This is a genomic window from Planobispora longispora, assembly GCF_016863135.1.
Lineage (GTDB): Bacteria > Actinomycetota > Actinomycetes > Streptosporangiales > Streptosporangiaceae > Planobispora > Planobispora longispora.
On sequence record NZ_BOOH01000001.1, the window covers coordinates 113,752 to 169,309 of the forward strand.

The following is a 55,558-nucleotide window of genomic DNA, read 5'->3' on the forward strand; positions in this document are numbered from 1 at the left end:
CCCGTCCCGGCCGGGCTGGTGCGGGGCGCCGCGGCCGCCGCCTGGCGCATGCGCCTGGTGCCCGCCGCCCCGGAGCTGTTCGACATGCTGCTCGCCATGCCGGTCATGGACTGTTCCCGGGCCCGTGACGAGCTCGGCTGGCGGCCCCGGCACTCCGCGGCCGACGCCCTCCGCGACCTGCTGGAGGGCCTGCGGACCGTGGCGGGCATGGACACCCCGCCGCTGTCCCCGGCGACCGGCGGTCCCGCGCGGGCCGGGGAGCTGGCCAGTGGAGTCGGCGCGCGGCCGTGACGCGGGAGAGCCTCCGGGGCCGCGGTGAGGTTCCGGGTCTCCCCGGACTCCCGGGCTCCCCGGCTTTCACGGGGAGCCTCCGGGCCCGGCGGCGGACGGGATCGGATCCCGGCTCTCCGTTTCTCCGGCGCCTGACGGGTATGCCGCCCGGTGGGCGGGGCTCTCCCGCCCGGACACGCACCAGGAGGCTCGATGTTCGGTGACGACCGCACGGACAAGGACAGGCAGCTGGACGACGCCCGGGTCGATTACCAAGACACCGCCCTGACCACCGATCAGGGCGCCAGGGTGGACGACACCGACAACTCGCTCCGGCCGGGCGAGCGCGGCCCGACGCTGATGGAGGACTTCCACTTCCGGGAGAAGCTCACCCACTTCGACCACGAACGCATCCCCGAGCGGGTGGTCCACGCGCGCGGCTCGGCCGCCCACGGCTACTTCGAGCCCTACGGCGACGGGCTGGCCGCCTTCACCCGCGCGCGGTTCCTCACCACGCCGGGCCTGCGGACCCCGGTCTTCGTCCGCTTCTCCACCGTCGCGGGCTCGCGGGGCTCGGCCGACACCGTCCGGGACGTGCGCGGCTTCGCGGTGAAGTTCTACACCGCCCAGGGCAACTTCGACCTGGTCGGCAACAACATCCCGGTCTTCTTCATCCAGGACGGGATCAAGTTCCCCGACTTCGTGCACGCGGTCAAGCCGGAGCCGCACAACGAGGTCCCGCAGGCGTCCTCGGCGCACGACACCCTGTGGGACTTCGTGCAGCTGCAGCCGGAGACCACCCACATGATGATGTGGCTGATGTCGGACCGCGCCCTCCCCCGCAGCTACCGGATGATGCAGGGGTTCGGCGTGCACACCTTCCGGCTGGTCGACGCCGAGGGCCGCGGCACCTTCGTGAAGTTCCACTGGAAGCCCAAGCTCGGCATCCACTCACTGGTCTGGGACGAGACCCAGAAGATCGCCGGCAAGGACCCCGACTTCAACCGGAAGGACCTGTGGGAGGCGATCGAGACCGGGAACTTCCCCGAGTGGGAGCTCGGCGTGCAGCTCGTGGCCGAGGAGGACGAGCACTCCTTCGACTTCGACCTGCTCGACGCCACGAAGATCATCCCTGAGGAGCTGGTCCCGGTCCAGCCGGTCGGGCGCCTGGTGCTCAACCGCAACCCGGACAACTTCTTCGCCGAGACCGAGCAGGTCGCCTTCCACATCGGCAACGTCGTGCCCGGCATCGACTTCACCAACGACCCGCTGCTGCAGGCGCGGCTCTTCTCCTATCTCGACACCCAGCTCATCCGGCTCGGCGGGCCGAACTTCTCGCAGATCCCGATCAACCGGCCGCTGGCCGAGGTGCGCAACCACCACCGCGACGGCTACCACCAGATGATCATCCCTCGGGGCCGGGCGAGCTACCATCCCAACTCCACCGGCGGGGGCTGCCCGGCGGTCGGCGGGGCGGACGCCTACACGCACTTCCAGGAGCGGGTGGACGGCCACAAGATCCGCCGGCGCAGCACGAGCTTCGCCGACCACTACAGCCAGGCGACCCTGTTCTGGAACAGCATGTCCTCCTGGGAGAAGGCGCACATCGTCGCGGCCTTCCGGTTCGAGCTCGGCAGGGTCGTCGACCCGCGCATCCGCGAGGGCGTGGTCCGCAACCTCCGCAACGTCGACCACGAGCTGGCCTCCCTGGTCGCCGCGGGTCTCGGGGCCGCTCCCCCGGCCGAGGCCGCCGTGCCCAACCACGGCCGCAGTTCCCCCGCGCTCAGCCAGGACCACGCACCCGTCCGGAGCGTCGCCACCCGGAAGATCGCGATCCTGGTGGCCGACGGGGTCGACGCCGACCAGGTGAAGACCGCGCAGACGGCGCTCACCTCCATGGGCGCGCTGTGCGACGTGCTGGGCCCGCGGGGCGGCGCCGTACGGGGCTCGGACGACACGCCGGTCCCGGTGACCCACGCGCTGACCACCATGGCCTCGGTGCTCTACGACGCCGTGCTGGTCCCCGGGGGGCAGGAGGCGGCGCGGGCGCTGAGCATGGACGGGGAGGCCGTGCACTACGTCGCCGAGGCGTTCAAGCACTGCAAGGCCATAGGGGTCCTCGGCGAGGCGGCGCTGCTGCTGGAGACCGCCCGGATCGGGCCCGGCCCGCACCCGGGCGTGGTCGTCGGGACCGGCGACGACGTCAAGGGGTTCACGGAGTCCTTCGGCGCCGCGGTCGCCGCCCACCGTCATCACGGGCGCGCGGTGGAGAGCGTCCCCGCCTGAGCCGGAGATCCTGGGCGGGAGATCCTGGGCGGCGCCCGGAGAGAATCCCCGCCTGCCGCTGGAACGCCTGGATATGCCCGGACATGCGAGGAGGGGTCCCCCTCAGTAGGACCCCTCCCGTTATGTTCGCGAATCGCGAGCGCTCGGAAGCGCTCAGATCCGCGTGGTGACGGCGCCGCGGCCGAGCAGGAAGCCCAGCGCGGCCATGCCCAGGCCGAGAACCAGGTGGAGCCAGTTGTCCGCGGCGTTGAACGGGACGAAGTTGGCGCCGCTGTCGTGCGGGACGAACATGCCGTACAGCCACAGCAGCAGGTAGACCACCCCGCCGACGATGAGGAAGTTACGGGCGCCCGTCCAGGTGCGGGAGAGCGCGATACCCGCCACACCGAACAGCAGATGCACGATGTTGTGCAGGATGGACACCTCGAAGATCCCGAGGAGCAGCGCGTCCGACTGGTGTCCGGCGAAGGTGATCTCGTCGAGGTTCGTGGTCACACCGGGGATGAACCCGAGAACTCCGACGAGCAGGAACACCGCGCCGACGATCAGTGCGGCGAGCTGTACCGGCGACCGGGTGGTCGCGTGCGGGCGTGAAGCGTTCATGACGCCTCCTCTATATGCGGCAGACTCTGGGTAAATCCCGCTACCCGGCGAGAACCCGGATAGTCATCGGACGGCGAGTCATCGATCAACAGAAGTGAAACGAGTCGCCGCGGGAGGTCCCGGGGGACCGGATGCGGCGCCCGGAGGTGACACGGCCGCCCGTCCGGGCAGGGACCCCGCATGGCAGCGTCCGCCCAGACAGCACGCCCCGCCCCGACGGCGCGGCCCGCCCGGAGCCCGTCCGCCCCCGGGACGGGAGTCCTCGTCGGCACGGCCTCCTGGACCGACCGGTCGCTGCTCGACTCGGGCTGGTACCCCGACGACGTCTCGACGCCCGCCGGGCGGCTGGCCTACTACGCGTCGCGCTTCCCCCTGGTGGAGGTGGACGCCACCTACTACCACCCCCCGTCGCGCAGGACCGTGGAGTCCTGGCGGGACCGCACCCCCGCGGGATTCGTCTTCAACATCAAGGCGTTCTCCCTCCTCACCGGGCACCCCACCCGGGTGGCCTCCCTCTACAAGGACCTGCGGGAGACGCTCGGCGACCCCGGCGGGACCGGCAACGTCTACGCGCGCGACCTGGACCCGGAGATCGTCGAGGAAGTGTGGCGGCGTTTCCTCGACACGCTCGCCCCGCTGCACGAGGCGGGCAAACTGGGCGCCGTCCTGCTGCAGTTCCCGCCGTGGTTCCCCGCCGGTGAGCGCAACCGGCGGCATGTCCTGGAGTGCGTACGGCGCTGCGCCCCCTTCCGCGCCTGCGTGGAGTTCCGCAACCGCACCTGGATGGAGGAGGACGGCCGGGAACGCACGCTCGACTTCCTCGCCTCGCACGACATCCCCTACGTCAGCGTCGACATGCCGCAGGGCCACCCGTCCTCGATCCCCCCGGTCCTGGCCGCCACCGCCGACCTGGCCGTGGTCCGCTTCCACGGCCATTCGGAGAAGTGGACCTCCAAGAAGATCGAGGAACGGTTCGCCTACCTCTACTCGGAGGCCGAGCTGGAGCACTGGGCGGGCCGGCTCCGCGCGTTCTCGCGCGAGGCGGAGACCGTGCACGTCCTCATGAACAACTGCTGCCGCGACAACGCCCAGCGCAACGCCGCCCGGATGGCGGAGCTCCTCGGCGACCTCGCCGCGGAGGAGACGGGCCCTAACGACCGGCCACGGCCTGCGGCGTCTCGCTGAGCTTGTCGGTGAACCACGCGATGGTGCGGCGCAGCCCGTCGGCGATCTCCACCTGCGGGCGCCAGCCCAGCCGGGAGGCGGCCAGGGAGGTGTCCGGGCGGCGCACGGCCGGGTCGTCGGCGGGCCGGTCGATGAACTCGATCGGCGAGGACGATCCGGTCAGGTCGCGGATGGTCTCGGCCAGGGCGAGCATGGTCAGCTCCGCCGGGTTGCCGATGTTGACCGGGCCCGCGAAGTCGCTGCCGGCCAGGGCGAGGACGCCCTCCACCGTGTCGGTCACGTAGCAGATGGAGCGGGTCTGGCTCCCGTCGCCGGTCACCGTCATCGGCTCACCGGACAGCGCCTGGCGGATGAAGGTGGGGATGGCCCGGCCGTCGTGGGGGCGCATCCGCGGCCCGTAGGTGTTGAAGATCCGCACGATCGCCGTGTCGGTGCCGTGGGAGTTGCGGTAGGCGGTGGTCAGCGACTCGGCGAACCGTTTGGCCTCGTCGTAGACGCTGCGCGGGCCGACCGGGTTGACGTTGCCCCAGTACTCCTCCCGCTGCGGGTGCTCCAGCGGGTCGCCGTACACCTCGCTGGTGGAGGCGAGCACGAACCGGGCGCCCTTCTCCCGGGCCAGGCCGAGGGCGTGCAGCGTGCCGAGGCTGCCCACCTTGAGCGTCTCGATCGGGTGGCGCAGGTAGTCGACCGGGGACGCGGCGGAGGCGAAGTGGAGCACCAGGTCGACCTCGCCGGGCACGTGGACGAACCCGGTGAGGTCGCATTCGACGAGCCGGAAGGAGGGCTCGCCCATCAGGTGGGCGACGTTGTCCGGCGAGCCGGTGAGGAAGTTGTCCATGCAGATCACCTCCGTCCCCCGCGCCACCAGCCGCTCACACAGGTACGAGCCGAGGAATCCGGCCCCTCCGGTCACCACCGCACGCCGTGCGCTCATCGCACGCTCACCTCCGTCAGTTTCAGGGCCGCGTCGAGGACCTCGGGAACGTCGATCCGGAGCAGCCCGGGATCGGGTTGTCCGCCATGGGGGTCGCCGGACCACCCCGCCCACAGGGCGATGTGCGGCCCGTCGGGCGGCGGGCCCCACAGGGCGGGCGACACCGGCCCGAACAGCACCACGGACGGCGTGCCGTACGCGCTCGCCAGGTGGGCCACGCCCGTGTCGCCGCAGACGAGCAGCCGGGCGCCGGTCAGCAGCGCGGCCAGCTCCCGCAGCCCGGTGCGCCCGGCGAGCACGTTCTCCCCGGGCAGGCGGGCCAGGTGCGCCACCCGCAGGGCGAGTTCCCGCTCGGCCGGGCCGCCGGTGACCACCACGTCGTGCCCGGCCGCGCGCAGCTCGGCGGCGACCCGGGCGAACCGCTCCGGCGGCCACCGCCTGGCCGGGTGGGCGGCGCCGGGATGGATCACGACCGGCCCCGTGCGCGCGCCCGCCGTGCCGCCGGCGGCGCCGTCCGTGCCGTCCGGGACGGCCAGGCGCAGGTCGGCGGGGTCGGCCGGGATGCCGTACCAGCCGAGCAGATCGCACCAGCGCCGGACCTCGTGCGCGTCGGCCCGCCACGCCGGGCCCGGCGTCCCGGGGAAGTCCGGGTGGGCGTGGGTGAGGAGCCGTCCGGCGCCGGTACGGCACAGCGCCCCGACGCTCTGCGGGCCCCGGCCGTGCAGGTTGACCGCGATGTCGGGGGCCGGGAGGCCGGGGGCGGGCACGGGCACCGGTCCCGGCCCGGAGACGTCCAGCAGCTCGTCGACCGCGCCGATCAGCGGGAGCAGTTCGGCCAGGGCGGCCGGGGCGGCCAGCACGATCCGGTGCCCGGGACAGGCCCGCCGCAACGCCCGCAGCGCGGGAACCGCGGTGAGCAGGTCCCCGAGCGCGAGCCCGCGCAGCACCAGCAGGACGGGACGACCGTCCCCGCGGGCGTCCCCCGGATCTCCGGCGCGCGGCACTCCCGTCACGGCCACGACGTCTCCGTGGAGGAGCAGACGAGCAGCTCCCTGATCTCGCACCCCGCGGGCTGGCCGAGGGCGAAGACGACGGTCGCGGCCACGTCCTCCGGTCTGTTGAGCCGGGCGTCGGGGCCCGGCCTGTACTGCTCGTCGCGGTCGTCGAAGAAGTGGGTGTCCATGCCCCCCGGGATCAACAGCGTCACCCCCACCCGGCCGGCCAGCTCGGCGGCGAGCGCCCGGGTGAAGCCGACCACCCCGAACTTGGAGGCGCAGTAGGCGGTGGCGTCGCTCAGCGCCCGCAGGCCGAGGGTGGAGGCGCAGGTCACGACCCGTCCCCGGGAGGCCGTCAGGTACGGCAGCGCCGCGCGGACCACCGAGACGGTGCCGAACAGGTTGACCTGCACCACCCGCTCCCACCGGTCGGCGGAGACGTCGGCCAGGCGCCCGCAGGCGTCGATGCCCGCGGCGGTGACGACGCCGTCCAGCCCGCCGGCCCGCTCCGCCAGCTCGGCGACGGCCCGCTCGGCCTGCGCGCGGTCGGACAGGTCGGCGAGCACGTGCTCCACCTCGAGGTCGGGCGCGTTGACGTCGATCACCAGCGGCCGCCCGCCCGCCTTGGCCACCGCCTCGGCGGTGGCCCGGCCCAGACCGGAGGCGCCACCGGTGATCAGGATGTTTCCGAGCATGGGCGCTCCTCTTCCTCACAGGGCCGCGCGGGCCGCGGCGATCAGGTTCGTGGTGGACTGGCCGGGGACGAGGGGAAGGATCACGATCTCTCCCCCGGCCCGGTGCACGGCCTCCGCCTCCGGCAGGTCGGCCTCGGTGTAGTCGCCCCCCTTGACCCACACGTCGGGCCGGAGCGTCTCGATCACCGCCGTGGGGGTGCTCTCGTCGAAGACGACGACGTCGTCCACGCACTCCAGCGCGCGCAGCACCTGGACCCGGTCCTCCTCGCTGACGACGGGCCGGCCCGGTCCCTTGAGGCCGCGGACGGACTCGTCGGAGTTGAGACAGACGATCAGCGCGTCGCCCAGGGCGCGTGCCCGGCGCAGCAGGCTGACGTGGCCCGCGTGCAGCAGGTCGAAGCACCCGCCGGTGGCCACCAGCCGCCCGCGCGCGGCGCGGACGGCCTCGCCGAGCTCCAGCGGGGTCCGCGGCCGGTCGTCCAGCTCCGGCGCGAGGAAGCGGCGGCGGCCCGCTCCCTCCGCGGTGAGCCCCTCTCCGGCCGGGCGCCGGTCGCCCCCCGCGGTGAGCTTCTCTCCGGCCGGGCGCCGGTCGCCCTCCGCGGTGAGCCGCCCGCCCGGCCGGGAGACGGACAGCCGGACCGCGGCCGCTCCCCCGCTCTCCACGAAGCGGGTGGCCGCGCCGACGGCCTCCCCGACGGCCTCCTCGGGCGAGGCGCCCTCGCGCAGGGCGAGCGCGGCGGCCCCGGCGAACCGGTCGCCCGCGCCGCAGGCGTCCGGCCCGGTCACCGGGAACGGCGGGGGCACCCGCACGGACCGGCCGCCCCGGCGCGCCACCTCGGCGCCCCTGTCGCCGAGGGTGACGGCCACGGCCTCGGCGTCCAGGTCGCGCACCAGCCGCCGGGCCGTCTGCTCGGGGGTGAGGGCCGGGACCGCGCACAGCAGGCGGGCCTCCGCCTCGCTCGGCGTGACGAGCGCGCACCCGGGGACGGGGGCGCGGCCGCGCGGGTGCGGGTCCCAGACGACCGGCGCGGCGGTCTCCGCCAGCGCGTCCCGCAGGGCCTCCGCCGTCCCGAGGCCGTAGTCGGAGACCAGGACGGCGCCCGCGCTCCTGATCACCGCGGCGGCCCGCAGCGTCTCCTGGCCGCCGGGCCGGACCCGGCGCCACCGTTCTCCGCCCCGCCGGTCCCCCTCCAGCCGTTCTCCGTCCCGCCGGTCCCCGTCCCATCGCGGGCCGGCCGCCGCCCGGCCGTCGCCGGTGTCGAGGCGCAGCAGCGTCTGGCCGCGCGCCCGGATCCTGGTCTTGGTCACGGTGCCGCCGTCCAGCGGGAGCCGTACCGTCTCCACCCGGCCGGCGAGCAGCTCCCGCAGGCACGATCCGGCCTCGTCGTCACCGGCCGCGGTGACCAGGACGACTTCGGCGCCCGCTCCGGCCGCGGCGGCCAGCAGGGCGGCCAGGCCCGCGCCGCCGGGGCGGCGGTGCTCGCGGGCACGGGTCACGACGGGGACGGGCGCGTCGGGGCAGAGCCGTTCCGCCTCGCCCTCGACGTCCACGTCGAGCAGGGTGTCGCCGACGACGACGAGCGGTCCGGGTCTCATCAGCACGTTCCTTCCAGCACGTCCCCGGCCTCCTCGGCGCGCGCCCTTCCTCCGGGGTCCCCGGCCGTGTCCTCGTGCGCCTCCTCCAGCGCGTCCCCGCACGCCTCCTCCAGCGCGGCGCAGAGCATGTGGATCACGGCGAGGTGCACCTCCTGGACGGTCGCGGTGTCCCCGGCCGCGACCGGCAGGGCGTCGTCGCACAACTCGGCGAGCGGGTTGGGCGCCGGGCCGGTCAGCGCCCAGGTGGTGACGCCGGCCTCGCGGGCGGCCATCGCGGCGGCCAGGACGTTCGGGCTGGTCCCGCTGGTGGACAGGCACAGCAGGACGTCTCCGGGGCGGCCGTGCGCCCGCACCTGGCGCGCGTACACCTCCTCGATGCCGAAGTCGTTGCCGATCGCGGTCACGGACGAGGTGTCGGCGTGCAACGGGATCGCCGCGTACGGCCTCCGGTCGGCGCGGAAGCGGCCGACCAGCTCGGCGGTCAGATGCTGGGCCTCCGCGGCGGAGCCGCCGTTGCCGCAGGCCAGGAGCCTTCCGCCGCCGGTGAGGACGGCCGCGAGCTTGCGGCCCCATACGGAGATCGTCGGAGTGTCGGAGTCCACCGCGGCGAGCGCGGCGCTCAGGCGGGACAGGTGTGGGTGCATGGTTCAGCCTCCTGCCGTGGCGGCGATCCGGTTCTGGTCGGGGGTCGCCTGACCGGCGATCACGTCGAGGTAGACGGCTTCGGTCCGCTCGGCGACGCGGGGCCAGCCGTACCGGGACCGGGCGCGGCGCTCACCGGCCTCGCCCATGGCCGCGCGCGTCTCCGGGCGGGCCAGCAGGTCGCGCAGCACCCGGGCCAGGGCGCGGGGCCGGCGGGGCGGGACCAGGGTCCCGCAGCCCGCCACGGTGTCGAGGTGGCCGCCGACGGCGGAGGCGACGACGGGGATCCCGCAGGCCATGGCCTCCAGCGGCACGATGCCGAACGGCTCGTACCACGGGACGCTGACCACCACGTCGGCGGAGCGCATCAGGGCGGGCACGTCGGCGCGGTCGACGCTGCCGAGCAGCTTCACCCGCTCGGCGATGCCGTGCGCGGCGGCCAGGCCGGCCAGTCTCCGGGCCTCCTCGTCGTCCGGCGTGCCCCCGGCGATCAGCAGCTCGGTGTCGGGCAGGTGGCGCACGGCCTCGACGAGGGTGCCGACGCCCTTGCGGGGGACCATGCGGCCGATGCTGAGGACGCGGTGCCGCCACCCGCGAGGGGCTGCGGGACCCTCGGGGCGGAAGTGGGTCAGATCGACACCGCAGGGCACGACCGCGACGCGCTCGGCGGGCACGCCCATCGCCAGCAGCTCGTTCACCTCGTCGGCGCACGTGGCCACGACGGCCTGCGCCCGCCGTCCGATGTCCGCCTCGAGGGCGGTCCGTTCGGGCGGGCTGGTGTCCGCCGTCCCCTGCCAGCGGCGCTTGACCGTGCCCAGGGCGTGGAAGGTCTGCAGGACCGGCACGCCGCCGCCCCGGAGATCCCGCGCGGCCTTCAGCGCGGCCAGGCCGCTCATCCAGAAGTGGGCGTGCGCCACGTGGGGCCGCCACGCGGCCCAGCGCCGCCGCAGATGGGCGGCGAAGGCGGGCATGTACGGCAGCAGCATGTCCTTGGGGACGGGCACGGGCGGCCCGGCCGGGACGTGCTCGACGGTCACCCCGGGGTGGAGGGCGACGGCGGCGGGCAGGTCGCGGCGGTCGCGCCGGGTGTACACGACCACCTCGTGCCCGCGGTCGGCCAGGGCCGCCGCCAGGGCGGCGACGTGGACGTTCTGCCCTCCCGCGTCGACTCCGCCGATGGCGGCCAGCGGATTGGCGTGTTCGGATATCAGGGCGATCCTCATACGGCTGCCTCCTGGGGTACGGCCAGGCGGCGGACGGCCTCGGCGACCCGCTCGCCCGGTACGGACGACAGACAGGGGTGGCCGGGGACCGGGCAGATCCTGGCCCTGGTGCCCCGGCACGGGGCGTGCTGGTCTCCGAGGACCACCCGGGGGACGCCGTACGGCGCCCAGCGGGCGGCCGGGACGACGGGCGCGAACAGGCTGACCACGGGGGTGCCGACCGCCGCGGCCAGGTGGGCGGGGCCGGTGTTGGCCGCGACGACCACGCTCGCCCCGGCCAGGACCGCGGCGAGCTCGGCCATGGTCGTCGCGCCGCCCAGGTCCGTCACGGTCCCCGGGGATCCCGGTCCGCCGGCCGCCGCGGCGGCGATCCGCCCGGTCAGCTCCTTCTCCCCGGGACTGCCGGTCACCATGACCCGCCGGCCCCCGGCCGACAGCCTCCGCACCAGGTCGGCCCAGTTCTCGGCGGGCCAGGCCCGGGCGGGCGCGGAGACGCCGGGGTGCACGACCACGTAGCCGGGCGGCCCGGTCAGGTGGCCGGCCTCGGGCAGCGGACGCCGCACGGCGAGCCCGCCGCCGTCGCCGGGCGGCAGGTCGAACCCGGCCGCCCTGGCCAGGGCGAGCATGCGCTCGGCCTCGGGCACGTCCACGTCCTCGTCCACGACCCGGCGCAGGTCGAGCAGGGAGCCCGGGTAGTCGTTGCTGATCGCGGAGATCCTGGGCACGCCCGCGAGCCGGAGCAGCAGCGCCAGCGGGAGCGGCGACTGGTGGAAGGAGGTCAGGATGAGCGCCTGGTCCGGGGCCGTCTCGCGGACGGCCCGCAGCAGCCGTGCGGTGTGCGCGCCGGTCACCGGCGGCGGTTCGGCGTCGATCCACGGCGTGCGCCACTCGATCACGCGGGACACGCCGGGCAGCAGCTCGCCCGCGGCCCGGCCGTGCGGGCCGGCCAGCAGGACGACCTCGCGCGCCCGAGCGGCGACCGCCCGGATCGCCGGGCCGGCCAGCAGGACGTCGCCCGCGTTGTCGAGGCGCGCGACCAGCACGGTGCCCGCGGACTCCGCCGCGGGCACCGGCGCGGAAGCGGTCACCGGCGGACCCGGAGCTCGCCCCGGAGGCGGTGCGCACAGGCCACCGGCGGAATGAGCGCGCTTGTGACCGCCATCCGCCGGATCTCCTCCTTCGTGCGCGGTCCCGGGGCGATGCGCGCCCAGGCGAACTCGGCGGTGAGCAGTGCCCACACCGCGCCCGCCGCCGCGGCGGCGCCCCGGCGTCCCGCCAGTCCCGCCCCGATCGCCAGCAGGCCCGCGCCGGTGGTGACGGCGTGGCGGCGCAGCCGGCCGGGCGCGCCGCCGAGGGCGGCCCGCCAGCCGGGTCCGTGGACGCGCCGCATCAGCGCGTCGTCGGCGTTGCCCCGCTGGAAGCGCACGCTGGCCCAGAACCCGTCGTCGCGGACCGGGTGCCGGGTGACGCGTTCACCGCGCACCAGCCGGTAGCCCGCCGCCCGCACGCGCAGCGCGAGGTCGGCGTCCTCCCGGTAGGCGCGGGGGAAGCGTTCGTCGAACCCGCCGACCCGCTCCAGCGCGGCCCGCCGGTACGCCATGTCCGCGGTGATCCACTCGGCGGTCGCCAGGCCCGCGGTGTTGCGCTCGGCGTCGGTGGGCGGGCGGTCGATCGGGAGCGGGACCTCGATGCGGCCCTGGCTGCCGCCCACGTCAGCGGGGAGGTTGTCCAGGTCGGCGCGGACCGCCTTGTCCCAGCCCGCCTCGGGGATCACGTCGTCGTCGAGGAAGACGACCCAGGGGGTCCCGGCCGCGCGCCAGCCGACGTTCCTGGCGGCGGCGGGTCCCCGTCCTCCGGATCGCAGGACCTTGACCCGGCCGCCCGCCGCGCGCAGCGCGCCGAGGACGTCCACGTCGCGTTCCACCGAGGCCACCCCCGTCAGGAGCGGGCCGTCCACCGAGGGTTCGGGCAGGGGATCGACGACGAGCTCGCCCGGGCGGTCGTCGACCACGACGACCTCGGTCTTCGGGTCGATCGCCGCGAGGGTCGCGGCGAGGGTGGGGCGGCCGATCGTCGGGATGACCACAGTGATCATGATGCGAACACCTGCCCCCGCCGGATCAGGTACGGCCCGAGCACGAGCAGGTCCACCGGGGCCGAGCCGAAGCACTCCAGCGCGTCCCTGGGGTCGTCGACCATGGGCCGCCCGGCCGTGTTGAGGCTGGTGTTGACCACGACCGGCAGGCCGGTCCTGGCCTCGAACTCCTCCAGCGTCCTGGCCATCAGCGGGTCGCCGGCCCGGTCGATGGTCTGGATCCTGGCGGTGCCGTCGACGTGCACGACGGCCGGGATGCGCTCGCGCCACTCCGGCCGCACGTCGTGGACGAAGAGCATGTAGGGGCTGGGGATCGGGCCGCGTTCGAAGATCTCTCCGGCGCGCTCGGCGAGCACCATCGGGGCGATGGGGCGGAACTGCTCGCGTCCCTTGACGTCGTTGAGCCGCTCGGTGTTGGCGGGCCGGCCGGGGTGGGCCAGCAGGGAGCGGCGGCCGAGGGCGCGCGGGCCGTACTCGCTCCGTCCCTGGAACCAGGCGACGATCCGGTCGGCGGCCAGCTCGGCGGCGACCGCGGCGGCCAGGTCGCGGGGGCGCTCGTACGGCACCCGCGCCACGTCCAGCCAGGCGGCCAGCTCCTCGTCGCTCCAGCCGCGGCCGAGGTCGGCGCCGGGCATCGGCGCGGCCGGCTCGCCGGCGGCCTGGGCCAGGTGGAGGGCGCCGCCGAGCGCGGTGCCCGCGTCACCCGCGGCGGGCTGCACCCAGATCTCCTCGAACGGTCCCTCGGCCAGCAGCCGCGTGTTGGCGACGCAGTTGAGCGCCACTCCCCCGGCCATGGTCAGGCAGCGCTCGCCGGTGCGGTCGTGCAGCCAGCGGGCGAGGTCGAGCAGGACCTCCTCCAGCCGCTTCTGCACGCTGGCGGCGAGGTCGGCGTGGTCGGCCGACCAGGTCTCGCCCTTGCTCAGGGCCTTGGCGTACCCGCCCCAGTCGATCGGCTCGACGCGGAACCCGCCGTCGCCGGTGGCGTAGATCAGCTCGCGCAGCTCTCCCAGGAAGCGGGGCTCGCCGTAGGAGGCCAGGGCCATGACCTTGTACTCGTCGCTGGAGCGCAGGAAGCCCAGGTGCTCGGTGACCTCCTCGTACATCAGCCCGAGGGAGTGCGGCAGCTCCTGGGTGGCCAGGACGGTCAGCTCGCCGCCGGCGTAGCGCCCGGCCAGGTGGGAGACCGCCTCGCCGCGGCCGTCGCAGACCAGCACCGCCGAGTTCCGGTACGGCGCGGCCAGCCCCGCGGAGGCCGCGTGCGCGACGTGGTGGGGGACGTAGCGGACCTGCGCGGGGTCGAGGCCGGGAAGGACGGTCGAGAGGAAGGCGGGCGCCCGGTGGGCGTAGGTCGTGCGCAGGTCCTCCCAGCGCTCGTCGAGGCCCCGCTGGCCGGGCCGGACGAGCGCGGGATCGTAGGAGTAGGCGACGGCGTCGAGGTCCTCGGGACGCAGGCCGGCCTGCTTCAGGCACCAGGCGGCGGCCTGGTCGGGTAACTCCCAGGCGGAGAAGGGGACAGGGCGTTTACCGTGCTTGCGACGGCTGAACCTTTCTTCTTCGGCGGCGGCGACCACTTCGCCGTCCATTACAAGTGCCGCCGCCGGGTCATGGAAGATCGCGTTTAACCCCAGAAAGTTCATGATTTTCCCTCCCGCTGATGCCTAACCACTACCGAGAGAAGCGCTTCTCAAACACTTCTCTCCCGTAGAAGTGCAGCTAGGAGACCTGTCATCTGCGAGTTGTCACTGTAAGTAGTTTTCTGGGGATTAACCTTCGGGCGTCCGGGTAGCGGATTAAGTCGGTGAACAATCCCTCCGGAGGTGCTCGTGCCGCACGGGAAGCGACCCGCCGCCGTGCTTTTTGACCGGGATGGAACAATCATTTACGACATCCCTTACAACAATCGCCCCGAACTCGTCGAGCCGGTTTCCGGGAGCCGCGCCGCGATAGACCGGGTCCGCCGGGCCGGGGTGCCGGTCGGGGTGGTCACCAACCAGTCCGGCGTGGCCCGGGGCCTGATCGGCGCCGAGGAGCTGGAGCGGGTCAACGCCCGCGTCGAGGAGCTGCTCGGGCCGTTCGACGTGTGGGCGGTGTGCCCGCACGGCGAGACGGACGGGTGCGCGTGCCGCAAGCCCGCCCCCGGGCTGGTCCTGCGCGCGGCCGAGGCGCTCGGCGTGGACGCCCGCGACTGCGTGGTGATCGGCGACATCGGCAGGGACGTCGAGGCGGCCCGCGCGGCCGGGGCCCGGGGCATCCTGGTGCCGACGGAGGTGACGCTCCCCGGGGAGGTCGCCGCCGCCGGGGAGGTCGCCGCCGACCTCGCCGCCGCGGTGGCCCTCGCCCTCGGCGAGGCCCCGGAGTCCGATCCCCCCGGGCGCGATCTCCCCGAGCACACTCCCTCCGAGCGCGGTCTCCCCGAGCACGCCCCCGCGAGCCGCGTGGCGCCCGCCGCCGGAACCCTCCTGGCCCGGAAGGTGACGCGATGAGAATTCTGGTCTGGCACGTGCACGGGTCCTGGATGACCTCGTTCGTGCACGGCGCCCACGACTACCTGGTGCCCGTGCTCCCCGACCGGGGTCCCGACGGGCGCGGCCGGGCGCGGACCTACCCGTGGCCGGAGGCCGCGCGCGAGGTCCCGGCCGACCTGCTCCGCGACGAGGACGTGGATCTGGTCGTGCTGCAGCGTCCCGACGAGATCGAGCTGGCCGCCGAGTGGCTGGGCCGCCGTCCCGGCCAGGACGTGCCCGCCGTCTACGTCGAGCACAACACTCCCAAGGGGGACGTTCCTGCCACCCTGCACCCGCTGGCCGAACGCGACGACATCCCCGTGATCCACGTGACCCACTTCAACAACCTGTTCTGGGACTGCGGCCGGGCCCCCGCCCGCGTGATCGAGCACGGCGTCGTCGACCCCGGCCCCCTCTACACCGGCGAGCTGCCCCGGGCGGGCGTCGTGGTCAACGAGCCGATCCGGCGCGAGCGGGTCGCGGGCACCGACCTGCTGCCCGCGTTCGCCGAGGAGGCGCCGCTGGACGTGTTCGGCATGAAGGTCACCGGCCTGCCGGACCACCTGGGCGTCCCGCTGGGCGTCTTCGAGGATCTGCCGCAGGCGCGCATGCACGCCGAGCTGGCCAGGCGGCGCGTCTACCTGCACCCCTACCGGTGGACCTCGCTCGGCCTCTCCCTGATCGAGGCCATGATGATCGGCATGCCGGTGGTGGCGCTGGCGGCCACCGAGGCCGTGGAGGCGGTGCCCCCGGAGGCGGGCGTGGTCTCCACCCGCGTCTCGGTGCTCGCCGCCGCCCTGGACGCCTTCGTGGGCGAGCCGGAGCTGGCGCGGCAGGTCGGCAAAACCGCCCGCGCCGCCGCACTCTCCCGCTACGGTCTGGACAGGTTCCTGGGCGACTGGGACCGTCTGCTCACCGAGATCATCGAAGGGGGACCGGCGATCTCCATGTGATTCCCGTGGTCAAGGGGGAAGGGGGAGCCGATGAATCGAAAAATCACTTTTATAGCCACAATGTCTTTTTTAACCGGATTGGCCGGATGTGCGTCCGCCGAGCAGGGGGACGCCGGACAGGCGGCGGAGCGCTTCCACAGCGCGGTGGCGGGCGGCCAGGGCGAGCAGGCGTGCGCGCTGCTGACCCCCCGGGCCGCCGAGAGCCTCCAGAACGGCGATCAGGGGTGCGCCCAGGCCGTCCTCTCCCTGAACCTGTCGGGGGGCGCGATCCGCCAGGCCGAGATCTGGGGAGACGAGGCCCAGGTGCGGCTGGAGCGCGACACCGTCTTCCTGCACCGGTTCCCGCAGGGCTGGCTGGTCCGCGGGGCGGGCTGCCAGGCCCGCGGCGACCTGCCGTACGACTGCGGAGTGGAGGGCTGACATGCGTCTCATGTTCGTCACGACCCTCGTCATCATCGGCGTCGGCCTGGCGTACGTGCTCACCATCGGCCTGCTCAACCGTTAGGGGGACGCCATGCGGAGCTTTCTCAAGGACAACGCCCTGAGCCTGTTCTTCCTGGGCCTGTTCCTGCTGGCTCTGGCCGGCCAGTCGGTGGCGGGCAACGCCGACTACAACGAGCGCCAGCTCGCCGAGGGCGGGACCTCGCTCTCCTGGGCGGCGTACGTCACCTCCTCGGACTTCGCCGTGGACGTGGCGGAGAACTGGCAGTCGGAGTACCTGCAGTTCCTGCTGTTCATCATGGCCACGGTCTGGTTGGTGCAGCGCGGCTCACCCGAATCGAAGGAGCCGGGCAAGGAGGGCACGGAGAGCGACTCCGACCAGCAGGTCGGCCGTCACTCCGAGCCCGACAGCCCCGCCTGGGCCAAGGTGACCGGGCTGCGCCTGAAGCTGTACAGCAACTCCCTGGGCCTGACGATGGGACTGATCTTCCTCCTGTCGTGGCTGGCCCAGTCCCTGGCGGGCCGGGCGGCCCACAACGCCGAACAGCTCGCCCGGATGCAGGACCCGCTGAGCTGGTGGGAGTACGTCGGCTCGGCCGACTTCTGGAACCGCACCCTGCAGAACTGGCAGTCGGAGTTCCTGGCGGTGCTGTCCATGGTCGTGCTCGCCATCTACCTGCGCCAGCGTGGATCACCCGAGTCCAAGCCCGTCGGCGCGGCGCACAAGGCCACCGGCGTCGAGGGATAGCCGGAGTGAGGGTTTCCCCCGCGCGCGGCGGACGCACCGGTTCGCGGCGCCGGCGGCGGACCCGCCGGCGCCGCGCCGTGAACCGGGCGGTCACCTCGGCGACCGGACCCGGCGCAGCTGGAGGGTCAGCTCGACGATGTCGGCGTCGGCGACGTACGCCGCCCCCGTCTTGAGCGCGAAAGTCAGCTCCCGCCACATCGAGCGGCGAGTGTGCCGATAGGGCAGCCCGAGCCGCCAGGTGCCGCCGTCCACGCGGGTCACGGTGTAACTGCCGTGATAGCGGCCGATCGTGTATTCCTTGATCGAGAACACCTCGTAGCCGATCGTGCTGACGGAGTGTCCTTCGGCCAGATCAGCCTCGGCCTCGGCCAGCGCCTTCTGCGAGAGCCGGCAGACGACGACCGAGCGTATCCCCCGCCTGGCCCGCCACAGCAGCATCCCGCTGTGGCGGTCGCCGGACGCGCCGGAAGGAAGGTGGCCGCCCGCACGGCCGGGTGGTGACCGGAGCCCGTCGGCGGCCGGTTCAGCGGTAGCGGAACGGGCGGGGGCCGGTGATGTCGTGGTCGTCGAGGTGGTCGATGAGGTCGCCGTCGCCCAGGCCGTTCTCCCGCACCAGCCGGGGGCCCATGTCGCGGACCTGGTCGGCCATGTCCTCCCGGCCGATCGCGTCGAACGCGGCCCGCAGCTTGGCCAGGCCCCGGCCCATCTCCACGCTGGCCACGTGCGACAGCGTCGCCGGCAGCGCCCGCTGCAGGCTCATGATCGCCACGTCCCGGTCCCGGTCCTCCAGCTGGGGCAGGATCTCGGCCAGGGTGGACAGCGCCACGGCGCAGGTCTGGTGCTGCCGGGAGGAGGTGCTGACCACCACCAGGTCCACCAGGGCGGCCACGATCCGCCGTTGCAGGGCGTCGTCGTAGACCACCGGCAGCGGCCCGCCGTACGCCGCGGCGTCGGGCACCCCGGCGGCGGCGCAGCGGGCCGACAGGTCGCGCAGCGCCCCGACCGAGGCGAGCGCCACGTCGGGGTTCTGCCGGGTGGAGGTCGCCGCCCAGGCCACGTTTCCGAGCTGCTCGATGGCGTGGTCGGGATCGACGTCGGCGTTGCGGATCCGGTCGATCGTGACGCAGTCGAGCACGTCGTCGGCGACCGTACGGCGCTGCGCCTCGCTGCCGCCGCGGATGCGGGCGACGATGTCGCCGTAGGCGAGCAGGTCCCCGATCCGCACCTGGAAGGCGACCTCGACGGCGTCCCCGGTGGGGGCCAGCAGCTTCTCCAGGCGCGCGGTGCTGATGTCGACCACGTAGCCGGTCGCCCGGGTGGTCACCGGGGTCGCCTCGCCGTCGAGGCGGGAGCGGACGTGGGAGCGCGCGAGCAGGGGGAGCTGGCGCAGCCGGGCCGCGAAGGCGAGGTCCTGGATCGAGCGCACCACGGAGGTGGGACGCATCTGGTCGATCATCAGGTAGCCCATGAACACCAGCAGGACCAGCGCCACGGCGGCCAGGATGAGCGCGAGCAGCGCCGCGATCCCGGTCCACTCGGGCCGCATGACGGCCATGACGAGGTAGGTGTAGGTGGCGCAGCCCGCGACGTAGCCGAAGTACGCCTGATTGGCCCTGCGCCGCAGGAACTGGTCGAACACGACGGGGGCGACGGTGGTCGCGGTGTGCGAGATCGCCACCAGCAGCGCCGACAGGGTGAGCGTGGTCACCGTCACCAGGCCGGTCGCGATGACCCGCAACATGCTGATCAGGTTGTCGTGCGGGAAGACGCGGAGGAAGAATCCGCGGATCTCACCGGGCCAGTCCGGCGAGGAGGAGTCGAGGAGAACGGCTCCGGCGGCGAGCGCGACGGAGCCGAGGACCATCAGAAGAGGGGTGAACAGGAACTCCGTCACCGACAGGCGCCACCGGACCCGGAGATCCTGACGGGCGGGGACATAACGCCGTAATCGCGATATCTCTGACACACAGATCGTTACCCGCGCCCCCATCCGGCAAACAGCGGCCGGAGCGCCCCACGGAGGCGACGCCGGCACTCCGGCCCCGCCTCCGGGCGGTCGGAACCCGGGGAACAGCGCGGTGTCCTGCGACGGCCCCTCCGGCTCCGGCCCTCCGGTCAGCCCGCGGCTCTCCAGGTCGGCTTGACCGCCATCATCTGGGCGGTTTCGGCGGGATCCCGGTCGACTGATTCGCGATGATACGGCTGCGCAGGCCGAGCTCGCGGATGACGGTCAGCGCCGACTCGATCTGCGGAGCCGTCCACTCGGAGACACCGAGATAGAGCACCTTGCCCTGGCGGACCAGATCGTCGAAGGCGATCAGGGCCTCTTCCAGGAGCGTCGTCTCATCGAAGCGGTGCGCCTGGTAGAGGTCGATGCAGTCGGTACGCGGACGGCGCAGGGACGCCTCGCAGGACTCCATGATGTGCTTACGGCTCAGACCGCGGTCGTTCGGGCCGTCCGTATGCACGCCACGGCCTGTTCCCGGTCCACCAGCTCGCCATGGGTGAGCCAGTTCCCATAGGTGACCTCACTGATCATCAGGCCGCTGCGCCCGAGGTTGCGGTATTCCATCGGCGACGGGATCCGGCGTCCTCCGTTTGGGACGCGATTTCCCGATTCCCCCTTTCGCGTTAATGATCACAGTATTCGCTTCAGACCGGTTTCATCCGGTTTTCGACGGGCAGCCGCACAAGACCGCAACCCACCGAAAGGAGCGAGAATGCCGACCGCACGGGACATCATGACGTCGAACGCGGAGTGCGTTAACGCCGACGAGACGGTTCTCGACGCCGCCAGGAAGATGGCGCGCCTGGGGGTGGGCTCCCTGCCCATCTGCGGCACGGACGACCGGCTGAAGGGCATGCTGACCGACCGCGACATCGTCGTGAAGGTCCTCGCCCAGGGCAAGGATCCCGGCACCTGCCTGGCCGGCGAGCTGGCCCAGGGCGAGGCCGTGACCATCGGCGCCGACGACGACGCCGCGGAGATCCTCCGGACGATGGCCTCGCACAAGGTGCGCAGGCTCCCGGTGATCGACGGCCACAAGCTGGTCGGGATCGTGGCCCTGGCCGACGTGGCCCGGGCGCTGCCCGACCGGCCCGTCGGGGACCTGCTCGACGCGCTCAGCACGGACTGACGTCCGCCGGACGCCCGTCCCCCGAGACCGGGCCGTCCGGATCGTCGAGGCGAGGGCCGCCCTTCCCGGGAAGGGCGGCCCTCACGGCTTTCCGGTCCCCTGATCTCCTGCTCTCCTGGCCTCCTGGCTTCTTCTCCGGCCCGCCGTACGGGGCCCCTACCCGCGGCGGCCGGTGGTGGCGATGCCCTGGACGAAGTAGCGCTGCCCGAGGAAGAAGATGACGATCAGCGGGAGGGTGGTGACGACGCTCGCCGCCAGGACGATCTCCCACTTGGGATCGCCGCCCTGGTAGAACTGGTCGACGACCGCCTTCAGCCCCCGGGGCAGCGTGTAGAGCGCCGGGTCCTGCAGATAAATCAGCGGCTTCATCAGGTCGAACCAGCTGGCCTTGAGCTCGAAGATGAAGGCGATGATCAGCGCGGGGCGCGACAGCGGCAGCGCGATCCGCCGGAACAGGTCGAGGTACGACGCGCCGTCGACGCGGGCGGCCTCGAAGACGTAGCGGGGCACGCCGAGCAGGAACTGCCGGAGCAGGAAGATGTAGAACGCCGAGCCGAACAGGTTGCCCGCCCAGAGCGGCACCTGGGTGCCGGTCAGCCCCGCCGCGTTCCAGATCAGGAAGGTCGGCACCAGGGTGACCGCGGCGGGCAGCATCATCGTGGCCAGCACGCTGCCGAAGATCAGGTTCCGGCCGGGGAAACGGAAGTAGGCGAACCCGAAGGCCACGAACGCGCTGGACAGGGTGACCGCCAGCGCCGCCGCGACACCGACGATCACCGTGTTGACCAGCCAGGCCAGCATGGGCGCCGCATCCCAGACCGCCGCGTAGTTCTCCGGCCGGAACGGGACCGGCCAGGGGAGGAACGGGTCGGTGAACGTCCGGTCGCGGGGCTTGAGCGAGGCGACGACGAGCCAGACGAACGGGTACAGGAAGACCACCGACGCGGCGGCCAGGACGGTGAGGAAGAAGACCCTCTTGGTGCCCCGGCCAGCCGGGTCGGCCGGCGGGGCCGTCCCGGTCCGGGCGGGGGCGACCTGGACGGTGGCCTGGATCGGTTCCGCCGCCGTCATCAGGCACGCTCCTCGGCCTCGTAGTAGACCAGCCGGTTGCCCACCTTCACCTGGACCAGCGTGATGGCCGCGATCACCAGGAACAGCCCCCACGCCAGCGCCGACGCGTACCCCATGTTCAGGAACTGGAAGGCCTGCTGGAAGAGGTACACGACGTAGAAGAGCGCGGCGTCGCCGTACGACTGCTGGGCCGTCTGGTTGCCGAAGAACATCGTGTAGACCTGGTCGAACATCTGCAGCGAGGTGATCGTGTTGATGATCACCACGAAGAAGAGCGCCGAGCTGATCATCGGCAGGGTCACCGCGCGGAAGCGCTGCCAGGTCCCGGCCCCGTCGATCATCGCGGCCTCGCTCAGCTCCCGGGGGACGTTCCGCAGGGCCGCGAACAGGATGATCGTGGTGGAGCCCAGGTTCCACAGCGACATCACCACGATGCCGGGCAGCACCCAGTCGGGGTCGGTGGTCCACTGCGGTCCCTCGATCCCGAACAGTCCGAGGAACTGGTTGACCATCCCCGCCTGCCCGTTGAGCAGGAAGAGGAAGAGCACGCCGACGGCGACGTACGGGGTCATGGACGGCAGGTAGAAGATCGTCCGGAACGCCCCGGCGGCGCGGCCGGTGATCCGGTTCAGCACCAGGGCCAGGGCGAGCGCCAGGGCGATGGCCAGCGGCACGTGCAGGAGCGTGTAGAAGACGGTGTTGCCGATCGCCCGGGCGACCTTGGGGTCCTCCGCCATCCGCGCGTAGTTGGCCGTCCCGGCGAACTCCGGCGAGCCGATCAGGTCGTATTCGGTGAACGACAGCACCAGGCTGGCGACCATCGGCCCGGCCTGGAAGATCACCAGGCCGATCAGCCACGGCAGCAGGAAGACGTACGCCCAGCGGGTCTCCGGCCGCAGACGCCTCACCGGGTCCCCCCGGCCGCCGTCCCCGTCCCCTCTCCGGCGCCGCCGTACGGCCGGCTGCTCACGAGGTCGCCTCGTCGATGGCCTTCTGCGCCTCGGTCTGCGCCCGCCCGAGGGAGTCGGCGGTCTTCTGGTCGCCCTGCAGCACCCGGATCGCCGCGTCCTCCCAGGCCTTCTTGAACTCGGTCGCCGCCGCCGACTGCGGCACCACGAACCCGGCCTGCTGGACCGAGCGGATCACCTTGACCGCGTCGTCGAACGCCTTCTTCCCGCTCGGCTTCACGATCTCGGAGAAGATCACCTCGTCGGCCTTGGCGTTGCCGGTGTAGGTGCCCGTGTAGGCCTTGCCCTCCTGGGCGCGCTTGTCGGCGCGGGCACGGGCCGCCGCGATCCAGGTGTCCGCCGCGGTCATGGTCTTGATCCACGTGCACGCGGCGTCGGGGTTCTTGGCCCCCTTGGGGACCACCCACGCGTTGCCGCCCACGTTGTTGACCGGGTTGCCCTGGCGGTCCTTGAACGGCAGCACGGTGATGGCGACGTCCGGCGTGGTCCCGGCCATCGCGGTGACCACGAACTGCTCGGTCAGCATCGCGCCGATCTGGTCCTTGACGAACGGGTTGCCCTCACCGAAGTAGTCGAAGGTGTCGGTGAACGCCTTGAGCTTCGTCCAGCCGCCCTGGGCCTCGACGAGCCCGTTCGCGTAGTCCAGCGCCTCGGCGACCTTCGGGTCGTTCAGGTGCGAGGTGCGGCCGTCGGCGCTGAGGATGTCGGCGCCGTTGGCCTTGGCCCACAGCGGGAGGAACTCCGGCAGCTTCGGGTAGAAGCCGAACCGCTCGATCTTGCCGCCCTCGGTCCGCGTCATCTTCTCGGCCAGCTCCGCCAGCCGGTTCCAGTCGGAGGTGTCGATGTCCGCCGGATCGACCCCGGCGTCCTCGGCGGCCTTGTCGTTCACCACCAGGACGATCGAGTTGTAGAACTCCGGGACGCCGTACCACTTGCCGTCGTACTTCACCTGCTGCTGGGCGGCCGGGTAGAAGTCCCCGGTCGGGACGTTCTGCTCGCTGAGGCAGCCGTCCAGCGGCTGGATCGCGCCGCGCGCCGCGTAGCTGCCGATCCGGTCGCGGCTGAGGTAGACGACGTCCGGCGGGTTGCCGGCGGCGACCGCCGACAGGAACGCCTGCTCGTCGAACTGGCCCTCGTTGATCTGGAGGGCGACACCGGGGTTGGCCTTCTTGAAGGCGTCGACGCGGACCTTGGCGATCTCGTCGGGGAGCCCGAAGCCCATCGTGGTCAGCGAGGCCGCGCCGCCGGTTCTCTCACCGCCCTGGTCTCCTCCGGATCCCACCCCGCCGCACGCGGCCAGGGTGGCGACCAGGACGGTGGCCAGGGCCGACGCCGCGGCGCGAGCTGGGTTCACCGGACTGTGGGGCATGGGGGCCTCCTCGCGAGTCATCCGTCCCAGCCCGGCGGGAGCCCGGTCCCGGCGGCGGGCCCGTCGCGGGGAGGGCGCGCTCGCCGGGCAGCCGTTCCCCGGCCGGGCGGTCGTGCTGGGAGAAGCGACTGCCCGGCGAGGCCCGGTTGAATCAACGTTTTCCGGAGAACCGCTTCTCGTCAAGGCCAGTGAACCCTGCCGTCAACAGGGGCGGTCCGTCTCCGGGCGTCGTACCCGCCCTGTCCCCCGGCAGAACGGCGGCGCCCGCGCGGGGACCGGCCCGCGCGGGCGCCGTACGCGTACGCCGTCTCCTACGCCATGACGGCGCGCTCGTTCGGCACGCAGTGGGTCATCTCCAGGCCGGTGACGTCACGCGGCCCGTTCTTGCCCAGCCGGGACAGGCGGTCGCGGTCCTCGTCGGTGAGGTCCTGGCTGGCCAGCGGCTCCAGGTGGGCGACGTCCTCGGGGGCGATGCCGAGCCCCTCCCCCACGCGCAGCCCGAGCTCGTCCTCGACGAGCAGGAAGTGCCAGACCATGCGCTCCTGGATGGGCCGGTCGCACTGCGACAGCAGCGTGACGAAGTTGAGCACGAGGTCGTCGCGCTCCCACTGCTCCATCAGCCGGAAGCGCTGCCCGGCCTGCTTGTAGTCGTTGGTGCGGGGGATGCGCTTGCGGGTGAGCCGCCCGCTGATCATCGGTCCCTGCTCGTCGTGCGTGGGGTACTGCGCCTCGCGCAGGCCGCCGGTGATCGACGGCTCGTAGTTGACGTGCGGGTTCTCCCCCGCGCCGTCCACGAGGTAGGTCATCTGGCCGTCGCGCTGGTTGGTCCGCACGTCGGCGTTCTTGGCCTGGTTGACCGGGAGCTGGAGGTAGTTGGGACCGACCCGGTAGCGCTGGGTGTCGCTGTAGGAGAAGGTCCGGCCGACCAGCATCTTGTCGTCGGAGAAGTCGAGCCCGTCGACCAGGACGCCGGTGCCGAAGGAGATCTGCTCGTTCTCCGCGAAGTTGTTCTCGACGTTGCGGTTGAGCACCAGCGTCCCGACCTTCCGGGCGGGGAACTCGTTCTCGGGCCAGACCTTGGTGTCGTCCAGCGGATCGAAGTCCAGCTCGGGGTGCTCCTCGTCGGTCATGATCTGGACCAGCAGATCCCACTCGGGGTAGTCGCCCCGGTCGATGGCGTCGCGCAGGTCCTTGGTGGCGTGCCCGAGTTCGCCGGCCTGTACGGCCGCCGCGTCCGCCGCCGTCATGCTCCGCACGCCCTGCTTGGGCATCCAGTGGTACTTCACCAGGTGGGTCTCGCCCCGGTCGTTGACCCACTTGTAGGTGTTGACGCCGAAGCCCTGCTGGTGCCGGTAGTCGGCGGGGATGCCGCGCGGGCTGAACAGGTTGACCAGCATGTGCATGGCCTCGGGCGTCTGCGACATGAAGTCGAAGATCCGGTTGGGCTCCTGGCGGAACGTCACCGGGTCCGGCTTGAGGGCGTGGATGACGTCGGGGAACTTGATGGCGTCCCGGATGAAGAAGACGGCCAGGTTGTTGCCCACGAGGTCCCAGTTGCCGTCCTCGGTGTAGAACTTCACCGCGAACCCGCGCGGGTCGCGCGCGGCCTCGGAGGAGTCCCGGCCGCCGATCACGGTGGAGAAGCGCAGGGCCACGTCGGTGCGCTTGCCCGCCTCCTGGAACAGCTTGGCCCGGGTGTAGCGGGCGATCGGCTCGTCGCCGAGGAAGCCGGTGGCCTCGAAGTAGCCGTAGGCGGTCGCGCCCCGGGCGTGCACCACCCGCTCGGGGATGCGTTCGCGGTCGAAGTGGCTGATCTTCTCGAGGAACTGGTAGTTCTCCAGCGTGGCGGGCCCCCGGGAGCCCACCGTGCGCTGGTTCTGGTTGTCGTAGACCGGGTGGCCCTGCCGGTTGGTCAGCACCGGGCGCTCATCGCCCGGACCCGGACCCATGCTCGACACGTCCGTCATGGTGACGTCTCCCTCCGTGCGCGCTAGCTTCCGGCCTTCCTTTCCGATGGCACACCGCTTATAGCTCAGGGAGAAAGAATTTTCATCAAAACGGACAGCCCTCCGGTCGTCGCGGCCCGCCGCCGGGAGCGCGGCGCCACCCGCGGGATCGGCGGCCCCGGGGACGGGTGGCCGATCGGGCCGGCCCCGGTCAGCGGGCCTCGGCCGTGGCCTTCCGGTTGGCCTTCTTGATCGCCTCGACGAGCTGGGGCTTGCTCATGGTTGAGCGCCCCTTGACGTCCAGGCGCCGCGCCAGGTCGTACAGGTGCTCCTTGGAGGCGTTGGCGTCCACGCCCTCGGCGGTCCTGCCCGCCTTCGGCGTGCTCTTCTTCGCCTGGGCGTCCGAAGGGCCCTTGCCGCCCTTCTTGGGCTCCCAGTGGTCGCCCACCTTCTCGAAGGAGTGCTTCAGCGCGGCGAAGGCCGTACGGTGGGCCCGCTCGCCCTCCCCGTAGGTCTCCACGGCGGAGTCGTGCGCCTTGATCCACGTCTCCTGCGCCTTCTTCGGGGATCGGCGCAGGGTCGACGGCAGCTCTTCACGTGCCGGCATCTCGAAACTCACCTCTTCTCCTTCTCTGATCGCCGGAGCCCCCTGCCCGATCGTCCCCGGATCATGCGGCGTGCATGGGAGGGGCCCGGGCGGGTACGGGAGGCCTGATGCTGAGGAGGGGAAACATGACGTACGAACCGCAACAGCCGGAGCAGCTGTCGAAGACCGGCAAGCCGATGGTCCCGGCGACGCCCCGTGACGTGGCGCACATCCGCATCGGCTCCTTCGCCCTGCTCGCCGCGCTCGCCATCGGCGGTCTCGCCTTCGCCGGCGGCCTCGTCTGGCTGAGCGTCGTGATGGTGGTGCTCGCGCTGGTGGCGGCCGTCGACATCGCGGTGGCCATCCGCCGCCAGAACCAGAGCCGCAGGACGCGCGGAGGCATGACGGAAGCGGGCTGAGAGGCCCTGCGGCGGGCCGTGGGGGAGCACGGCCCGTACCGGGGCCGGTCAGGCGAGGGCGTCGACGGCCTCGGGGGCCAGGATGTGGTCGAGGACCATGTGGGCGCAGCCGGTGATGCCCGCCCCGGGACCGAGACGGCTGCGCTCGATGCGCAGATTCCGGGTGGACAGGGCGGTGGAGCGGCGGTAGACGACCTCGCGGACGCCGGACACCAGCGGCTGGAACGCCTCCGCGACGTCGCCGCCGAGGACGACCACGGCCGGATTGAGGATGTTGACCGCGGTGGCGACGACCTCGCCGAGCATCCGGGCGGCGTCGCGGATCACCGCCATCGTCTCGGCGTCGCCCGCGCGGACCAGCGCGACCGCGTCGGCCAGGGTCTTGACGTCGCGGCCCCGCTCCCGCAGGGTCCGCAGGATCGAGGTGGCGCTGGCGACCGAGTCGAGGCAGTCGGTGTTGCCGCAGCGGCAGAGCACCCCCCCGCCGTGGCGGACCGGGATGTGGCCGATCTCCCCGGCGGCGCCCAGCGCGCCGCGCAGGATCTCGCCGCCCGCGATGACGCCCGCGCCGATCCGGGTGGAGACCTTGATGAACAGCAGGTCGTCGGCCTCGCCGGCGTAGATCGCGCGATGCTCGCCGATGGCGATCACGTTCACGTCGTTGTCGAGGAAGACCGGGCCCGGGAAGCGCTCCTCGATGATCGGCGGGATCGCCACGCCGGTCCAGTTGGCCATGATGCGGGCGCTCTCGGTGCGGCGGGCCGCGAACTCCACGGTCGCGGGCACGCCCAGGCCGACGCCGCGGACCTGTGAGACGGGACGGTCGCCGAGGAGCTCGCTCCAGGTCTGCATGACCAGGGGCAGCACGACGGCGGGGCCGTCCTCCACGTCGATGCCGAGGTCGGCGCGGTCCAGCACGGATCCGGCGAGGTCGCAGACGGCGATCTGGGTGCGGCTGGCGCCCAGGGCGCCCACCAGCACGACCCCTCCGGAGGCGTTGAAGGCCAGCCGGGTCGGCGGGCGGCCGCCGGTGGAGGGTCCCTCGGTGTCCTCCACCACCAGGCGGCGGTCCAGCAGCTCGGTGACGCGCAGGGAGACGGCGGGCCGGGACAGGCCGGTGACCCGCCCGATGTCCGCGCGCGTGACGGCCTCGCCCGTGCGGATGAGGCGGAGGACCTCACCGCTCGTGGCGAGCGCGGTGGCGGGACGTCGAGGCATCGGCTCAGTGAACCACACCCGCTTAGGAAATGAAAAGTTCAAACTTTCTCATCTCAAATTACAAAACTCCGCTTGTGTGAAGCGCAAGACATGGCTAGTGTCCGATCTATCCCTGAACCGGAAGATCAAGTACGGAGCTCCCCCATGTCCGAGACCCCTCAGCCCGCCGATCTGATCGTCTTCGGCGGCACAGGTGACCTCTCCATGCGGAAGCTCCTGCCCGCGCTCTACCACGCCGACCGCGACGGCCTGCTCGCCGCCGAGACCCGGATCATCGCGATGTCCCGCGGCGGGCTCGACGACGACGACTTCCGCGGCAAGGTGGACGCCGAGGTGCGGGGCTCGGTGCCGGTGGACGACCTCGCCACCTGGCAGCGCTTCCTCACCCGCCTGCACCACGTCACCATCGACATCGGCGGCCAGGACCCGACCGGCTGGGCGCGGCTCACCGCCATGCTCGCCGGGCACGAGCAGCGGGCCCGGGTCTTCTACCTGGCCAGCCCGCCCATGACCTTCGGCCCGTTCTGCCGCGAGGCGCACCGCGCCGGCCTGGTCACCCCCGCCTCCCGGGTGGTGCTGGAGAAGCCCCTCGGCCGCGACCTGGCCAGCGCCCAGCACATCAACGACGAGGTCGGCGCGATCTTCCACGAGCGGCAGATCTTCCGCATCGACCACTACCTGGGCAAGGAGACGGTCCAGAACCTGCTGGTGCTCCGCTTCGCCAACGCGTTCCTGGAGCCGATCTGGAACTCCCTGTGGATCGACCACGTCCAGATCACCGCCGCCGAGACCGTCGGCACGCCCGGCCGCCGCGGCTACTACGACCACGCCGGCGCGCTGCGCGACATGGTCCAGAACCACCTGCTCCAGCTGCTGTGCCTGGTCGCCATGGAGCCCCCGGCCCGCAACGACCGCGAGTCCATCCGCGACGAGAAGGTCAAGGTCCTGGAGTCGCTGCGGCCGATCGTCGGCGGCGAGGTGGACCGCTTCACCGTCCGCGGGCAGTACACCGCGGGCGTCTCCGGCGACGTGCAGGTCCCCGGCTACCTCGACGAGCCCGACAACACCCCGCCCACCGAGGCCTCCCAGCGGGTCGAGACCTTCGCCGCCATCCGCGCCGAGGTGAAGAACTGGCGCTGGGCGGGCGTGCCGTTCTACCTGCGCACCGGCAAGCGTATGCCGTACCGGTCCTCGGAGATCGTGGTGCAGTTCAAGGAAGTACCCCACTCGATCTTCCCGGGCAGCACGCCCAACCGGCTGGTGCTGCGGCTGCAGCCGAGCGAGGGCATCCGGCTGGAGCTGATGGCCAAGGAGCCGGGCGCGGGCGAGGTGGCGCTCAAGCCGGTCCCGCTGAGCCTGAGCTTCGCCGACACCTTCACCGCCCGCGTGCCCGACGCCTACGAGCGGCTGCTCATGGACGTCCTGGCCGGGAACCCGACGCTGTTCATGCGGCGCGACGAGGTGGAGGCCGCCTGGCGGTGGATCGACCCGATCCTCGCCGAGTGGGAGTCGCAGAGCCTGCTTCCCGAGCCCTACCCGGCGGGCACCGCGGGCCCCGCCGGAGCGCACGAACTCCTCGCCCGCAGCGGCCGCACCTGGCACGAGGAGGACCTCGCATGAACCTCACCCGCAATCCCGACCGACGCGAACCCAATGGAGGAGGCCGGATGCACCCCGTCGTCCGAGAGGTCACCGACCGCCTGATCGAGCGCAGCCGCGCCAGCCGCACCGCCTACCTGGCCCGGCTCGACGCCGAGGCCGAGGCGGCCCGCGAGCGCGGTCCCGCCCGTTCCGCCCTGGGCTGCGCCAACCTGGCGCACGGTTTCGCCGGCGCCCCGGAGACCGACAAGCCCGACCTGCGCGCCTTCGTCCGGCCGGGCGTGGCGATCGTGTCCAGCTACAACGACATGCTCTCGGCGCACCAGCCGTACGAGACCTACCCGCCGATCCTGAAGGCGGCGGTCCGCGCGGCGGGCGGCATCGCCCAGTTCGCCGGCGGCGTGCCCGCGATGTGCGACGGCATCACGCAGGGCCGCGCGGGCATGGAGCTGTCGCTCTACAGCCGCGAGGTCATCGCGATGGCCACCGCGATCGCGCTCTCCCACGACATGTTCGACGCCTCGCTCATGCTGGGCGTCTGCGACAAGATCGTGCCGGGCCTGCTGATCGGCGCGCTGCACTTCGGCCACCTGCCCGCGGTGTTCGTGCCCGCCGGTCCGATGACCTCCGGCCTGCCCAACAAGGCCAAGGCCCGCACCCGGCAGCTGTTCGCCGAGGGCAAGGTCGGCAAGGCCGAGCTGCTGGACTCCGAGATGCAGTCCTACCACTCCCCCGGCACCTGCACCTTCTACGGCACCGCCAACTCCAACCAGGTCATGATCGAGGTCATGGGCCTGCACCTGCCGGGCTCGACGTTCGTCAACCCGCGCACCGAGCTGCGCGAGGCCCTGACCAGGGCCGCGGGCAGGCGGGCGGTGGAGATCACCGCGCACGGCGCCGAGTACGCCCCCGTCGGCCGGGTGGTCGACGAGAAGGCGATCGTCAACGCCTGCGTGGCGCTGCTGGCCACCGGCGGCTCGACCAACCACACCATGCACCTCGTCGCCATCGCCGCGGCGGCCGGCGTCGAGCTGCTCTGGGACGACCTGGCCGACCTGTCCAAGGCCGTGCCGCTGCTGACCCGGATGTACCCCAACGGCCAGGCCGACGTGAACCACTTCCAGGCCGCGGGCGGCATGCAGGTGCTCATCGGCGACCTGCTCGACGCGGGGCTGCTCCACAACGACGTGCTCACGATCGCCGGCCAGGGGCTCGACCACTACCGCTCCGCCGCCGATTTGAAGGACGGCGAGCTGGTCTGGGCCGAGCGGACCGAGGGCAGCGCCGACCTCGACGTGCTCCGGCCGGTGAGCGACCCGTTCTCCGCCGACGGCGGCACCCAGATGCTCGACGGCAACCTGGGCCGCGCGGTCATCAAGGTCTCCGCCGTCAAGAAGGAGCACCTGGTGGTCGAGGCCCCGGCCAAGGTCTTCGACGACCAGCTGGAGCTGCTGCGCGCCTTCGAGGCGGGCGAGCTGGACGGGCAGGACTTCGTGGCGGTCATCCGCTACCAGGGCCCCAGCGCCAACGGCATGCCCGAGCTGCACAAGCTCACCCCGCCGATGGCGGTGCTGCTGGACCGCGGCCAGAAGGTGGCGATCGTCACCGACGGCCGCATGTCGGGCGCCTCGGGCAAGGTCCCGGCCGCCATCCACCTGTCGCCCGAGGCCGCCCGCGGGGGCCCGATCGCGCTGGTCCAGGACGGCGACCCGATCCGCCTCGACTCGGTGGCGGGCACCCTGGAGCTGCTCGTCCCGGCCGGGGAGCTGGCCGCCCGCACCCCGCAGGGCGCGCCGCTCACCGACGCCCAGTGGGTGGGCACCGGCCGCGAGCTGTTCGAGGCGTTCCGCCGTACGGCCGGGCCCGCCGAGCGCGGCGCCGGCATCTTCGCCCTCAACGGCCGCTCCGAGAGCCTGGCCGGCGCAGGCCCGGCGGAGGGGGACGGGGCGGCGTGACGACACCCTGGCTCGTCGCCGACGTCGGCGGCACCAACGCCCGTTTCGGCCTGATCACCGAGCCGGGCGGGCAGCCCGAGGCGGTGGCCGTACTGACCGGAAAAGACCACGCGGGTCTTCCCGAAGCCGTAGCCGCCTATCTCGCGGAGCACGCGGGCGGAGTTCGGCCGGGAGCGGCCTGCATCGCGATCGCCGGCCCGATCGACGGCGACCGCTACCGGCTGACCAACGCCGGATGGTCGGGCTCGGTCCGCGACCTGGGGATCGCCCGTGTCGAGCTGCTCAACGACTTCGAGGCGCTCGCCGCCTCCCTGCCCCACCTGACCGGCGGCGACCTGCTCTCCCTCGGCGGCCCCGAGCCCTCGCGCGGGGTCAAGGCGGTGCTCGGCCCCGGGACGGGGATGGGCGTCGCCGGGCTGGTGCCCGCCGCGGAGGGCTGGGTGCCGATTCCGGGCGAGGGCGGGCACGTCACCGTGCCGGTCCTGGACGAGCGGGACCACGAGATCGTCCGGGCGCTGCGCGCGGACGGCCTGGAGCACGTGGTGGCCGAGCACCTGCTGTCGGGTCCGGGCCTGGCCCGGATCCACCGCGGCCTGGCCAGGGTCCACGGCGTGGACGCGCCGTCCCTGTCCCCCGCGGACATCGTGGCGCGGCTGGACGACTCCCTGTGCGCCGAGACCGTCGAGGTCTTCTGCGGCCTGCTCGGCACCTTCGCCGGGAACGTCGCGCTGACCCTGGGCGCCCGCGGCGGCGTCTACCTGGGCGGCGGCGTGCTGCCCCGTATCGTGGACCGGGTGCGCGCCAGCGACTTCCGGCGCCGCTTCGAGGCCAGCCCGGCGCTCGGCGACTACCTGTCCGCCATCGCCACGACGCTGATCGTGGCGCCGCAACCCGCGCTCACCGGCGCGGCGGCCTGGCTGCGCCAGCGCCTGACCACCTCTCCGATGGAGTACGCATGAGCCTTCTCGACATCGCCCCGGTGATCCCGGTCGTCGTCATCGACGACCTGGAGACCGCGGTGCCCCTGGCGCGCGCCCTGGTGGCGGGCGGCCTGCCGGTCATCGAGGTCACGCTGCGCACCGCCCCCGCGCTGGAGGCGGTCCGGCGGATCGCCGCGGAGGTCCCCGAGGCGGTGATCGGCACCGGGACCGTCCGGACCGCCGACGACGTGCGCGCCTCCGCGCAGGCGGGAGCGAAGTTCCTGGTCAGCCCGGGCAGCACGGCCGCCTTGGTGGACGCCATGGAGGGCAGCGGCCTGCCGTTCCTGGCGGGGGTGGCGACCGCGTCGGAGGTCATGGCGCTGGCCGAGCGCGGGCTGACCGAGATGAAGTTCTTCCCGGCCGAGGCCGCGGGCGGGCTGCCGTACCTGAAGTCGCTGGGCGGTCCCCTGCCCGGCGTGCGGTTCTGCCCGACGGGCGGGATCAAGCTCGCCACGGCCCCCGACTACCTCGCGCTGCCGAACGTCGGCTGCGTGGGCGGGACCTGGCTCACCCCGGCCGACGCCCTGGCCACGGGCGACTACGCCCGGATCGAGAAGCTGGCCGCCGAGGCGGCGGCGCTGCGCCCCGCCGGCTGACCCTCCGGACCCCCGGCCCGGCCGGGTGGACGTCCCGGTTCAGTGATCGCGCCGCCCGGCGCCCGCCCCGCCCGGCGCGGTCACTGAACCGGGCACCCGCCCCACGCGTATCTCGCGGCGACAGCACTCCCGGACAGAGGAGGCATCAATGCGAGCACGCACCGTCACGACCTGTACGGCTCTGCTGGCTCTCGCGGCCGGTACGGCGCACGCCGCGACCGGCGGCGAGGGCCACGGCCAGACCCAGACGCGCAGCCGTTTCACCGTCACCAACCTGGTATCGGACGTCAGGGGCCGGGCCGCGGTGACCGACCCCGCACTGATCAACCCGTGGGGCATGGCCATGGGCAAGACGTTGTGGGTGTCGGCCACCGGCGGCGACCTGGCCACCGTCTACTCCGGCGGCCGGGGAGGCGTGAAACAGGAGAAGACCCGGGTCCGCGTCCCCGGCGGCAGGCCCACCGGGCAGGTGGTCAACCCGGGCCAGGAGTTCACCGTGAAGGGTCCGGGCGGGCAGGGCCCCGCGACGTTCATCTTCGCCAGCCCCAGCGGGGCGATCACCGGCTGGAACGCCCAGGCCGACCCCGACGACGCGATCATCGGCGCGTTCGTGCGCGGCGCCGACTTCAAGGGCCTCGCCCTGGCCCAGACCAACCGGGGGCCGCGGCTGCTGGCCGCCGACTTCGCGCACAACCGCGTCCACGTCTTCGACGGCGACTTCGACCGCCTGCGCACGCACCGGCGCGCGTTCCGCGATCCCGCCCTGCCCCGTGACTACTCGGCGTTCAACGTCGAGGTCGTGGGCCGCTCCGTCCTCGTGGCCTACGCCAAACGCGATCCGGAGACCGGCAAGGCGGTGGCGGGGCCGGGCAAGGGGTTCGTCAGCCAGTTCGACGGCGACGGCCGGTTCGTGGGCCGCTTCGCCGCCCGCGGCGCGCTGAACGCCCCCTGGGCGATGACGCTCGCCCCCCGCGACTTCGGCGCCCGCTCCGGCACGCTGCTGGTGGGCAACTTCGGCGACGGGCGGATCAACGCCTACGACCCGCGCACCGGCCGCCTGCTCGGGCCGCTGCGCACCTCCGGCGGCCGGCCGATCACGCTGGGCGGCCTGTGGGACCTGGAGCCCGGCACCGCGACGGTGGGCGGCGAGGACGCCCTGTGGTTCAGCGCGGGCGTCGACGGCGGCGCGCACGGCCTGGTCGGCCTGATCCGCCCGGCGGGGGCGGGGCGGGGGGCCTCGGCGCCGCCCTCCGCCCCACCGGCGGCGCCCTCCCCGTCCGCGACGACCTCGGCGCCGGGCTCCTCCTACTGACCGGTCCGTCCCGCCCCGGGCGGGCCCGGGAGCCGCGGGGCCCGCGGGGAGGCGCGAGCCGTCCCGGAGCGGGGCGGCCGGCCCGGAGGGGAGAAGCCCCACCGCTCCGGACCGGCCGCCCAGCGGGTCCCGACGGGTCTCAGCGGACCTCAGTGGGACTCGGCCCGGCGGGGTCCGCCGACCTCAGCGGACCTCCCGGCGGCGCTGGCAGCCCACGCAGAAGGCCGCCAGCGGACGCGCCTTGAGGCGCTCGAACGGGATGTCCGCGCCGCAGCCCTCGCAGCGGCCGTAGACCAGTTCCGCGATGTTCCGCAGGGCGGCGCGCACGACGGCGATGTTGCGCTCGACGGAGACGATGTCGGCGAGGACATCCGGCTTGGCGGAGACTTCCACCGCGTCGTCGTTCACCGCGGCCTCCAGCTCGGCCAGTCGCTTGGTCCAGCGGAACAGCTGCCCTCGCAGCTCCTCGCGGATGGAAGCCAGCTGGACGTCGCTGAGACGGACGTCTGCGGTCATGGTGATCAGATCCTTTCGGGAAGCGGGATCAGGGCATGCCGCGGGCCGCCGGGACCGGGCCGGAGAAAGGCGGCCGGGTCCGCGCGGCGCCCGCGGAGTGACGCGCCGCCGTACTCGGGCATGGCGCGGGGGCCTCCGCCGAGCCCGCTGCTCGGTGGAGGCCGGGAAACGCCCGGCGGAGGCCGGGGAAGGTCCGGCGGAGGCCGGGAGAAGAGGAAGGACCGCTCAGCGGGCCGGAGGGCTGCGCGGGGTGACGGCCCGCTGCGCCACCCGCCTGGGGTCACCCGCCGGACGGACGTCGTACCGGGCGAGCCGTACGAGGACGGGAACCTCCGCCGACGTCCCCGTGAACGTCAGGGAGCGCGGCTGTCCCGGAGCCGGAAGGTGCTCGGCCCCGCCGGACAGGGCCCTCGGCGCGGTCGACGGGTGCGTGTCGGTGCCCTGGAGGACCCAGAGGGCGGCGCCGGTTCCGGCGGAACGCCACCCGCCGGACCACGGAGAGGGAGCGGCGGCCGACAGGACGACCGCCAGAACCAGCCCCACCACGGCCGCTACGGCGGTGGGCCTGCGTGTTCCCCACTGCGGTCCCCTCATCACCTGGACCATAGCCCACCGCCCGGGAAAGGGCACTCCGCCGCCGGGGGGCTCCCCCTCCCACCGGCCGCGGACGCGCTCCGGTCCGCGGGCGCGGGTCACGACCCGGGGCGGGCGGGCGCGGCCGGAACCGCCCCGGGGGATGCCCGGCCTCTCCCATGTGCCGAAGAGGTCCTGGCAGCACGCATGATTGGAGGACGGTCTCCCTGATCTCCCGACCCCCATGCGAGGTGCACGTGGCCGCTACACCGGCCTGCCCGCCGTCCGTCGAGGACCTGACCTATCCGGCGGCATCCCTGGTGCTGATCACCGGCCTGCCCGGCGCGGGCAAGAGCACCCTGCTGGACCGGTTGTACGGCCTGCGCGGCGACGAGACCGGGCCGGTGACGGCCGGTGACACCGTGGTGATCGACTCGCGGCAGGCCCGCGCGTGGTGGGCGCCCCGTCTCGCCCCGCTCCCGCCGCGCCTGCGCACCCCGATCGTGCACGCCACCCACATGGCGCGCATCGTCAGCGCGGTGCTCCGCGGCCGGACGGTCGTCGCGCACAGCCGGGGCACCTGGCCGCACATCGTGTACGGCCTGGCCTGGATCGCCCGCCTGTCCGGCGCCGGGATGCACCTCGTCATGCTCGACGTCGATCCCCGGACGGCCCGCGAGGGACAGCTCTCCCGCGGCCGGGTCGTGGCCCCCGCCCTCTTCGCCCGGCACTGCCGCCGCTGGCAGCGGCTGGTCGCCCGCGCCCGCACCGGAACGCTCCCCCCGGCGGCGAGCGTCACGGTCCTCGACCGGCCCGCCGCCGACCTGCTGCGGGCCATCACCTTCGGCAAACGCTGAGACCGGGGGCCGGCTCGGCCCGCCTCACGCCCGCGAGAACCCCGGCCCCGACCGCCCGGCCCGCCTCAGGCCCAGAAAAGGGCCATGTCCGAAGCGCCGCCCATCGCGAACACCGCGGCCGGGGACTCACGGGTCGATTCGTCACGGCCCGCGTCGCGGTCCGGGAGGTCGCGGTTCAGGCGGCTCATCGCGGCGGCGAGCGCGGCGCCGTACACCACGTGACCGGCCCCCATCACCGCGACGCGGCCCGGCCGGTCGCGGGAGATCGGCGGCAGGATGCCGAGCGCGGGCACCCACCCCTGGTAGCTGGCCAGCCAGATCGCCAGGGCGTACCCGACTCCGGCCGGGACCGGGGGGCGGTGTCCCCGCGCCAGCAGGCCGAACAGCGCGCCTCCGGCGGCGCCGAACCCCGCGTGCGCGAGGGCGCCGAGCACCCCCTCGCCCGGCTTCGGCCGGTGCCGGTTCCCCGGCAGGAACGCGCGGGTGATGCGCTTGGGCGGCTGGTCGCGCATCAGCCCGGCCCGGTCCCCGGCGACCATCACCACGCTCATCGCGGCGGTGGCGAGCAACCCGGCCACGCTCCCTCGCACGAGACCACGGATCATCAGGGCCACTCCCCGGTTCGCTCGACGTCTCCAGCGCAGACCGACTCCCCGGCACACCGCCCGCCAAACAACCCACGGCGATCGGCATCGCCGTGGCACCGGTTACGGGCGGGGTGGAGCCGAAGGATGAGAACGGCGCACCAGGTCGCTTCCCGGGGTTCCCCTGATGATTTCCAGTGCGGCTGGAGAGGGTGCGAACCTGGTCCGAGAAAGACTCGAAACATCTACTCTTACAGCGATCACAGCTCATGTAAATGATATTCGAATGCCGTCGAATCCCTATCGGTGCGCGCTTCCGCCTTGGTTCACTCTTACGGAACCTACAGAAGGAGAACAGAATGGCTTCGCGCACGCTGTCCACCGCCGTCTCGTTGACCGTGGCGGCGGTGTCACTGGTCGCACTGAGCACAGGTTCTGCGAACGCCGCCTCTTGCGGCGAATCCACCAGTATCAACGTCTCCTCCTCCCTGCTGAAATCGCAATCGGTGTGGACGGACACCGACCACGGCTGGCGGCAGGTGACCGTCGAACTCCGGCAGGCAGGGATTTTTGGCGGTTCGGTTAAGGACCGGTCCTACGCCCAGATGAAGGGCCACAGGTCCGGCGACCTGACATGGGTCGATCGATCCGGCGACGGTGGAAGCACCTGGGCGCAATGCGGTCTGGGAAACCGCGCCAAAAGTCCGGCCTACAAGCACAGATATATGACCATGCGCGCATGCATGGCCGTCTGGAAGTCAGGGGTCAGTAAGACTTATTGCACGTACTGGCACTACGACGCCGACTAGAAGACCACCGAGAACCCTGCGTTCCGGCCCCGCCTCAGAGGCCCGCACCGACGTGCGGGCCCCACCTTCCGGGGGCGCGCCACCGCGCCACCGCGCCCCCGGAGCTCACAGCGGGAGCACGCCGCCGGGCTTGAGGGCCTTCATCGCGATCTGCGAGGTGAGCTTGTCCAGGCCGGGCAGGCGGCCGAGCCTCTCCAGGCGGAGCTGGCTGTAGGCCTCCATGTCGGGCACCGCGACCCGCAGCACGTAGTCGGGGTGGCCGAACATGCGCAGGCACTCGACGACGTCGTCGATCTCCATCACGGCCGCCTCGAAGGCGGTGACGGTCTCGGCGTCCTGCCCCTTCAGCTCGACGTAGGCCAGGACCTGGAACCCGCGGCCCACCGCGGCCGGATCGATCACGGCCCGGTAGCCGCGGATCACCCCCGTCTCCTCCAGGTTGCGGACCCGGCGCAGGCACGGCGAGGGCGTCAGCCGTACCCGCTCGGCCAGTTCCTGGTTGCTCAGCCGCCCCTCCACCTGCAGGAGGCTCAGAATTGCGCGATCCGTGGCATCCATGGCAGCGGATGCTAACGCATCTGGAAATGACCGTGAATATTGACATCGGGTACCGCCCCCTCTGACATAGCCTTGCCGCAATCACAGCGGGGCCGACAGACGGGACCACGAGTATGACGATCTTCGCCGACGCCCGCGAGATCTCTCCCGACGACCGGTACCTCCTCGACGAGGGCCAGGTCTTCATGAACGGCACGCAGGCCCTGGTGCGGGTGATCCTCGACCAGATGCGCGCCGACCGCCGGGCCGGGCTCGACACGGGCACGATGGTGTCCGGCTACCCCGGCTCGCCGCTGGGCGGTTTCGACCTGGAGCTCGCCCGCGCCCGCGCGCACACCGAACCGCTCGACGTCGTGCACCGTCCCGGCCAGAACGAGGAACTGGGCGCCACCGCCGCCTGGGGCAGCCAGCTCGTCCCCACGCTCCCCCGGCCGCGCAAGGCCGGCGTGCTCGGCGTCTGGTACGGCAAGGCGCCCGGCGTGGACCGCGCGGCCGACGCCTTCCGGCACGGCAACTTCGTCGGCTCCCACCCCCTGGGCGGCCTGATCGCCTTCTGCGGCGACGACCCGACCTGCAAGTCCTCCACGCTCCCCTCCGCCACCGAGAGCGCGCTGGCCGCCCTCGGCATGCCGATCGTCCACCCTGGCAGCGTCCAGGAACTGCTGGACCTGGGCCGCCATGCGATCGCGGCGTCCCGGGCCAGCGGTCTGTGGGTCGCGGTGAAGGCCGTCTCCAATGTCGTGGACGGCACCGCCACCGTGAGCGTCGGGCATGACCGGGTCGTCCCGGTCATGCCCGGCGCCGGAGACGGGGACGGCGGGTACACCGTCGAATACCAGGGCCGGCCGTACCGGCACATGCCCAACGCCACCCTGCTCACCCCGTGGTCGCTGGAGATGGAGCGCACCCTCGTCGGCCCGCGCACCGAGCTGGCCCGCGCCTACGCGCGCGAGAACGGCCTCAACCGGATCACCGCCGACCCCCCGGGCGCCTGGCTCGGGATCGCGGCCTCCGGCACCGCCTACTACGACGTGCGCGAGGGCTTCCGCAAGCTCGGCATCACGCCGGAGGAGGTCGGCGTCCGCCTGCTGAAGATCGGCATGCTCTGGCCGCTGGAGCCGGAGATCGTCCGCGCCTTCGCCCGCGGCCTGGAGGAGATCCTGGTCGTGGAGGAGAAGGCGCCGCTGCTGGAGACGCTGGTCAAGGACGTCCTGTACGGCACCGCCGGCGCCCCGCGCGTGCTGGGCAAGCTCGACGAGAACGGCGCCCCGCTGATCCCGCAGGCGGGGGCCGTGGACGCCGACCTGGCGGCCAAGGCCGTCGCCTTCCGGCTGCGCCGCAAGGGCATCGCGACGGACCAGACCCCCTCCGGCCTCGGCGACCGGGTCTCCCGGAACCTCGCCGTCATCTCCCGCCCGGAACCGCTGAAGCTGCTCACCGCCCAGCGCACCCCGTTCTTCTGCTCCGGCTGCCCGCACAACCGCTCCACCGCCGTCCCGGACGGCGCGCCGGTCGGGGCCGGCATCGGCTGCCACACCATGGTGGTCATCAACACCGAGGGCAAGGGCACGCTCACCGGCCTGACCCAGATGGGCGGCGAGGGCACCCAGTGGATCGGTCAGGCGCCGTTCACCGACACCCCGCACATCTTCCAGAACCTCGGCGACGGCACCTTCCACCACTCCGGCTCGCTCGCGGTCCGGGCCGCCGTCGGCGCGGGCGTCAACATCACCTACAAGATCCTCTACAACAGCGCGGTCGCGATGACCGGCGGGCAGACGATCCAGCCGTCCCTGGCGGTGGCCGATCTGACCCGCTGGCTGGAGATCGAGGGCGTGCGCCGGGTGATCGTCACCACCGACGAGCCCCAGCGCTACCGGGGCGTCAAGCTGGCCGCGATCGCCGAGGTCCGCGACCGGAGCGCGCTGGAGGACGCCCAGCGCGAGCTGGCCGCGATCCCCGGCGTGACCGTGCTGGTCCACGATCAGCAGTGCGCGGCCGAGAAGCGGCGGCTGCGCAAGAAGGGCGTGCTGCCCGACCCGGTCAAGCGGGTGGCGATCAACCAGCGGGTCTGCGAGGGCTGCGGCGACTGCGCGAAGAAGTCCGAGTGCCTGTCGGTGCTGCCGGTGGAGACCGAGTTCGGCCGCAAGACCGAGATCCACCAGTCGTCCTGCAACAAGGACTACTCCTGCGTGGAGGGCGACTGCCCGTCCTTCGTCACCGTGGTCCCGGGGAAGGCGAAGAAGGCCGGGAAGGCCGGGAAGGCGGGCAGGCGCGCCGTGCCGGCTCCTCCGGAGACGCCCTCGCCGGAGCTCCGCGCCGGGGAGGCGACGGTCCGCCTGGTCGGCATCGGCGGGACCGGCGTGCTGTCGGTCGCGCAGATCCTGGGCACCGCCGCCCTGATCGACGGCAAGCAGTCCCGCGGGCTCGACCAGACCGGCCTGGCGCAGAAGGGCGGCACGGTCGTCTCCGACATCCTGATCTTCGAGGGTGACGGCGACCGGAGCGGCCAGGCCAGCGCGGCCAGCGTCGACGCCTACCTGGCCCTGGACCTGATCGGCGCGACCGACCCCAAGCACCTGCGCACCGCCGACCGCGACCGGACCGTCGCCGTGGTCTCCACCAGCCTGGTCCCGACCGGCTCCATGGTGCTCGACCCGTCCACGCACCTGACGGAGCTCGGCTCGCCGATCGGCGCGCTGGAGGCGCGGACCCGCCGCGAGCTGAACGTCTACCTCGACGCCGAGGAGCTGGCCCAGGCGCTGTTCGGCGACCACATGCCGGCCAACACGATCGTGCTCGGCGCGGCCTGGCAGCGCGGGCTCATCCCGCTCAGCCTCCAGGCGATCGAGCGGGCCATCCGGACGGGCGGCGGGAAGTCCGCGGAGAAGACCGTGGCCGCCTTCCACTGGGGCCGGGCGGTCGTGGCCGCGCCGGAGACCGTGGCGGCGGCGACCGGCTCGCCCGAGGCCCCGGCCCCGCGTCCGGAGGGCGAGGTCCTGCGGCTGATCGAGTCCGTGGGCGCGGCCGGGGACGGCGAGCTGCGCCGGCTGCTCGAGGTCCGGATCCCGGACCTGGCCGCCTACCAGGACCTGCGCTACGCCGCCCGGTACGCCGACGCGGTCCGCGCGGTGCTCGTCCGGGAGCAGCGGGGGGCGCAGGCCGCCGGGACCCCGATCACCGAGGCGTACGCCCGGCAGCTGCACCGGCTGATGGCCTACAAGGACGAGTACGAGGTCGCGCGCCTCCACCTCGACCCGGCCGAGCGGGCCAGGATCGCCGCCGAGTTCGGTCCCGGCGCGAAGATCTCCTACAACCTGCACCCGCCGGTCCTGCGGGCCCTGGGCATGAAGCGCAAGATCCGCCTGGGCACCTGGTTCGACCCGGCCTTCCGCGTGATGTACGGCATGCGCAGGCTGCGCGGCACCCGGCTGGACCCGTTCGGCCTGGCCGGGGTGCGCAAGGTCGAGCGGGAGCTCGTCGCCGAGTACACCCGGGACGTGCACCGCGCCCTCGACCTGCTCTCCCCGGAGACCGAGGGGACGGTCCGCGAGCTGGCCGGACTGCCCGAGATGATCCGCGGCTACGAGCACGTGAAGCTGGGCAACGTGGCCGCCTACCGGGAGCGGGCCGCCGCCCTGCTGGCGAGGCTGGGCTCCGGCCGCTGACCCCGCCCGGGGAGTCCGCGAGGGGGCTTCGCGGACTCCCCGGTCAGCCCGGTGCGGGCGTCTTGGTCCGGTGGTCCTTCAGGTGCAGGTCGCCACCGATCTTCCGCTGGACGCGCTCCAGGACGTCGCGGCTGGACAGCGCGGTCCACAGGTGCCCGACCAGGTGCGGGTTGTACTCGGGGGCGGCGTCCATCCACTCGTCCTTGCCCCGCTGGGTGGCGAAGGTGGTGAGGAAGAACTCGCCCATCGGCGTCGCGCAGTGCGCCTGCCGCAGCTCGGCGGCCTCGATCTGGATCTTCGGCCGGCAGCCGACCTTCGCCGCCAGCTGCTCGACGGTGATCGGCCTGTTCTCCGGTGCGGCCTCGCCGTACCCGTCACCGGCCGGGCCGCCGGGGGCCGAGCAGGCCGTGCAGAGCACGACGGCGAGCACCAGGATGCGCGGATATGTCATCACACCGCGAGATACGCGCCTCCGCCATGCCCGGTTCAGCGCCTCGCGGTCAGGCCGGGAAGCGGTCGAGGAGGGCCTTCTCGGTGATGGGATCCTCGTGGGTGCCCGGGACCGTGCAGGCGTGGGCTCCGGCCAGCGCGCCGAGGCGGACGCACTCCTCCGTCGGGCGGCCGTTCAGCCTGCCGTAGAGGAAGCCGCTGACGAAGGCGTCCCCCGCGCCGTTGCTGTCGGCCACCGGGCCGGGCAGCGGGGTGGCGGGGAAGTGCCGCAGGCCGCCGGCGTCCAGGACGTGGCAGCCGTCGGCGCCCGCCGTGCAGACGACGGTCTCCGCGCGGCCCCGGTCGCGGATGTCGCGCATGACCTTCTCGCGGCGTCCGCCGAGGGCGGTCTCCGAGAGGAAGACCAGGCCGGAGGAGTAGGCGAAGTCGCGGTGGTGGTCGTTCTCGCCGTCCCAGTCGTGCAGGTCGGTGGAGACGGTGGCGGCGGACCGCCCCTCCAGGTCGGGGTAGACGTGCCGGGAGAAGTCGGTGATCGACACGTGGACGTGCCGGGCGCGGCGGACGGCGTCGAGGTACAGCTCGCGCGGGAGCCGCTCCCCCGGCTCGGCGCGCGGGTCGAACAGGGAGGTGCGGCGTCCGTCGGGGCCGACGAGCAGTACGCTGCGCCGGGTGCCCTGGGGGGCGGGGGCCCAGCCCGCCTCGATGCCCCGCTCGGCGAAGTGCGCCTTGACGAACCGGCCCTGGGGGTCGTCGCCGACCAGGTCGACGAGTCTCACCCGCAGGCCCAGGGCATGGCAGCCGAGCGCGACGCCGCTGCCGGTGTTGCCGATCCGGTCGATCACCGGGGGGACGGCGTAGGTGTCGGCGTACGGCAGGGGCAGCTCGGGCACGTAGACGGTGGTGTCGACACCGGTTCCGCCGATCACGACCACGTCGTGGGTCACTGGCGAGGGTCCTCTCCGGGAAGACGGCGATCGTCGGTGATCGCCGCGGGTGACTGGGATGCGGGTCCTCTCCGCGAGGACCGCGGCCGGCGGCGGTTGACCGGCGGCCGCCAGGGGTTACCGGGGGCCGTCGGCGGCCGGCCGGGGCGCCGGGGGCTGGCAGGGGTCCGTCAGCGGTTGACCAGGGGGCCGGAGCCGGTGGAGCGGCGCACCACCAGCTCGGGTTGGAAGACCAGCTCGACGTGGCGGGCGGGCGCCCCGTTGATCTCCTCCACGAGGGTCTCCACCGCGGCCGAGGCCATCGAGCCGATCGGTTTGCGCACGGTGGTCAGCGGCGGGTCGGTGAAGGCGATCAGCGGCGAGTCGTCGAACCCCACCACCGACACGTCCTCCGGCACTCCCAGCCCCCGGTCGCGGCAGGCCCGGATGACCCCCAGCGCCATCAGGTCGGAGGCGCACACGATCCCGGTGCACCCCCGCTCCAGCAGCTTCACCGCCGCCGCCTGGCCGCCCTCGACCGAGAACAGCGAGTGCGAGATCAGCTCGTCGACCTCGGCCGATCCGAGCAGCTGGGCCATCGCCTGCCGGTAGCCCTCGATCTTGCGGATCACCGGCACGAACCGGCGGGGCCCCACGGCCAGGCCGATGCGCTCGTGCCCGAGGTCCACCAGGTGCTGGACGGCCAGCCGCGCGGCGAGCCGGTCGTCCGGGGAGATGAAGGGCGCGTCGATCTGGTCGCTGTAGCCGTCCAGCAGGACGATCGGCAGGCCGCGGTCGGTGAGCCGGGAGTAGCGGTCCATCCGGGCGGTGACGTCGGCGTGCAGGCCGGAGACGAAGACGATGCCGCTGACGCCGCGGTCGATCAGCAGCTCGGTGAACTCGTCCTCGGGCGCGCCGCCGGGCAGCTGGGTGCAGAGCACGGGCGTGTAGCCGTGCTGGGTCAGCGCCTTCTCGATGGCCTGGGCGAAGGCCGGGAAGATCGGGTTGTCCAGCTCCGGCGTGACCAGCCCCACCAGGCCGTTGCTGCGCTGCCGCAGCCGCTGCGGCCGCTCGTAGCCCATCAGGTCCAGCGCCGTCAGCACCGCCTGCCGCGTCGCCGCCGAGACCCCCGGCTTGCCGTTGAGCACCCGGCTCACCGTGGCCTCGCTCACTTTCGCCTGGGCGGCGATGTCGGCCAGCCGGGTGCTGGCCCCGTCGGGACGAGACCGGGGGATCCGCGTTACTCCACCGTCCATCAGCAGTACCTCACCATGGGGTCGGGTGGGGCGCAAGCCGGGCGGGCTCTGCCGGACGCCTCACCACCGCCATGGAACCTCTTTCCGAAAGTTTCCGCAAACCTTAACATCTCAGGCTCTACCTGGTAACGAATCTCCAAAATCCGACGATAAGAACAACCGTCTACTAACCAGAAACAAGGATGTGACCGGGATGTGTGCGATTTCTGACGACATCTATGGACACATGGGCAAGTGTCGCGATGTACTACCTCATCAATCACAGGGTTGGATCCGGACATCCGCGTCCGGGAGGAACGAGCGCGCATGAGTACCGTCGTCCTGGACAACGTCACCAAGGTGTACCCCGGTGGGTACCTTGCGGTCGACCGGATGAATCTGCGTGCCGGCGACGGGGAGTTCCTGGTGCTCCTCGGCCCCTCCGGCTGCGGGAAGTCCACCCTGCTCCGGATGATCGCGGGGCTGGAGGAGGTGACCTCGGGCGATCTGTGGCTCGGCGGCCAGCTGGCCAACGACCTCGCGCCGCGCGACCGCGACGTCGCCATGGTCTTCCAGAACGGCGCCCTCTATCCGCACCGCACCGTACGGGGCAACCTCTCCTTCCCGCTGGAGATCGCCAAGGCCGACCCCGCGGTGGTCCAGGAGCGCGTCACCGAGTTGTCCAAGGCGCTGCACATCGACGAGACGCTCAACCGTCGTCCTGGAACGCTCTCAGGCGGCCAGCGGCAGCGGGTCGCGATGGGCCGCGCGATCGTGCGCCAGCCCTCGCTGTTCCTGATGGACGAGCCGCTGTCCAACCTGGACGCCGGCATGCGCACCGAGCTGCGCATGGAGATCTCCGCGCTGGTCCGCTCCCTCGGGGTCACCACGATCTACGTGACGCACGACCAGGTCGAGGCGCTGACGCTGGCCGACCGGATCGCCATCATGAACCGCGGCGTGCTCCAGGACGTGGGCACCCCCGGCCAGGTCTACAACGACCCGGCCACCGCCTTCACCGCGGCCTTCCTCAACTCCCAGCAGCTCAACCTGCTCGCGGCGACCGTCCGCACGCCGCAGAACCAGTTCATCCTGCTGGACTTCGGCCCGCACCAGATCACGATCCCGTGGACCGATCCGCGCGCCTACGCGATCTCCCAGCACGTGGGCAGTCAGATCCTCGTCGGCCTGCGGCCCGACTGCCTGGCCCCGGTCCCGGAGACCTTCGAGGGACCCGTCTTCCTCGGGCGGGTGCGCGCCCTGGAGTACCACGGCCACGAGTGGCTCGCCTACGTCGAGTCCGGCATCACCTCGATGCCCGTCCCCGAGCCCCCGGACCCCCGGCTGAGCGCCCGCACGAGCGACGCCTCCCAGGGCAGCAGGATCCGCTCGATGATGCGCCGGCTGCTGCCCACCAGCTCGGACGCCGACGAGGAGCCCCAGTACCAGAGCCAGGAGCAGACGGGCGGCATCCACCGCCGGGCCGACCTCATCGTCCGCGTCGGCTCCCGCCCCGTCTGGCGCACGGGCGAGCCCGCCCGGGTCGGCGTCGACGCCACACGCCTGCTGCTGTTCACCGCGGACGGCTCCCGCATCGACCCGCCGCACCGCTGACCGGCCCCGCCGGAACGGGACGGCGGGCCGCGGCGGCCCGTCACGCGGAGGCGGCGATGACGGAGACGATCTCCAGGACCCGGCAGGCGCGGTCCACCTCCGCGCGGTGGAAGGGCGGGCCCTCGGTGCGGGCCAGCACCACGTGCAGGGCCGCTCCGGGCACGGGCAGGCTCATCAGCCGGTAGGGGCCCGCGGCCAGGACCGAGGGGCGCAGGGACGTGAGATCGGCGACCTTGACGCCGACGAGGCTCCCGGTCTCCTCGAGTCCGGCGGGGGCCTGCCAGCTGCGGTGGACGAGCTCTCCCCCGGCGGAGACCGCGACGGCCCACTCGGCGCCCACGAGGTCGGGGACCGCGTCCACCAGGGTGGGGTAGGCCCGCGCGGGGTCGGCGGCGACATGGCGCAGCAGGTCGTAGTCGGGAGCGCTTCCGGGACTCTCGCGGGTGGACCAGACCCCCTCGACGCGCAGCCCGGGGACCGCCAGCAGCCGTTCCCGGATCGCCGCGGAATCCGGGGCGCCGGGCCAGGAGACGATGAAGTCGTCCACCGCCCGGCCGGTCTCGCGCTCCAGCACCGTCACCTGGAGGATGTCCGCGCCGAGCGTGCCGAGCACGCGGGCCACCTGTCCCAGGGCGCCCGGCCGGTCGGGAAAGGAAACCCGGAGCCGCAGTGTCATCACCGTTCACCTCGCTTCGGAGATCAGAGTGCCCTGGACAGGTTTCACCGGTGTTCTCGGAAGATGTCCAGAATATGTCCCAGTCTGCGGTGATCTGCGGCCGGGGCCATCTGTCCGTGACGGAAGGGCTACCTCTGGTAGGCGCCGGCGGCCGGGGCCGGGGGCAGCGGCCGGCCGGACAGGTCGCGGGCCAGGGCGGCCCCGCCGTACCAGGAGGGATCGAGGGTGAAGCCGCGCCGGAGAGCCGGGGAGGCGTGGCCGGGGCGCAGAGTCGCGGCGTCGCGGAAGCGGGGGTCGGCCACCACCGACCCGGGGCCGAGCTCGAACTCGATCGTCCTGCCCTGGTAGACGCTCCCCGCCTCGTCGGCGCCCCTGCCGTCCTCGTAGCCCATCTCCCCGCCGACCACGATGACGTTGTTGCGGAGCTTCAGGATCGCGGGTGAGCAGCCGCCGTGGCAGGACCAGCCGATGGTGTCGCGCGCGGGCAGGCGGACCGTGTTGTGCACGGCGACGGTCCCCCTCACCGGACCGGCGGCGTGCCGGGCGCCGCGGGTGACCAGGAAGGAACCGCGCCGCCGCGAGGAGGTCACCAGGTTGTGCGCGAACAGGTTGCCGGTGGCGGTCCTGCCCTTCTCGGCCCCGAGCTCGGCGAAGGTCTCGTTGTTGCGCGCGATGTTGTGGGTGACGCGGTTGCGGTCGCCGTTGTAGACCTCGACGGCGGCGCCGTCGGTGCGGTAGTCGTGGCTGGCGGCGTAGCTGCCGGTGACGAGGTTGCCGGTGACGAGGTTGTCGTCGCCGTTGAGCAGCACCCCGAAGGCCCCGGAGTCGTCGTCGCCGCCCCTGTCGTTGACGCTCATCCGGTTGTTGCGGGCCAAGATGCTGTTCTTGATCGTGTTGTGGGCGCCCGTGACGTGCACCCCGCTGACGTTGCGGTCGGCGTGCACGGCGTCCAGCTCGTTGCGGTCGCCGCGCACCTCGAAGCCGGCCCACCGGCAGCCGCTGGCCCGGATCCCGGTCACCCGCACGTGGGAGCCGGTGATCACCACGCAGTTCCCGCCCCTGCCGGTGATCTTCGGGGACACGCCCTCGCCGTACGTCGCGACGGTGATGGGAGCGCCGGGGGCGCCCCGGCCCCTCAGCCTGAGCGTGCCCGTCCAGGTCCCGCCGCGCCTGAGGCGGACGGTGTCGCCGGCCGTCAGCCCGGCGGCGTCGACGGCGCCCAGGGACCGCCAGGCGGTGGCGGCCGAGGTTCCCGGCGCGGAGTCGTCGCCCCGGCGGGAGTCGACGTAGTAGGTCGTCCCGGCGGCGGCCCCGTACGACATGGCGTCCCCGGACGGCACGGGGGCCTCGGCCGTTCCGGACCCCCCGGACAGCGGGGAGATCCCGGCCCGCGCGAGCGCTCCGGCGGCCGCGGCGGCCCCCGCGGCTCCGGCGGTCCCGGGCGGCGCGGAGGCTCCGGACGGCACGGGGCCCCCCACCGGTATGGGGACCCCCGCCGGTGCGAGGGCCAGCAGCCCCCCTCCTACGAGAACCCCCGCCGCGAGGGCGGTCCACCGCTGTCCGGTCGGCTCCATCCGGGCACGCTCCATCGACGTCTGGCTGGCATGGTCACAGAACGTGAACACTTCCATACCATCACCGGAGCCGCTATTCCCCGCACAGGATCTTCAATGAACCATTACCGCACGCCAGGGGCCGTTTCCGGCTTCCGTGACCTTTCCTTACGGTCGCTCAGCGCACGACCTTCGGTCCCGAGCCCGTCGACCCGCGCACGATGAACTCCGGCTGGAAGATGAGCTCGGAGTGCTGGCCCGGCGTCCCCGCGATGGCCTCCAGGAGGGTGTGCACGGCCGCGGTCACCATCGACTGCACGGGCTGGCGCACGGTGGTCAGCGGCGGGTCGGTGAAGGCGATCAGCGGCGAGTCGTCGTAGCCGACGATCGACACCTCCCCCGGCACCGCCAGCCCCCGCTCGCGGCAGGCCCGGATCGCCCCCAGCGCCATCAGGTCGGAGGCGCACACGATCCCGGTGCACCCCCGCTCCAGCAGCACCGACGCGGCGGCCTGGCCGCCCTCGACCGAGAACAGCGAGTGGGCGATCAGCTCGTCCACCTCGGTCTCGCCGAGCAGCTGGGCCATCGCGCGGCGGTAGCCCTCGATCTTGCGGATCACCGGCACGAACCGGCTCGGTCCCGCCGCCAGGCCGATGCGCTCGTGCCCGAGGTCCACCAGGTGCTGGACGGCCAGCCGCGCGGCGGCCCAGTCGTCCGGCGAGATGAACGGGGCCTGCACGTCGCCCGAGTGCCCGTTGAGCAGGACGATCGGCACGCCCTGCCCGAGCAGCCGGGTGTAACGGTCCTGGTTGGCGGTGACGTCGGCGTGCAGGCCGGAGACGAAGATGATCCCGCTGACGCCGCGCTCGACGAGCATCTCGGTGAACTCGTCCTCGGCGGCGCCGCCGGGCAGGCGGGTGCAGAGCAGCGGGGTGTAGCCGTGCTGGGCCAGCACCTTCTCGAAGGCCTGCGCGAAGGCCGGGAAGATCGGGTTGTCCAGCTCCGGCGTGACCAGCCCCACCAGGCCGTTGCTGCGCTGCCGCAGCCGCTGCGGCCGCTCGTAGCCCATCAGGTCCAGCGCCGTCAGCACCGCCTGCCGCGTCGCCGCCGAGACCCCCGGCTTGCCGTTGAGCACCCGGCTCACCGTGGCCTCGCTGACCCCTGCGTGCGCGGCGATGTCGGCGAGCCGCGCCTGACCGCTCCCGAGCGAGCCGCCGTTGTGCGTCATCGCGTCCCCGTCCCCCGTGACCCGCCGTCGCGCGTTCTCACGGCCTCATCCCCCGTGGCCCGTGCCGTCACATGTCATCGCGCCCCCACCAGGCGGCGGAGTCGGGCGCGAGCCGTGCGGTGCCGCCCTCGATGACGGGATCGGCGCTGGCCAGCAGGAGCTTACCGGGTGCGGGGAGCTCGACCGGCTCGCCGGTCAGGTTGATCGTGACGGCGAGCCCGTCGCCGCGGCGGAAGGCCAGCGTGCCCAGCGGGGAGTCCAGCCAGGTCAGCGGGGCGTCGCCGGAGGCGTCCAGCTGCCGCCTGATCCGCAGCGCCGCGCGGTAGAGGCTCAGCGTGGAGGCGGGGTCGCGCAGCTGGGACTGGACGCTGAGCGGGCCCCAGGAGCCGGGCATGGGCAGCCACGTCTCCTCGATGCCGGGCATGGTGAAGCCGAAGTGCGGCTCCACGTCGGCCCACGGGATCGGCACCCGGCAGCCGTCGCGCCCGTCCTCGGGGTTGCGCAGCCGCTGCGGGTCGCGCAGGAACTCCTCGGGCAGGTCGAGCACCTCGGGCAGGCCGAGCTCCTCGCCCTGGTAGACGTAGGCCGAGCCGGGCAGGGCCAGCGTCAGCAGGGCCGCCGCGCGGGCCCGGCGGAGTCCGAGCTCGCCGTGGCCGTACCGGGTGACGTGCCGCTTGACGTCGTGGTTGGACAGCACCCAGGTGGCGGGCGCGCCGACCGAGCCGGCGGACTCCAGCGACTCGTCGATCACCAGGCGGAAGGCCTCGGCGTCCCACGGGGTGGTCAGGAAGTGGAAGTTGAACGCCTGGTGCAGCTCGTCCGGGCGGACGTAGTTGGCCAGCCGGTCCAGGGTCGGCACCCAGGCCTCGGCGACGCCGATCCGCTCGCCCGGGTAGGAGTCGAGCAGCCGGCGCCAGGCGCGGTGGATCTCGTGCACGCCGTCCTGGTCGAAGAACGGGACCACCTCGGTGCCGATCATCTTGACCTGGTCGGGGTGGCCGACGTCGGGCAGGCCCTCGGCCTTGACCATGCCGTGGGAGACGTCGATGCGGAAGCCGTCGACCCCCAGGTCGAGCCAGAAGCGCAGGATCGACTCGAACTCGGCGTGGACCTCGGGGTTCTCCCAGTTCAGGTCCGGCTGCTCGGGGGCGAACAGGTGCAGGTACCACTGCCCGTCGGGCAGCCGCGTCCAGGCCGGGCCGCCGAAGACCGACTCCCAGTCGTTCGGCGGCAGCTCGCCGTGCGCCCCCTTGCCCTCGCGGAAGATGTAGCGCTCGCGCTCGGGACTGCCCGGGCGGGCGGCCAGGGCCTGCCGGAACCAGACGTGCTGGTCGGAGGTGTGGTTGGGGACCACGTCGACGATCACGCGCAGGTCGTGCGCGTGGGCGTCGTCGATCAGGGCCTTGGCGTCGGCGAGCGAGCCGAAGATCGGGTCCACGTCCCGGTAGTCCGCCACGTCGTAGCCGAAGTCGGCCATCGGCGAGGTGTAGAACGGGTTCAACCAGATCGCGTCCACGCCCAGGTCGGCGAGGTAGCGCAGCCGGGATCGCACCCCCAGGAGGTCGCCGACGCCGTCACCGTTGCCGTCGGCGAAGCTGCGCACGTAGACCTGGTAGATCACCGCGTCCCGCCACCACCGGGTGGCGGTCTCCGCGGCAGGGTCCGCGTGGACGAGCTCGGTCATGTTTGTCCCCCGATCAAATAACGACATTTCAGGACGTGTTAGCACGGTGGTATTACGTGGTGTTACGTGGTGACGCGAGGTGTCACAGCTTCGTGGCGCCGGAGGTGAGACCGGCCACCAGGTTGCGCTGGACGAGCAGGAAGACGACCGCCGCCGGCACCGCGATCAGCACCGCGGCCGCGGTCATCAGGCCCCAGTCCGACCAGTGCTGGCCGACGAACTGCTGCAGGCCGGCCGCGAGGGTGCGCGTGTCGTCCCCCGTCATGAACACCGTGGCGTAGGCGACCTCGCCCCAGGCGGTCATGAAGGAGTAGAACGCGGTGACCGCGAGGCTGGGCCGGGCCAGCGGCAGGATGACCCGCCAGAAGGTGCCGAACGGGCTCAGCCCGTCGATCATGCCGGCCTGGTCGATCTCGCGCGGGATGGAGTCGAAGTAGCCCTTCATCATCCACGCGCAGAACGGCACCGCCACCGTCATGTAGGCGATGACCAGGCCCGGGATCTGGTTGAGCAGTCCGAGGCCGGCCATCAGGTTGTACAGCGGCACGATCAGGATCGCCACCGGGAACATCTGGGTGATCAGCAGCATCCACATGACGCCGCGGTAGCCCGGGAAGCGGAAGCGGCTGATCGCGTACCCGGTCGTCGAGGCCAGGAACACCCCGATGACCGTGGTCAGCCCCGCGATGATCACCGAGTTGAGCAGCCAGGACGGGAACTGCGTCTCGGTCAGCACCCGGGTGTAGTTGTCCAGCGAGGAGTCGTCGAAGAGCTTCAGCTCGGTGGACAGCCAGCCGTCGCGCGGCTTGAGCGAGGTCAGGATCAGCCAGACGACGGGGAAGATCGAGATGAGGGACGCGACGACGAGCGTGCCGTGCAGCAGGATCGAGCTGCCGAGGCTGCGCTCCTCGCGGCTGCGGGCGCGGGGGCGCCTCGCGTTCCCCTCGGAGGACCCGGTGTCCACGGTGACGGTGCTCATCACCAGACCTCCCCTTGCTTGCGCAGCGCGCGGCGGTAGACGACGGCCATCACGACCAGGAGCAGCAGGATGAGCACGCCCCAGGCCGCCGAGCCGGAGTAGTTGCGGATGCCGGTGAAGGCCTCGCGGTAGGCGTAGGTGACCAGGATCTCCGTGGAGCTGCCCGGTCCGCCCCCGGTGATCAGGAAGATCAGCGGGAACATGTTGAACGTCCAGATCGTGCCCAGCAGGATCACGGTGCTGGAGACCGTGCGCAGGCCGGGGATCGTGACGAAGCGGAAGCGCTGCCAGGGCGACGCGCCGTCCACCTCGGCCGCCTCGTAGAGCTCGCGCGGGATCGACTGGAGCCCGCCCAGCAGGGCCAGCATCATGAAGGGGATGCCGATCCAGACGTTGACCGCGATGACGGCGATCTTCGCCGTGGTCGGGTCGTCGAGCCAGCCGACGCCGCCCAGGCCGATGCCCCGCAGCATGGCGTTGATGACGCCGTAGTCGCTGTTGTAGAGGTAGCGCCAGATGAACGCGGCGACGAACGGGGGGATCGCCCACGGCAGGATCAGCAGCACCCGGTAGGCCGAGCGGAAGCGCATCTTCCGGTTGAGCATCAGGGCCAGGCCGAGCCCGATGCCGTAGTGGAGCGCGACGCAGGCGACGGTCCACAGGACCGTCCAGGTGAGCTTCTCCCAGAACAGGCCGCTGCCGAGGATGGAGACGTAGTTGTCCAGCCCGGTGAACTCGTAGGTCGAGGGGATGACGTTGACGCCGATCGTGCGGCCCATGTTGGCCTCGGTGGCGTCGGTCATGGACAGGTAGACGCCCCGCACCAGCGGCCAGCCGATCAGCGCGGCGGTGACCACGACGACCGGGGCCACCATGGCCCAGGCGTACCAGTACTGGTTCAGCGAGCGGCGGAGGGGACCGGGCTGGCCGCCGCGGCCCCGGCCGCGGGCGCCGTCAGCGGCGCCCGCGGCCCGGTCCCTGGTCGTGCCGGTCACACGTCCAGCGGAGGTCGCCACGGATCAGCTCCAGTCCTTGAAGATGCCGCGGTACTTCTCGTCGACGGTCTTGAGCATGTCCTCGGGGGTCGTCTTGCCGCCCACCAGGGCCTGGTAGCCCTCCAGCAGCGGCTGGAAGAGCTGGCCGCCCTCGGGGATCCACGGCCGGGCGGTCGCGGTGTCCATGATCGGCTTGAAGACCGCGACGTCCTGGTTGCCCTGCACGTCGGGGTTGTCGTAGGCCGAGGTGCGGGTCGGCAGGAGGCTGATCTCCTTGGCGATCTTCGCCTGGGATTCGGGCGTGCTCATGAACCGGATGAACTCGTACGAGGCGTCGATGTTCTTGGAACCGGCGTAGATGGCGTAGTTCCAGCCGCCGGTGGGGGCGCCGGCCTTGACCGAGCCCGCCGGGACCGGGGCGATGCCCAGGTTCGCCTTGTCCTGGAACTCCTTGCCCTGGTAGATCTCCGACAGCGCCCACGGGCCGTTGTAGATCATCGCGGCCTTGCCGTCCTTGAGGGCGGTCATCGCGTTGGCGTAGCTGTCCTGGATGGCGGGCTTGGCCGCGGCGCCCGAGGTGATCAGGTCGGAGACGACGCCCATCGCCTTGACGTTCTCGGGCGAGTTGACGGTGATCTTCTTGCCCTGGACGTCGAGCATGTCGCCGCCCTCGCCGTACATGAAGGGCAGCAGGAAGTAGGCGTCGACGTTGAGCGCCAGGCCGTTGACGCCGGTCTTCTCCTTGACGTCGAGCGCGGCCTGCTTGAGCTCGGCGACCGTGGCCGGGGCCTTGTCCCAGCCGGCCTCCTTGAGGAGCTTCTTGTTGTAGATCAGCGCCAGGGTGTCGGTGACCTGCGGGACCGCGTAGGTCTTGCCGTTGTACTTGGTGCTGCTCAGCGGGCCGGCCAGGAAGTCGGACTCGTTCTCGACGGCACGGGTGCCGTCCAGCGGCTGCAGGTAGCCGAGCGAGGCGAACTGGGAGGTCCAGGCGACCTCGGAGCGGATCAGGTCGGGCGCGCCGGAGCCGGACTGGGCCGCAGTCTGGAACTTGTTCTGCGCCTGGTCCGACGGGACGTTGACGTAGTTCACCTTGATGTTCGGGTACTTCGCCTGGAACTCCTTGATGAGCGCCTGGAACGTCGGGCCCTCGCTGTCCGGGCGGACGGTGTCCCACCAGGTGATCTCGCCGCTGATCTTCGTCGGGTCGGACGGGGCGGACTGGGCGGGGGCCGCCGTCGAACCGCTGTCGCCGCCGCCACAGGCGGAAACCGCCAGGGCGAGGGCCGCGACGATCGTCGCAGCCGAGAAGGCTCGCCGCATGTCTTTCTCCTCATAGCTCAGGGAACCGGCCGGGAGCAGGAGAGCCGCCGGGCCGGTGTGGAGTACGCCGGACGTTACGCCGACGTGAACCTCTTTGGAAGAACTTGCTGCAAGAGTCTGCAAACTTGTTACATATCGACCTAATACCCCAAACCAGCCCAACCGCTCCGGCGGGCGCGCAATCGAGAATACCCGCACGTCACAGGGGTTTTTCCGGCTTCGATCACCCATCCCCGGTAGGGGTGAGGGGCCTCCGAGCACCCCGGGAAGACTGTGATTCAGAAAGTTGCCGCAAGGGATTGCACAGATCATGTCCGGTGAGTAACTTCCGGGCAACACCCCCGAAACACCGTGGAGGCCCCGTGCCCCGGCCGCTCCCCCCACGGCTCGCGAGGACGACCGCCCCGGCGGGCGCGCTCACGGCCGTGCTGGTCACCGCATCCCTGTTAGCCGCGCCCGCCGCCGCGGCGGGCCCATCCGCCTCCGCGACGTCACCGGCTCCGCGGGCCGCGCTGGTCTCGGCGCTGAGCCGTACCGCGGAACCCTCCGACCGGGACCTCGCCCGCGACGCGCTCCGCGCCGACCTGAGCCGCGAGCGCTTCTACTTCGCGATGACCGACCGCTTCGCCAACGGCGACCCCGGCAACGACCGGGGCGGGCTGTCCGGCGACCGGCTCGCCACCGGATTCGACCCCGCGCACAAGGGCTTCTACCAGGGCGGCGACCTGACCGGCCTGCTGGAGCGGCTCGACTACATCCAGAAGCTCGGCAGCACCGCGCTCTGGATCACCCCGGCGTTCCGGAACCGGCCGGTGCAGGGCACCGGCGACGACGTCTCGGCCGGCTACCACGGCTACTGGATCACCGACTTCACCCGCATCGACCCGCACCTGGGCACCAACGCCCAGATGAAGAAGCTGGTCAAGGAGGCCCACAAGCGCGGGATGAAGGTCTTCTTCGACATCATCACCAACCACACGGCCGACGTGATCGACTACGCGGAGAAGACC

General features: G+C 72.5%; 51 protein-coding genes and 1 pseudogene (2 of these 52 running past the window's edge). 19 read left to right on the forward strand and 33 right to left on the reverse strand.

Annotated elements, in window-relative coordinates; genetic code table 11:
* A protein-coding gene (locus Plo01_RS00495) for an NAD-dependent epimerase/dehydratase family protein (RefSeq protein ID WP_203888423.1) crosses the window boundary here: on the forward strand, positions 1-291 show its end. Its footprint begins 768 nt before the window's first position; 291 of the gene's 1,059 nt are visible here — the last part of the coding sequence; the start codon falls outside the window, past its left edge; the stop codon is at positions 289-291.
* Between the two features lie 192 nt (positions 292-483).
* Positions 484-2,556 carry a catalase gene (locus Plo01_RS00500; RefSeq protein ID WP_203888424.1) on the forward strand — a complete coding sequence of 691 codons (2,073 nt, stop codon included), beginning with the start codon at positions 484-486 and terminating at the stop codon, positions 2,554-2,556.
* Positions 2,557-2,709: 153 nt separating this feature from the next.
* Here the strand turns inward: Plo01_RS00500 and Plo01_RS00505 are convergent, their stop codons facing one another.
* Entirely contained in the window at positions 2,710-3,159 is a 450-nt protein-coding gene (locus Plo01_RS00505; RefSeq protein ID WP_203888425.1) for a DUF4383 domain-containing protein, read from the reverse strand.
* A 180-nt stretch (positions 3,160-3,339) separates the two neighbouring features.
* Here Plo01_RS00505 and Plo01_RS00510 point away from each other — a divergent pair, with 180 nt between their 5' ends.
* A complete protein-coding gene (locus tag Plo01_RS00510) occupies positions 3,340-4,344 on the forward strand; it encodes a DUF72 domain-containing protein (RefSeq protein WP_203888426.1) in 1,005 nt (334 codons plus the stop codon).
* On the opposite strand, the gene Plo01_RS00515 is transcribed toward Plo01_RS00510, so the two are convergent.
* From Plo01_RS00515 to Plo01_RS00555, 9 genes are read right to left on the reverse strand one after another with little or no spacing between them, the layout of a single operon-like run.
* Positions 4,310-5,278, reverse strand: a complete 969-nt coding sequence (locus Plo01_RS00515) for a UDP-glucuronic acid decarboxylase family protein (RefSeq protein WP_203888427.1) — start codon at positions 5,276-5,278, stop codon at positions 4,310-4,312. The genes Plo01_RS00510 and Plo01_RS00515 overlap by 35 nt on opposite strands.
* On the reverse strand, positions 5,275-6,297 hold the full coding sequence (locus Plo01_RS00520) for a glycosyltransferase family 9 protein (RefSeq protein WP_239315713.1): 1,023 nt from the start codon (positions 6,295-6,297) through the stop codon (positions 5,275-5,277). Before Plo01_RS00520 ends, Plo01_RS00515 begins: the two co-directional genes overlap by 4 nt.
* On the reverse strand, positions 6,288-6,968 hold the full coding sequence (locus Plo01_RS00525; RefSeq protein WP_203888428.1) for an SDR family oxidoreductase: 681 nt from the start codon (positions 6,966-6,968) through the stop codon (positions 6,288-6,290). Before Plo01_RS00525 ends, Plo01_RS00520 begins: the two co-directional genes overlap by 10 nt.
* A gap of 15 nt (positions 6,969-6,983) precedes the next feature.
* Positions 6,984-8,564: a D-glycero-beta-D-manno-heptose 1-phosphate adenylyltransferase gene (gene rfaE2 / locus Plo01_RS00530; protein ID WP_203888429.1), complete on the reverse strand. Its 1,581-nt coding sequence runs from the start codon at positions 8,562-8,564 to the stop codon at positions 6,984-6,986.
* Positions 8,564-9,208 carry a D-sedoheptulose-7-phosphate isomerase gene (locus Plo01_RS00535; protein WP_203888430.1) on the reverse strand — a complete coding sequence of 215 codons (645 nt, stop codon included), beginning with the start codon at positions 9,206-9,208 and terminating at the stop codon, positions 8,564-8,566. The genes rfaE2 and Plo01_RS00535 overlap by 1 nt, the downstream gene beginning before the upstream one ends.
* A 3-nt stretch (positions 9,209-9,211) precedes the next feature.
* A complete protein-coding gene (locus tag Plo01_RS00540; RefSeq protein WP_203888431.1) occupies positions 9,212-10,429 on the reverse strand; it encodes a glycosyltransferase in 1,218 nt (405 codons plus the stop codon).
* Positions 10,426-11,517, reverse strand: coding sequence for a glycosyltransferase family 9 protein (locus Plo01_RS00545; RefSeq protein WP_239315714.1), 1,092 nt, complete (start codon positions 11,515-11,517; stop codon positions 10,426-10,428). Before Plo01_RS00545 ends, Plo01_RS00540 begins: the two co-directional genes overlap by 4 nt.
* Positions 11,514-12,524 carry a glycosyltransferase family 2 protein gene (locus Plo01_RS00550; protein WP_203888432.1) on the reverse strand — a complete coding sequence of 337 codons (1,011 nt, stop codon included), beginning with the start codon at positions 12,522-12,524 and terminating at the stop codon, positions 11,514-11,516. Before Plo01_RS00550 ends, Plo01_RS00545 begins: the two co-directional genes overlap by 4 nt.
* The gene (locus Plo01_RS00555) at positions 12,521-14,161 is read right to left on the reverse strand and encodes a carbamoyltransferase family protein (protein ID WP_203888433.1); all 1,641 of its coding nucleotides are present in this window, start codon (positions 14,159-14,161) and stop codon (positions 12,521-12,523) included. The genes Plo01_RS00550 and Plo01_RS00555 overlap by 4 nt, the downstream gene beginning before the upstream one ends.
* 213 nt (positions 14,162-14,374) lie before the next feature.
* On the opposite strand from Plo01_RS00555, the gene Plo01_RS00560 reads away from it, so the two are divergent.
* The 4 genes from Plo01_RS00560 to Plo01_RS00575 all read left to right on the forward strand — a co-directional run bounded on the left by Plo01_RS00560 (position 14,375) and on the right by Plo01_RS00575 (position 17,170).
* On the forward strand, positions 14,375-15,007 hold the full coding sequence (locus Plo01_RS00560; protein WP_203888434.1) for a D-glycero-alpha-D-manno-heptose-1,7-bisphosphate 7-phosphatase: 633 nt from the start codon (positions 14,375-14,377) through the stop codon (positions 15,005-15,007).
* Entirely contained in the window at positions 15,004-15,981 is a 978-nt protein-coding gene (locus tag Plo01_RS00565; protein ID WP_203888435.1) for a glycosyltransferase, read from the forward strand. Before Plo01_RS00560 ends, Plo01_RS00565 begins: the two co-directional genes overlap by 4 nt.
* 78 nt (positions 15,982-16,059) lie before the next feature.
* Positions 16,060-16,401, forward strand: a complete 342-nt coding sequence (locus Plo01_RS00570) for a hypothetical protein (RefSeq protein WP_203888436.1) — start codon at positions 16,060-16,062, stop codon at positions 16,399-16,401.
* 94 nt (positions 16,402-16,495) lie between these two features.
* Positions 16,496-17,170, forward strand: a complete 675-nt coding sequence (locus Plo01_RS00575; protein WP_203888437.1) for a DUF6766 family protein — start codon at positions 16,496-16,498, stop codon at positions 17,168-17,170.
* 90 nt (positions 17,171-17,260) lie between these two features.
* On the opposite strand, the gene Plo01_RS00580 is transcribed toward Plo01_RS00575, so the two are convergent.
* From Plo01_RS00580 to Plo01_RS00590, 3 genes and pseudogenes are all read right to left on the reverse strand, one after another.
* Positions 17,261-17,608, reverse strand: a complete 348-nt coding sequence (locus Plo01_RS00580; RefSeq protein ID WP_203888438.1) for a hypothetical protein — start codon at positions 17,606-17,608, stop codon at positions 17,261-17,263.
* Positions 17,609-17,693: 85 nt separating this feature from the next.
* Positions 17,694-19,064 carry a DUF2254 family protein gene (locus Plo01_RS00585; RefSeq protein WP_203888439.1) on the reverse strand — a complete coding sequence of 457 codons (1,371 nt, stop codon included), beginning with the start codon at positions 19,062-19,064 and terminating at the stop codon, positions 17,694-17,696.
* A gap of 289 nt (positions 19,065-19,353) precedes the next feature.
* Positions 19,354-19,742: pseudogene (locus Plo01_RS00590) on the reverse strand (aldo/keto reductase); the annotation flags it as partial.
* Between the two features lie 148 nt (positions 19,743-19,890).
* On the opposite strand from Plo01_RS00590, the gene Plo01_RS00595 reads away from it, so the two are divergent.
* The gene (locus Plo01_RS00595) at positions 19,891-20,307 is read left to right on the forward strand and encodes a CBS domain-containing protein (RefSeq protein ID WP_203888440.1); all 417 of its coding nucleotides are present in this window, start codon (positions 19,891-19,893) and stop codon (positions 20,305-20,307) included.
* Between the two features lie 156 nt (positions 20,308-20,463).
* Here Plo01_RS00595 and Plo01_RS00600 read toward each other — a convergent pair whose 3' ends face one another.
* The 5 genes from Plo01_RS00600 to Plo01_RS00620 form a co-directional block, all read right to left on the reverse strand.
* Positions 20,464-21,378, reverse strand: a complete 915-nt coding sequence (locus Plo01_RS00600; protein ID WP_203888441.1) for a carbohydrate ABC transporter permease — start codon at positions 21,376-21,378, stop codon at positions 20,464-20,466.
* Positions 21,378-22,286 (reverse strand): carbohydrate ABC transporter permease, encoded by a 909-nt coding sequence (locus tag Plo01_RS00605; protein WP_203888442.1) that lies wholly within the window; start codon positions 22,284-22,286, stop codon positions 21,378-21,380. The genes Plo01_RS00600 and Plo01_RS00605 overlap by 1 nt, the downstream gene beginning before the upstream one ends.
* Before the next feature lie 58 nt (positions 22,287-22,344).
* Positions 22,345-23,715, reverse strand: a complete 1,371-nt coding sequence (locus tag Plo01_RS00610) for an extracellular solute-binding protein (RefSeq protein ID WP_203888443.1) — start codon at positions 23,713-23,715, stop codon at positions 22,345-22,347.
* A 311-nt stretch (positions 23,716-24,026) separates the two neighbouring features.
* Complete coding sequence (locus tag Plo01_RS00615) at positions 24,027-25,682, reverse strand: catalase (protein WP_203888444.1); 1,656 nt, start codon at positions 25,680-25,682, stop codon at positions 24,027-24,029.
* A gap of 190 nt (positions 25,683-25,872) precedes the next feature.
* Positions 25,873-26,268: a ChaB family protein gene (locus tag Plo01_RS00620; protein ID WP_203888630.1), complete on the reverse strand. Its 396-nt coding sequence runs from the start codon at positions 26,266-26,268 to the stop codon at positions 25,873-25,875.
* 125 nt (positions 26,269-26,393) lie between these two features.
* On the opposite strand from Plo01_RS00620, the gene Plo01_RS00625 reads away from it, so the two are divergent.
* Entirely contained in the window at positions 26,394-26,666 is a 273-nt protein-coding gene (locus Plo01_RS00625) for a hypothetical protein (protein WP_203888445.1), read from the forward strand.
* 48 nt (positions 26,667-26,714) lie between these two features.
* Here the strand turns inward: Plo01_RS00625 and Plo01_RS00630 are convergent, their stop codons facing one another.
* Positions 26,715-27,884 carry an ROK family transcriptional regulator gene (locus tag Plo01_RS00630; protein ID WP_203888446.1) on the reverse strand — a complete coding sequence of 390 codons (1,170 nt, stop codon included), beginning with the start codon at positions 27,882-27,884 and terminating at the stop codon, positions 26,715-26,717.
* Between the two features lie 144 nt (positions 27,885-28,028).
* On the opposite strand from Plo01_RS00630, the gene zwf reads away from it, so the two are divergent.
* The 5 genes from zwf to Plo01_RS00655 all read left to right on the forward strand — a co-directional run bounded on the left by zwf (position 28,029) and on the right by Plo01_RS00655 (position 34,326).
* The gene (gene zwf / locus Plo01_RS00635) at positions 28,029-29,504 is read left to right on the forward strand and encodes a glucose-6-phosphate dehydrogenase (RefSeq protein ID WP_203888447.1); all 1,476 of its coding nucleotides are present in this window, start codon (positions 28,029-28,031) and stop codon (positions 29,502-29,504) included.
* Between the two features lie 47 nt (positions 29,505-29,551).
* Positions 29,552-31,438 carry a phosphogluconate dehydratase gene (gene edd, locus Plo01_RS00640; protein ID WP_203888448.1) on the forward strand — a complete coding sequence of 629 codons (1,887 nt, stop codon included), beginning with the start codon at positions 29,552-29,554 and terminating at the stop codon, positions 31,436-31,438.
* Positions 31,435-32,397 (forward strand): glucokinase, encoded by a 963-nt coding sequence (gene glk, locus Plo01_RS00645; protein ID WP_203888449.1) that lies wholly within the window; start codon positions 31,435-31,437, stop codon positions 32,395-32,397. Before edd ends, glk begins: the two co-directional genes overlap by 4 nt.
* Positions 32,394-33,014, forward strand: a complete 621-nt coding sequence (gene eda, locus Plo01_RS00650; protein WP_203888450.1) for a bifunctional 4-hydroxy-2-oxoglutarate aldolase/2-dehydro-3-deoxy-phosphogluconate aldolase — start codon at positions 32,394-32,396, stop codon at positions 33,012-33,014. Before glk ends, eda begins: the two co-directional genes overlap by 4 nt.
* 148 nt (positions 33,015-33,162) lie before the next feature.
* Positions 33,163-34,326, forward strand: a complete 1,164-nt coding sequence (locus tag Plo01_RS00655) for a TIGR03118 family protein (protein ID WP_203888451.1) — start codon at positions 33,163-33,165, stop codon at positions 34,324-34,326.
* A 183-nt stretch (positions 34,327-34,509) separates the two neighbouring features.
* On the opposite strand, the gene Plo01_RS00660 is transcribed toward Plo01_RS00655, so the two are convergent.
* Positions 34,510-34,842: a TraR/DksA family transcriptional regulator gene (locus Plo01_RS00660; RefSeq protein ID WP_203888452.1), complete on the reverse strand. Its 333-nt coding sequence runs from the start codon at positions 34,840-34,842 to the stop codon at positions 34,510-34,512.
* 225 nt (positions 34,843-35,067) lie between these two features.
* Positions 35,068-35,436, reverse strand: a complete 369-nt coding sequence (locus tag Plo01_RS00665) for a hypothetical protein (protein WP_203888453.1) — start codon at positions 35,434-35,436, stop codon at positions 35,068-35,070.
* 236 nt (positions 35,437-35,672) lie between these two features.
* Here Plo01_RS00665 and Plo01_RS00670 point away from each other — a divergent pair, with 236 nt between their 5' ends.
* Positions 35,673-36,272 carry an AAA family ATPase gene (locus Plo01_RS00670; protein WP_203888454.1) on the forward strand — a complete coding sequence of 200 codons (600 nt, stop codon included), beginning with the start codon at positions 35,673-35,675 and terminating at the stop codon, positions 36,270-36,272.
* Between the two features lie 65 nt (positions 36,273-36,337).
* Here Plo01_RS00670 and Plo01_RS00675 read toward each other — a convergent pair whose 3' ends face one another.
* The gene (locus Plo01_RS00675; RefSeq protein WP_203888455.1) at positions 36,338-36,877 is read right to left on the reverse strand and encodes a DUF6789 family protein; all 540 of its coding nucleotides are present in this window, start codon (positions 36,875-36,877) and stop codon (positions 36,338-36,340) included.
* Positions 36,878-37,215: 338 nt separating this feature from the next.
* Between Plo01_RS00675 and Plo01_RS00680 the strand changes: the two genes are divergently transcribed.
* A complete protein-coding gene (locus Plo01_RS00680) occupies positions 37,216-37,665 on the forward strand; it encodes a hypothetical protein (RefSeq protein WP_203888456.1) in 450 nt (149 codons plus the stop codon).
* Positions 37,666-37,770: 105 nt separating this feature from the next.
* On the opposite strand, the gene Plo01_RS00685 is transcribed toward Plo01_RS00680, so the two are convergent.
* Positions 37,771-38,223, reverse strand: coding sequence for an Lrp/AsnC family transcriptional regulator (locus tag Plo01_RS00685; protein WP_203888457.1), 453 nt, complete (start codon positions 38,221-38,223; stop codon positions 37,771-37,773).
* A gap of 113 nt (positions 38,224-38,336) precedes the next feature.
* Here Plo01_RS00685 and Plo01_RS00690 point away from each other — a divergent pair, with 113 nt between their 5' ends.
* Positions 38,337-41,891 carry an indolepyruvate ferredoxin oxidoreductase family protein gene (locus Plo01_RS00690; RefSeq protein ID WP_203888458.1) on the forward strand — a complete coding sequence of 1,185 codons (3,555 nt, stop codon included), beginning with the start codon at positions 38,337-38,339 and terminating at the stop codon, positions 41,889-41,891.
* Positions 41,892-41,934: 43 nt separating this feature from the next.
* On the opposite strand, the gene Plo01_RS00695 is transcribed toward Plo01_RS00690, so the two are convergent.
* The 3 genes from Plo01_RS00695 to Plo01_RS00705 all read right to left on the reverse strand — a co-directional run bounded on the left by Plo01_RS00695 (position 41,935) and on the right by Plo01_RS00705 (position 44,520).
* Positions 41,935-42,342, reverse strand: coding sequence for a hypothetical protein (locus tag Plo01_RS00695; RefSeq protein WP_239315715.1), 408 nt, complete (start codon positions 42,340-42,342; stop codon positions 41,935-41,937).
* Positions 42,343-42,391: 49 nt separating this feature from the next.
* Positions 42,392-43,285, reverse strand: a complete 894-nt coding sequence (locus Plo01_RS00700) for a carbohydrate kinase family protein (protein WP_203888460.1) — start codon at positions 43,283-43,285, stop codon at positions 42,392-42,394.
* Between the two features lie 170 nt (positions 43,286-43,455).
* Positions 43,456-44,520, reverse strand: coding sequence for a LacI family DNA-binding transcriptional regulator (locus tag Plo01_RS00705; protein WP_203888461.1), 1,065 nt, complete (start codon positions 44,518-44,520; stop codon positions 43,456-43,458).
* A 306-nt stretch (positions 44,521-44,826) separates the two neighbouring features.
* On the opposite strand from Plo01_RS00705, the gene Plo01_RS00710 reads away from it, so the two are divergent.
* Positions 44,827-46,113 (forward strand): ABC transporter ATP-binding protein, encoded by a 1,287-nt coding sequence (locus Plo01_RS00710; RefSeq protein WP_203888462.1) that lies wholly within the window; start codon positions 44,827-44,829, stop codon positions 46,111-46,113.
* A gap of 40 nt (positions 46,114-46,153) precedes the next feature.
* Here the strand turns inward: Plo01_RS00710 and Plo01_RS00715 are convergent, their stop codons facing one another.
* The 7 genes from Plo01_RS00715 to Plo01_RS00745 form a co-directional block, all read right to left on the reverse strand.
* A complete protein-coding gene (locus Plo01_RS00715) occupies positions 46,154-46,789 on the reverse strand; it encodes an ACT domain-containing protein (protein WP_203888463.1) in 636 nt (211 codons plus the stop codon).
* Between the two features lie 128 nt (positions 46,790-46,917).
* A complete protein-coding gene (locus tag Plo01_RS00720; RefSeq protein WP_239315716.1) occupies positions 46,918-48,363 on the reverse strand; it encodes a right-handed parallel beta-helix repeat-containing protein in 1,446 nt (481 codons plus the stop codon).
* 157 nt (positions 48,364-48,520) lie between these two features.
* Positions 48,521-49,570 carry a LacI family DNA-binding transcriptional regulator gene (locus Plo01_RS00725; RefSeq protein ID WP_203888464.1) on the reverse strand — a complete coding sequence of 350 codons (1,050 nt, stop codon included), beginning with the start codon at positions 49,568-49,570 and terminating at the stop codon, positions 48,521-48,523.
* A gap of 67 nt (positions 49,571-49,637) precedes the next feature.
* Positions 49,638-51,254: a glycoside hydrolase family 13 protein gene (locus Plo01_RS00730; protein ID WP_203888465.1), complete on the reverse strand. Its 1,617-nt coding sequence runs from the start codon at positions 51,252-51,254 to the stop codon at positions 49,638-49,640.
* A gap of 82 nt (positions 51,255-51,336) precedes the next feature.
* On the reverse strand, positions 51,337-52,233 hold the full coding sequence (locus Plo01_RS00735) for a sugar ABC transporter permease (RefSeq protein WP_203888466.1): 897 nt from the start codon (positions 52,231-52,233) through the stop codon (positions 51,337-51,339).
* Positions 52,233-53,228 carry a carbohydrate ABC transporter permease gene (locus tag Plo01_RS00740; protein ID WP_239315717.1) on the reverse strand — a complete coding sequence of 332 codons (996 nt, stop codon included), beginning with the start codon at positions 53,226-53,228 and terminating at the stop codon, positions 52,233-52,235. Before Plo01_RS00740 ends, Plo01_RS00735 begins: the two co-directional genes overlap by 1 nt.
* A gap of 24 nt (positions 53,229-53,252) precedes the next feature.
* Positions 53,253-54,548, reverse strand: a complete 1,296-nt coding sequence (locus Plo01_RS00745) for an extracellular solute-binding protein (protein WP_203888468.1) — start codon at positions 54,546-54,548, stop codon at positions 53,253-53,255.
* Positions 54,549-54,910: 362 nt separating this feature from the next.
* Between Plo01_RS00745 and pulA the strand changes: the two genes are divergently transcribed.
* Positions 54,911-55,558 carry the beginning of a pullulanase-type alpha-1,6-glucosidase gene (gene pulA, locus Plo01_RS00750; protein ID WP_203888469.1) on the forward strand. The gene runs 5,169 nt beyond the window's last position, so 648 of the gene's 5,817 nt are visible here — the first part of the coding sequence; the start codon lies at positions 54,911-54,913; the stop codon falls past the right edge of the window.

Excerpts from the sequence above, each read along its gene's own strand:
- Plo01_RS00725 (WP_203888464.1), bottom strand. The coding sequence starts at position 49,570 with ATGACGCACAACGGCGGCTCGCTCGGGAGCGGTCAGGCGCGGCTCGCC.
- Plo01_RS00535 (WP_203888430.1), bottom strand. The coding sequence starts at position 9,208 with ATGCACCCACACCTGTCCCGCCTGAGCGCCGCGCTCGCCGCGGTGGAC.
- Plo01_RS00630 (WP_203888446.1), bottom strand. The coding sequence starts at position 27,884 with ATGCCTCGACGTCCCGCCACCGCGCTCGCCACGAGCGGTGAGGTCCTC.
- Plo01_RS00625 (WP_203888445.1), top strand. The coding sequence starts at position 26,394 with ATGACGTACGAACCGCAACAGCCGGAGCAGCTGTCGAAGACCGGCAAG.
- Plo01_RS00600 (WP_203888441.1), bottom strand. The coding sequence starts at position 21,378 with ATGACGGCGGCGGAACCGATCCAGGCCACCGTCCAGGTCGCCCCCGCC.
- Plo01_RS00505 (WP_203888425.1), bottom strand. The coding sequence starts at position 3,159 with ATGAACGCTTCACGCCCGCACGCGACCACCCGGTCGCCGGTACAGCTC.
- Plo01_RS00500 (WP_203888424.1), top strand. The coding sequence starts at position 484 with ATGTTCGGTGACGACCGCACGGACAAGGACAGGCAGCTGGACGACGCC.
- Plo01_RS00745 (WP_203888468.1), bottom strand. The coding sequence starts at position 54,548 with ATGCGGCGAGCCTTCTCGGCTGCGACGATCGTCGCGGCCCTCGCCCTG.
- edd (WP_203888448.1), top strand. The coding sequence starts at position 29,552 with ATGCACCCCGTCGTCCGAGAGGTCACCGACCGCCTGATCGAGCGCAGC.
- Plo01_RS00675 (WP_203888455.1), bottom strand. The coding sequence starts at position 36,877 with ATGATCCGTGGTCTCGTGCGAGGGAGCGTGGCCGGGTTGCTCGCCACC.
- Plo01_RS00515 (WP_203888427.1), bottom strand. The coding sequence starts at position 5,278 with ATGAGCGCACGGCGTGCGGTGGTGACCGGAGGGGCCGGATTCCTCGGC.
- Plo01_RS00665 (WP_203888453.1), bottom strand. The coding sequence starts at position 35,436 with ATGAGGGGACCGCAGTGGGGAACACGCAGGCCCACCGCCGTAGCGGCC.
- Plo01_RS00705 (WP_203888461.1), bottom strand. The coding sequence starts at position 44,520 with ATGGACGGTGGAGTAACGCGGATCCCCCGGTCTCGTCCCGACGGGGCC.
- Plo01_RS00690 (WP_203888458.1), top strand. The coding sequence starts at position 38,337 with ATGACGATCTTCGCCGACGCCCGCGAGATCTCTCCCGACGACCGGTAC.
- rfaE2 (WP_203888429.1), bottom strand. The coding sequence starts at position 8,564 with ATGAGACCCGGACCGCTCGTCGTCGTCGGCGACACCCTGCTCGACGTG.
- Plo01_RS00615 (WP_203888444.1), bottom strand. The coding sequence starts at position 25,682 with ATGACGGACGTGTCGAGCATGGGTCCGGGTCCGGGCGATGAGCGCCCG.
- Plo01_RS00540 (WP_203888431.1), bottom strand. The coding sequence starts at position 10,429 with ATGAGGATCGCCCTGATATCCGAACACGCCAATCCGCTGGCCGCCATC.
- Plo01_RS00730 (WP_203888465.1), bottom strand. The coding sequence starts at position 51,254 with ATGACCGAGCTCGTCCACGCGGACCCTGCCGCGGAGACCGCCACCCGG.
- Plo01_RS00510 (WP_203888426.1), top strand. The coding sequence starts at position 3,340 with ATGGCAGCGTCCGCCCAGACAGCACGCCCCGCCCCGACGGCGCGGCCC.
- Plo01_RS00680 (WP_203888456.1), top strand. The coding sequence starts at position 37,216 with ATGGCTTCGCGCACGCTGTCCACCGCCGTCTCGTTGACCGTGGCGGCG.
- Plo01_RS00595 (WP_203888440.1), top strand. The coding sequence starts at position 19,891 with ATGCCGACCGCACGGGACATCATGACGTCGAACGCGGAGTGCGTTAAC.
- eda (WP_203888450.1), top strand. The coding sequence starts at position 32,394 with ATGAGCCTTCTCGACATCGCCCCGGTGATCCCGGTCGTCGTCATCGAC.
- Plo01_RS00620 (WP_203888630.1), bottom strand. The coding sequence starts at position 26,268 with ATGCCGGCACGTGAAGAGCTGCCGTCGACCCTGCGCCGATCCCCGAAG.
- Plo01_RS00655 (WP_203888451.1), top strand. The coding sequence starts at position 33,163 with ATGCGAGCACGCACCGTCACGACCTGTACGGCTCTGCTGGCTCTCGCG.
- Plo01_RS00735 (WP_203888466.1), bottom strand. The coding sequence starts at position 52,233 with ATGAGCACCGTCACCGTGGACACCGGGTCCTCCGAGGGGAACGCGAGG.
- Plo01_RS00525 (WP_203888428.1), bottom strand. The coding sequence starts at position 6,968 with ATGCTCGGAAACATCCTGATCACCGGTGGCGCCTCCGGTCTGGGCCGG.
- Plo01_RS00710 (WP_203888462.1), top strand. The coding sequence starts at position 44,827 with ATGAGTACCGTCGTCCTGGACAACGTCACCAAGGTGTACCCCGGTGGG.
- Plo01_RS00715 (WP_203888463.1), bottom strand. The coding sequence starts at position 46,789 with ATGACACTGCGGCTCCGGGTTTCCTTTCCCGACCGGCCGGGCGCCCTG.
- Plo01_RS00580 (WP_203888438.1), bottom strand. The coding sequence starts at position 17,608 with ATGCTGCTGTGGCGGGCCAGGCGGGGGATACGCTCGGTCGTCGTCTGC.
- Plo01_RS00565 (WP_203888435.1), top strand. The coding sequence starts at position 15,004 with ATGAGAATTCTGGTCTGGCACGTGCACGGGTCCTGGATGACCTCGTTC.
- Plo01_RS00720 (WP_239315716.1), bottom strand. The coding sequence starts at position 48,363 with ATGGAGCCGACCGGACAGCGGTGGACCGCCCTCGCGGCGGGGGTTCTC.
- Plo01_RS00575 (WP_203888437.1), top strand. The coding sequence starts at position 16,496 with ATGCGGAGCTTTCTCAAGGACAACGCCCTGAGCCTGTTCTTCCTGGGC.
- Plo01_RS00555 (WP_203888433.1), bottom strand. The coding sequence starts at position 14,161 with ATGAACTTTCTGGGGTTAAACGCGATCTTCCATGACCCGGCGGCGGCA.
- Plo01_RS00550 (WP_203888432.1), bottom strand. The coding sequence starts at position 12,524 with ATGATCACTGTGGTCATCCCGACGATCGGCCGCCCCACCCTCGCCGCG.
- Plo01_RS00695 (WP_239315715.1), bottom strand. The coding sequence starts at position 42,342 with ATGACATATCCGCGCATCCTGGTGCTCGCCGTCGTGCTCTGCACGGCC.
- Plo01_RS00610 (WP_203888443.1), bottom strand. The coding sequence starts at position 23,715 with ATGCCCCACAGTCCGGTGAACCCAGCTCGCGCCGCGGCGTCGGCCCTG.
- Plo01_RS00660 (WP_203888452.1), bottom strand. The coding sequence starts at position 34,842 with ATGACCGCAGACGTCCGTCTCAGCGACGTCCAGCTGGCTTCCATCCGC.
- zwf (WP_203888447.1), top strand. The coding sequence starts at position 28,029 with ATGTCCGAGACCCCTCAGCCCGCCGATCTGATCGTCTTCGGCGGCACA.
- Plo01_RS00685 (WP_203888457.1), bottom strand. The coding sequence starts at position 38,223 with ATGGATGCCACGGATCGCGCAATTCTGAGCCTCCTGCAGGTGGAGGGG.